Annotated in this window: 52 protein-coding genes and 1 tRNA gene (1 of these 53 cut by a window edge); 36 read left to right on the forward strand and 17 right to left on the reverse strand. The window is 59.6% G+C overall.

Annotated features, from left to right (window positions below):
• The first annotated feature begins 169 nt into the window (after positions 1-169).
• The 11 genes from nusG to V6N02_RS12650 all read left to right on the forward strand — a co-directional run bounded on the left by nusG (position 170) and on the right by V6N02_RS12650 (position 16,021).
• Positions 170-703: a transcription termination/antitermination protein NusG gene (nusG, locus tag V6N02_RS12600; RefSeq protein WP_371225957.1), complete on the forward strand. Its 534-nt coding sequence runs from the start codon at positions 170-172 to the stop codon at positions 701-703.
• Positions 704-1,016: 313 nt separating this feature from the next.
• Positions 1,017-1,352, forward strand: coding sequence for a hypothetical protein (locus V6N02_RS12605; RefSeq protein WP_371225958.1), 336 nt, complete (start codon positions 1,017-1,019; stop codon positions 1,350-1,352).
• 233 nt (positions 1,353-1,585) lie between these two features.
• The gene (rplK, locus tag V6N02_RS12610) at positions 1,586-2,011 is read left to right on the forward strand and encodes a 50S ribosomal protein L11 (protein WP_371225959.1); all 426 of its coding nucleotides are present in this window, start codon (positions 1,586-1,588) and stop codon (positions 2,009-2,011) included.
• A gap of 1 nt (position 2,012) precedes the next feature.
• Entirely contained in the window at positions 2,013-2,711 is a 699-nt protein-coding gene (rplA, locus tag V6N02_RS12615) for a 50S ribosomal protein L1 (protein ID WP_371225960.1), read from the forward strand.
• A 279-nt stretch (positions 2,712-2,990) separates the two neighbouring features.
• Entirely contained in the window at positions 2,991-4,079 is a 1,089-nt protein-coding gene (locus V6N02_RS12620) for a Hint domain-containing protein (protein WP_371225961.1), read from the forward strand.
• A gap of 306 nt (positions 4,080-4,385) precedes the next feature.
• Positions 4,386-4,904: a 50S ribosomal protein L10 gene (gene rplJ / locus V6N02_RS12625; protein ID WP_371225962.1), complete on the forward strand. Its 519-nt coding sequence runs from the start codon at positions 4,386-4,388 to the stop codon at positions 4,902-4,904.
• Positions 4,905-4,982: 78 nt separating this feature from the next.
• Positions 4,983-5,366 (forward strand): 50S ribosomal protein L7/L12, encoded by a 384-nt coding sequence (gene rplL / locus V6N02_RS12630; protein WP_371225963.1) that lies wholly within the window; start codon positions 4,983-4,985, stop codon positions 5,364-5,366.
• A 244-nt stretch (positions 5,367-5,610) separates the two neighbouring features.
• On the forward strand, positions 5,611-9,747 hold the full coding sequence (gene rpoB, locus V6N02_RS12635) for a DNA-directed RNA polymerase subunit beta (protein ID WP_371225964.1): 4,137 nt from the start codon (positions 5,611-5,613) through the stop codon (positions 9,745-9,747).
• A 93-nt stretch (positions 9,748-9,840) separates the two neighbouring features.
• Positions 9,841-14,082, forward strand: coding sequence for a DNA-directed RNA polymerase subunit beta' (gene rpoC, locus V6N02_RS12640; protein WP_371225965.1), 4,242 nt, complete (start codon positions 9,841-9,843; stop codon positions 14,080-14,082).
• A gap of 251 nt (positions 14,083-14,333) precedes the next feature.
• Positions 14,334-15,092, forward strand: a complete 759-nt coding sequence (locus tag V6N02_RS12645; RefSeq protein ID WP_371225966.1) for an electron transfer flavoprotein subunit beta/FixA family protein — start codon at positions 14,334-14,336, stop codon at positions 15,090-15,092.
• Positions 15,092-16,021: an electron transfer flavoprotein subunit alpha/FixB family protein gene (locus V6N02_RS12650; protein ID WP_371225967.1), complete on the forward strand. Its 930-nt coding sequence runs from the start codon at positions 15,092-15,094 to the stop codon at positions 16,019-16,021. The genes V6N02_RS12645 and V6N02_RS12650 overlap by 1 nt, the downstream gene beginning before the upstream one ends.
• A 57-nt stretch (positions 16,022-16,078) precedes the next feature.
• Here the strand turns inward: V6N02_RS12650 and V6N02_RS12655 are convergent, their stop codons facing one another.
• Positions 16,079-16,936, reverse strand: a complete 858-nt coding sequence (locus V6N02_RS12655; RefSeq protein ID WP_371225968.1) for a DUF6473 family protein — start codon at positions 16,934-16,936, stop codon at positions 16,079-16,081.
• Positions 16,937-17,069: 133 nt separating this feature from the next.
• On the opposite strand from V6N02_RS12655, the gene V6N02_RS12660 reads away from it, so the two are divergent.
• The gene (locus V6N02_RS12660; RefSeq protein WP_371225969.1) at positions 17,070-17,945 is read left to right on the forward strand and encodes a 3-hydroxybutyryl-CoA dehydrogenase; all 876 of its coding nucleotides are present in this window, start codon (positions 17,070-17,072) and stop codon (positions 17,943-17,945) included.
• Positions 17,946-17,998: 53 nt separating this feature from the next.
• Here the strand turns inward: V6N02_RS12660 and V6N02_RS12665 are convergent, their stop codons facing one another.
• The 7 genes from V6N02_RS12665 to V6N02_RS12695 are packed head-to-tail and all read right to left on the reverse strand — an operon-like array spanning position 17,999 to position 23,411.
• Entirely contained in the window at positions 17,999-18,880 is an 882-nt protein-coding gene (locus tag V6N02_RS12665) for a lysophospholipid acyltransferase family protein (RefSeq protein WP_371225970.1), read from the reverse strand.
• Positions 18,881-18,918: 38 nt separating this feature from the next.
• Entirely contained in the window at positions 18,919-19,197 is a 279-nt protein-coding gene (locus V6N02_RS12670; RefSeq protein WP_371225971.1) for an HPr family phosphocarrier protein, read from the reverse strand.
• 24 nt (positions 19,198-19,221) lie between these two features.
• Entirely contained in the window at positions 19,222-19,614 is a 393-nt protein-coding gene (locus V6N02_RS12675) for a PTS sugar transporter subunit IIA (protein ID WP_371225972.1), read from the reverse strand.
• A 6-nt stretch (positions 19,615-19,620) separates the two neighbouring features.
• Positions 19,621-20,547 carry an RNase adapter RapZ gene (gene rapZ / locus V6N02_RS12680; protein ID WP_371225973.1) on the reverse strand — a complete coding sequence of 309 codons (927 nt, stop codon included), beginning with the start codon at positions 20,545-20,547 and terminating at the stop codon, positions 19,621-19,623.
• A gap of 10 nt (positions 20,548-20,557) precedes the next feature.
• A complete protein-coding gene (locus tag V6N02_RS12685) occupies positions 20,558-20,989 on the reverse strand; it encodes an HPr kinase/phosphorylase (RefSeq protein WP_371225974.1) in 432 nt (143 codons plus the stop codon).
• Between the two features lie 11 nt (positions 20,990-21,000).
• Positions 21,001-22,710, reverse strand: a complete 1,710-nt coding sequence (locus V6N02_RS12690; protein WP_371225975.1) for a sensor N-terminal transmembrane domain-containing protein — start codon at positions 22,708-22,710, stop codon at positions 21,001-21,003.
• Positions 22,710-23,411 (reverse strand): response regulator transcription factor, encoded by a 702-nt coding sequence (locus tag V6N02_RS12695; RefSeq protein WP_371225976.1) that lies wholly within the window; start codon positions 23,409-23,411, stop codon positions 22,710-22,712. The genes V6N02_RS12690 and V6N02_RS12695 overlap by 1 nt, the downstream gene beginning before the upstream one ends.
• Before the next feature lie 351 nt (positions 23,412-23,762).
• On the opposite strand from V6N02_RS12695, the gene V6N02_RS12700 reads away from it, so the two are divergent.
• On the forward strand, positions 23,763-25,361 hold the full coding sequence (locus V6N02_RS12700; protein ID WP_371225977.1) for a phosphoenolpyruvate carboxykinase: 1,599 nt from the start codon (positions 23,763-23,765) through the stop codon (positions 25,359-25,361).
• A 251-nt stretch (positions 25,362-25,612) separates the two neighbouring features.
• On the opposite strand, the gene V6N02_RS12705 is transcribed toward V6N02_RS12700, so the two are convergent.
• A complete protein-coding gene (locus V6N02_RS12705) occupies positions 25,613-26,392 on the reverse strand; it encodes a LamB/YcsF family protein (protein WP_371225978.1) in 780 nt (259 codons plus the stop codon).
• A 209-nt stretch (positions 26,393-26,601) separates the two neighbouring features.
• On the opposite strand from V6N02_RS12705, the gene V6N02_RS12710 reads away from it, so the two are divergent.
• The 4 genes from V6N02_RS12710 to V6N02_RS12725 are packed head-to-tail and all read left to right on the forward strand — an operon-like array spanning position 26,602 to position 31,676.
• The gene (locus V6N02_RS12710) at positions 26,602-28,107 is read left to right on the forward strand and encodes a trimethylamine methyltransferase family protein (RefSeq protein ID WP_371225979.1); all 1,506 of its coding nucleotides are present in this window, start codon (positions 26,602-26,604) and stop codon (positions 28,105-28,107) included.
• 11 nt (positions 28,108-28,118) lie between these two features.
• On the forward strand, positions 28,119-28,562 hold the full coding sequence (locus V6N02_RS12715) for an SRPBCC family protein (RefSeq protein WP_371225980.1): 444 nt from the start codon (positions 28,119-28,121) through the stop codon (positions 28,560-28,562).
• Positions 28,555-29,259 (forward strand): maleate cis-trans isomerase family protein, encoded by a 705-nt coding sequence (locus V6N02_RS12720; RefSeq protein ID WP_371225981.1) that lies wholly within the window; start codon positions 28,555-28,557, stop codon positions 29,257-29,259. Before V6N02_RS12715 ends, V6N02_RS12720 begins: the two co-directional genes overlap by 8 nt.
• Positions 29,259-31,676, forward strand: coding sequence for a GcvT family protein (locus V6N02_RS12725; protein WP_371225982.1), 2,418 nt, complete (start codon positions 29,259-29,261; stop codon positions 31,674-31,676). Before V6N02_RS12720 ends, V6N02_RS12725 begins: the two co-directional genes overlap by 1 nt.
• A 5-nt stretch (positions 31,677-31,681) precedes the next feature.
• Here the strand turns inward: V6N02_RS12725 and V6N02_RS12730 are convergent, their stop codons facing one another.
• Entirely contained in the window at positions 31,682-32,602 is a 921-nt protein-coding gene (locus tag V6N02_RS12730) for a LysR family transcriptional regulator (protein WP_371225983.1), read from the reverse strand.
• Positions 32,603-32,703: 101 nt separating this feature from the next.
• Here V6N02_RS12730 and V6N02_RS12735 point away from each other — a divergent pair, with 101 nt between their 5' ends.
• Positions 32,704-33,981, forward strand: a complete 1,278-nt coding sequence (locus tag V6N02_RS12735; RefSeq protein ID WP_371225984.1) for an aspartate aminotransferase family protein — start codon at positions 32,704-32,706, stop codon at positions 33,979-33,981.
• A gap of 31 nt (positions 33,982-34,012) precedes the next feature.
• Here the strand turns inward: V6N02_RS12735 and V6N02_RS12740 are convergent, their stop codons facing one another.
• A complete protein-coding gene (locus V6N02_RS12740) occupies positions 34,013-34,924 on the reverse strand; it encodes a LysR family transcriptional regulator (protein WP_371225985.1) in 912 nt (303 codons plus the stop codon).
• A gap of 139 nt (positions 34,925-35,063) precedes the next feature.
• Between V6N02_RS12740 and V6N02_RS12745 the strand changes: the two genes are divergently transcribed.
• The 7 genes from V6N02_RS12745 (at position 35,064) to V6N02_RS12775 (ending at position 41,906) form a co-directional block, all read left to right on the forward strand.
• Positions 35,064-35,534, forward strand: a complete 471-nt coding sequence (locus tag V6N02_RS12745; protein WP_371225986.1) for a TRAP transporter small permease — start codon at positions 35,064-35,066, stop codon at positions 35,532-35,534.
• Entirely contained in the window at positions 35,531-36,841 is a 1,311-nt protein-coding gene (locus tag V6N02_RS12750) for a TRAP transporter large permease (RefSeq protein ID WP_371225987.1), read from the forward strand. The genes V6N02_RS12745 and V6N02_RS12750 overlap by 4 nt, the downstream gene beginning before the upstream one ends.
• A 39-nt stretch (positions 36,842-36,880) precedes the next feature.
• Positions 36,881-37,879, forward strand: coding sequence for a TRAP transporter substrate-binding protein DctP (gene dctP / locus V6N02_RS12755; RefSeq protein WP_371225988.1), 999 nt, complete (start codon positions 36,881-36,883; stop codon positions 37,877-37,879).
• Between the two features lie 62 nt (positions 37,880-37,941).
• Positions 37,942-39,042 carry an NAD(P)/FAD-dependent oxidoreductase gene (locus tag V6N02_RS12760; protein WP_371225989.1) on the forward strand — a complete coding sequence of 367 codons (1,101 nt, stop codon included), beginning with the start codon at positions 37,942-37,944 and terminating at the stop codon, positions 39,040-39,042.
• Positions 39,017-39,331, forward strand: a complete 315-nt coding sequence (locus V6N02_RS12765) for a (2Fe-2S)-binding protein (RefSeq protein ID WP_371225990.1) — start codon at positions 39,017-39,019, stop codon at positions 39,329-39,331. Before V6N02_RS12760 ends, V6N02_RS12765 begins: the two co-directional genes overlap by 26 nt.
• A complete protein-coding gene (locus V6N02_RS12770) occupies positions 39,318-40,712 on the forward strand; it encodes an FAD/NAD(P)-dependent oxidoreductase (RefSeq protein WP_371225991.1) in 1,395 nt (464 codons plus the stop codon). Before V6N02_RS12765 ends, V6N02_RS12770 begins: the two co-directional genes overlap by 14 nt.
• A gap of 156 nt (positions 40,713-40,868) precedes the next feature.
• Positions 40,869-41,906 carry a trans-3-hydroxy-L-proline dehydratase gene (locus tag V6N02_RS12775; RefSeq protein WP_371225992.1) on the forward strand — a complete coding sequence of 346 codons (1,038 nt, stop codon included), beginning with the start codon at positions 40,869-40,871 and terminating at the stop codon, positions 41,904-41,906.
• Between the two features lie 128 nt (positions 41,907-42,034).
• Here the strand turns inward: V6N02_RS12775 and V6N02_RS12780 are convergent.
• Both V6N02_RS12780 and V6N02_RS12785 read right to left on the reverse strand, forming a co-directional pair.
• A tRNA-Ser gene (locus V6N02_RS12780) sits at positions 42,035-42,124 on the reverse strand.
• A 65-nt stretch (positions 42,125-42,189) separates the two neighbouring features.
• The gene (locus tag V6N02_RS12785; RefSeq protein ID WP_371225993.1) at positions 42,190-42,345 is read right to left on the reverse strand and encodes a hypothetical protein; all 156 of its coding nucleotides are present in this window, start codon (positions 42,343-42,345) and stop codon (positions 42,190-42,192) included.
• 162 nt (positions 42,346-42,507) lie between these two features.
• Between V6N02_RS12785 and V6N02_RS12790 the strand changes: the two genes are divergently transcribed.
• Entirely contained in the window at positions 42,508-44,271 is a 1,764-nt protein-coding gene (locus tag V6N02_RS12790; protein WP_371225994.1) for a helix-turn-helix domain-containing protein, read from the forward strand.
• Positions 44,272-44,394: 123 nt separating this feature from the next.
• Here the strand turns inward: V6N02_RS12790 and ychF are convergent, their stop codons facing one another.
• Together ychF and V6N02_RS12800 are read right to left on the reverse strand one after the other, a co-directional pair.
• Positions 44,395-45,492 (reverse strand): redox-regulated ATPase YchF, encoded by a 1,098-nt coding sequence (gene ychF / locus V6N02_RS12795; RefSeq protein ID WP_371225995.1) that lies wholly within the window; start codon positions 45,490-45,492, stop codon positions 44,395-44,397.
• Positions 45,493-45,555: 63 nt separating this feature from the next.
• On the reverse strand, positions 45,556-46,383 hold the full coding sequence (locus tag V6N02_RS12800; RefSeq protein ID WP_371225996.1) for a PhzF family phenazine biosynthesis protein: 828 nt from the start codon (positions 46,381-46,383) through the stop codon (positions 45,556-45,558).
• Between the two features lie 177 nt (positions 46,384-46,560).
• Here V6N02_RS12800 and trpA point away from each other — a divergent pair, with 177 nt between their 5' ends.
• From trpA to V6N02_RS12845, 9 genes are all read left to right on the forward strand, one after another.
• Positions 46,561-47,352 carry a tryptophan synthase subunit alpha gene (gene trpA, locus V6N02_RS12805; RefSeq protein ID WP_371225997.1) on the forward strand — a complete coding sequence of 264 codons (792 nt, stop codon included), beginning with the start codon at positions 46,561-46,563 and terminating at the stop codon, positions 47,350-47,352.
• Positions 47,353-47,425: 73 nt separating this feature from the next.
• Positions 47,426-48,589, forward strand: a complete 1,164-nt coding sequence (locus V6N02_RS12810; protein ID WP_371225998.1) for an alpha-hydroxy acid oxidase — start codon at positions 47,426-47,428, stop codon at positions 48,587-48,589.
• Between the two features lie 173 nt (positions 48,590-48,762).
• Positions 48,763-49,449, forward strand: coding sequence for a DNA helicase (locus tag V6N02_RS12815; protein ID WP_371225999.1), 687 nt, complete (start codon positions 48,763-48,765; stop codon positions 49,447-49,449).
• A 102-nt stretch (positions 49,450-49,551) separates the two neighbouring features.
• On the forward strand, positions 49,552-50,220 hold the full coding sequence (locus V6N02_RS12820; protein WP_371226000.1) for a 50S ribosomal protein L25/general stress protein Ctc: 669 nt from the start codon (positions 49,552-49,554) through the stop codon (positions 50,218-50,220).
• 401 nt (positions 50,221-50,621) lie between these two features.
• Positions 50,622-51,311 (forward strand): aminoacyl-tRNA hydrolase, encoded by a 690-nt coding sequence (pth, locus tag V6N02_RS12825; RefSeq protein ID WP_371226001.1) that lies wholly within the window; start codon positions 50,622-50,624, stop codon positions 51,309-51,311.
• Positions 51,308-52,384: a serine hydrolase domain-containing protein gene (locus V6N02_RS12830; protein WP_371226002.1), complete on the forward strand. Its 1,077-nt coding sequence runs from the start codon at positions 51,308-51,310 to the stop codon at positions 52,382-52,384. The genes pth and V6N02_RS12830 overlap by 4 nt, the downstream gene beginning before the upstream one ends.
• A gap of 55 nt (positions 52,385-52,439) precedes the next feature.
• Entirely contained in the window at positions 52,440-53,603 is a 1,164-nt protein-coding gene (locus V6N02_RS12835) for a serine hydrolase domain-containing protein (protein ID WP_371226003.1), read from the forward strand.
• 32 nt (positions 53,604-53,635) lie between these two features.
• On the forward strand, positions 53,636-54,010 hold the full coding sequence (locus tag V6N02_RS12840; protein WP_371226004.1) for a DUF2237 family protein: 375 nt from the start codon (positions 53,636-53,638) through the stop codon (positions 54,008-54,010).
• 90 nt (positions 54,011-54,100) lie between these two features.
• Positions 54,101-55,270, forward strand: coding sequence for an MFS transporter (locus V6N02_RS12845; RefSeq protein WP_371226005.1), 1,170 nt, complete (start codon positions 54,101-54,103; stop codon positions 55,268-55,270).
• On the opposite strand, the gene V6N02_RS12850 is transcribed toward V6N02_RS12845, so the two are convergent.
• Positions 55,267-56,124, reverse strand: coding sequence for a LysR substrate-binding domain-containing protein (locus V6N02_RS12850; protein ID WP_371226006.1), 858 nt, complete (start codon positions 56,122-56,124; stop codon positions 55,267-55,269). The genes V6N02_RS12845 and V6N02_RS12850 overlap by 4 nt on opposite strands.
• Before the next feature lie 92 nt (positions 56,125-56,216).
• On the opposite strand from V6N02_RS12850, the gene V6N02_RS12855 reads away from it, so the two are divergent.
• Complete coding sequence (locus V6N02_RS12855; RefSeq protein WP_371226007.1) at positions 56,217-57,239, forward strand: permease; 1,023 nt, start codon at positions 56,217-56,219, stop codon at positions 57,237-57,239.
• A gap of 47 nt (positions 57,240-57,286) precedes the next feature.
• On the opposite strand, the gene V6N02_RS12860 is transcribed toward V6N02_RS12855, so the two are convergent.
• Positions 57,287-57,499, reverse strand: the final stretch of a protein-coding gene (locus tag V6N02_RS12860; protein ID WP_371226008.1) for a slipin family protein. It continues 936 nt past the right edge of the window; 213 of the gene's 1,149 nt are visible here — the last part of the coding sequence; its start codon lies off the right edge, out of view — the gene reads right to left on this strand; the stop codon is at positions 57,287-57,289.

Here is a 57,499-nt window from a genome sequence, read left to right on the forward strand (position 1 = left end):
AAATGCCAATGGGCGGTAACTCACAGCTCACCTAGGAATGTGGCGCGCGGCGATTCGAGTTGCGCGCCGATTTTTTGTTTCCGGGGCCCAAGGATAGACTAACTTTAAATCCTTGGGATAAAACGAAATTCTGACCTTCGGGTTGGGCAGAAAAAGGCATGGATCTCAGATGGCAAAACGGTGGTATTCGGTCAGCGTGCTCTCGAATTTCGAGAAGAAGATCGCCGAGCAGATCAGGACATCCGTCGAAGAGCAGGGTCTTGAAGACCAGATCGACGAAGTGCTGGTGCCAACCGAAGAAGTGATCGAAGTACGCCGCGGCAAGAAAGTCACCGCCGAGCGTCGTTTCATGCCCGGCTATGTGCTGGTGCATATGGAAATGTCCGATCAGGGCTATCACCTGATCAACTCGATCAACCGCGTCACCGGGTTTCTGGGGCCGCAGGGCCGCCCGATGCCGATGCGCGATGCCGAGGTGAACGCGATCCTCAACCGCGTGCAGGAGGGCGAAGATGCGCCGAAACTGCTGATCCACTTTGAAGTGGGCGAGAAGGTCAAGGTCAATGACGGCCCGTTCGAAGATTTCGACGGCATGGTCGAGGAAGTCGACGACGAGAACCAGCGCCTGAAGGTGACCGTGTCGATCTTTGGCCGCGAAACCCCGGTCGAACTGGAATACACGCAGGTTACCAAACAGACCTGATTACCTTAGTGTGCTGTGCAGACAAAGCGGACATCTGATGCTGGGTGTCCAGACCATCGTCAGCCCCCGGGATGGCGATCCAACATAAGTTTAGGAGCACTTTATCTCCGCCAAACCCGCACTCAGAACGAATGGCGCGCATCCATCTGATCAATCGCCAGCCCAAGCAGGGGGGCTGACGATGGCCCGGGGCCTGCGGCCTGTTAACCGGGCTGAGGCGCAGGCCTGAATGGCAAAAACGGGGACGGAGCTGCTACTCACCGTCCGGCTAAATTACTGGAAGTTTGCACTTGGAGACCGTAGACACTTGGGCATGTCAAAAGTGAACGTCTCGTTAGATAGTAAGGCAAACCTTTGGGGCGGATGCTCAGCAGGGGAGGCTGGTTATATCGACAGCAGCATCTGTTCTTTGGCCGCCAAGGCGCGTTCGGTAGTCTTTAACGAAGATGGAGCAGACTTCTTTTTATTATCAGATGCTGCTGTTGGCGTAGTTTCAGTTCTGTGGGAGCCAACTGCCCCAACGAAAGACAGGTGCGCAATTGTCACGCGCGCAGACGTTGATCGTTCCCGTTTGCTGCAATTCATGCGGGAAGTATTTGGGCATGATGTAAGCATCGTAGTGTACCCCGACGAATACGAAATTGAATAGCTGAACGCTGCAAATCAAGTTGCGAATTTCATGTTGCTTTGGGCTCAAAGCCGTCATTCACTGCAAATCCACTGTCTCCTTGCAATAGCCCCGCATTACGAGTATCCCGCGCCAGTCGCCTCTCGGGGTGACTCGTCCATGTGGGAGGCGCGGCGATCGCGATCGTTCAAACCTGACCACATCAACATAGGCTAAGGGACGCGTCCCAAAGCTGTTTGAAAAGGAGATGGCCCATGGCCAAGAAACTCGCTGGCACGATGAAATTGCAAGTGCCTGCCGGTCAAGCAAACCCCTCCCCGCCGGTCGGTCCGGCGCTGGGTCAGCGCGGCATCAACATCATGGAATTCTGCAAGGCGTTCAACGCCAAGACGCAGGACATGGAGCAAGGTGCGCCCTGCCCCACCGTGATCACCTATTATCAGGACAAGTCCTTTGACATGGACATCAAGACGCCGCCTGCGTCTTACTACCTGAAAAAGGCCGCCAAGCTGAAATCCGGTGCAAAAACACCCAGCCGTGAAACAGTTGGCACAGTCACCGCCAAGCAACTGCGCGAAATCGCGGAAGCCAAGTGGAAAGACCTGAACGCAAACGACGTCGAAGCCGCGATGAAAATCATTGCCGGTTCCGCACGCTCCATGGGCATCGAGGTGAAGTAAGATGGCAAAACTTGGAAAACGCACCCGCGCCGCGCGCGAGGCCTTTGCAGATCAGAACAATGTGACCGTCGAAGAGGCCGTTGCCCTGGTCAAAGGCAACGCCAATGCGAAATTCGATGAAACCGTCGAGATCGCCATGAACCTCGGTGTTGACCCGCGTCACGCCGACCAGATGGTCCGCGGTGTTGTCGGTCTGCCCAACGGCACCGGCAAAGACGTGCGCGTCGCTGTCTTCGCCCGCGGCCCCAAGGCCGAAGAGGCACAGGCCGCTGGTGCCGATGTCGTTGGTGCCGAGGATCTGATGGAAACCGTGCAAGGCGGCAAGATCGACTTTGATCGCTGCATTGCAACCCCCGACATGATGCCGATCGTCGGTCGTCTGGGCAAAGTGCTTGGCCCCCGCAACCTGATGCCGAACCCCAAAGTGGGCACGGTGACCATGGATGTGGCCGACGCCGTGAAAGCGGCCAAAGGCGGCGAAGTGCAGTTCAAAGCCGAGAAAGCCGGTGTCGTGCATGCCGGTGTTGGCAAAGCGTCCTTTGACGAAGCCAAGCTGGTCGAGAACGTTCGCGCCTTTGTTTCGGCCGTGAACAAGGCCAAGCCGTCGGGTTCCAAAGGCACCTATGTCAAGAAAATCTCGCTCAGCTCGACCATGGGTCCGGGCGTGGCGATTGCTGTCGATAACGCCACCGAGGCGTGAGCCGACGACACTAAAGAGTTATGATTCGGGAAAAGGCGGGGTCTTGGCACCTCGCCTTTTCTTTTGGCCACCGAAGCCATGTGCTTCTTGTCCTGCGCCACAGCCGCATGCCCTCATAAGGCATGCAAGCCTGCACGGCCCCAATAATGCTCGGGCTTCGCCCGCATTTTGCCGGATTCACCCATTAACCAGAATGAGAGGGCTCGCGTGTTATGGCGAGGTCTCGGGTGCGTAACGAGAAACAACTTTGAGGTGCGTCTGGGCTGGACGCGTGCGAGTATGCCAACAACATTTAATGTCATTTCCCTTGGAAACTTTGCCAGTATAGACACTGTCGAAGGCAATACGAATGCGGAGAATGCCGCCTCTCTGGTCGGGCAAACCTTTGGTGGGGTCGGCGACTCGCTGGTCAATGATGTCCAGAGCTTTTCCAGTACGGGCGCAGGGTTCGGCGGCGGCAACGCCACCGCCTATGATCAGAACAATAACGCCTCGAACGATACGTTCTCGATTGATGGAGGCCCGGCGCAAACCTTTGATTCCTCGGTCGTCTACAACGCCACGATCACCTACATTGATGGCACTACTGCCAACATTACGGCCGTCGTATTTCAAGACACCGCCGGGAACACCTACCTTGCCCCCGAGTTTTCGGCCAATGCGGACCAGACAGCGTTGGAAGCCGGGGCGATCCGCTCGCTCACGCTCAACAGCCTGAGCGGCAGCAACTTCTCCGGTATGACCGGCAATCGTCAGACGTTCAATTTCGTCACCTGCTTCACCAGCGGGGCGATGATCGCCACCCGCGACGGAGAGGTGAAGGTCGAGCAACTTGAAGTGGGCGATCAATTGATGACGCGCGATCACGGCCCCCAGCCTATTCGCTGGATCGGAACCGCCAAGCGCATTGCCATGGCCAACCATATGCCCGTGCGGATCACCGCAGGGGCCCTTGGAATGGCGTTGCCCTCACGCGACCTGGTCGTGTCACAACAACACCGGATGCTGGTCAGTTCGGTGATCGCACGCCGGATTGCGGGCGCACAGGAAGTGCTGATCCCGGCGAAGAAACTGATCGGCTTGCCCGGCATCGACTATGCCCGCAACATGTTGTCGGTGACCTATTATCATCTTCTGCTGGATCGTCATGAAGTGATCTTTGCAGAAGGCGCCCCGACCGAGTCGTTGATGACCGGCCCCATGGCCCGCTGCGCCATCGGGTGCGCGGCGGTGAGGGAAATCCGGGATCTGTTCCCGGAATTGCTGCTTTCGGCCAGCTATCCTGCGCGGATCATTCCCAAGGGACATCAGATGCGCAACCTGATCGCGCGACACGCCAAAAACACGAAGCCGCTGCTGCAGTTCTGAAAAGATCGGCGGGAAACCGGCAATTTCTTCAAAAAACTGCGGCTTGGGGCTTGGCAACGGGCCGATCTGAGACTAGTTACCCGATAGCTCTAGAGCGCGTGATTCGTCCCGCGCTCTTTTGCGTTTCGTCCGAGATGGCGGGTTGGGGCAAAACTCCCCGATAATTCCTGCCTGAGACGGGATCAGACCAGATTGACCGAAGGCTTTGTCTTCGTGCGGTTCGGGCGTCCCGTTTGAAGGACCCAACCGCCGGAGCAATCCGGTAAGACTGAGCCGGAGGGAAACCTCCAAATTTGGAGTAAAACTGTGGATAGAGCCCAGAAAGAGAAAGTGGTCGAGGAACTCGGCCAGATCTTCGAAAGCTCTGGCGTCGTCGTGGTAGCCCACTACGCCGGTCTGACAGTTGCGGAAATGCAGGATTTGCGGGCCCGTGCCCGCGAGGCCGATGCATCGGTTCGTGTTGCCAAAAACAGGCTCGCCAAAATCGCCCTGGATGGGAAGCCCTGCGAAAGCATTGCTGACCACCTGACGGGTATGACCGTTCTGACCTTCTCGGAAGACCCTGTGGCAGCCGCCAAAGTCTCCGAGAAATTCGCCAAGGACAATGACAAATACGTCATCCTGGGCGGGGCTATGGGTGAGACGGCACTTGACCGCGCCGGTGTGAAAGCCGTGTCCGACATGCCCTCGCGTGAAGAGCTGCTTGCTCAGATCGCTGGTATGCTGGGCGCACCTGCTTCCAACATCGCCGGGGCCATTGGCGCACCTGCAAGCAACATCGCGAGCATCGTTTCGACCATCGAAGAGAAGGCCGAAGCGGCATAACGCAACTGACTTGATCGGCGTCGGGGGTTGAACACCTGACGTTGGAACACATCTAGGAAAACGGAAAGAGCTGATAAAATGGCTGATCTGAAAAAACTCGCTGAAGAGATCGTGGGTCTGACCCTTCTCGAAGCACAAGAACTGAAAACCATTCTGAAAGACGAGTACGGCATCGAGCCCGCCGCTGGCGGCGCTGTGATGATGGCCGGTCCTGCCGGTGGCGACGACGCTGCTGGTGGCGGTGCCGAGCAAACCGAATTCGACGTCATCCTGAAAGCGGCTGGCGACTCGAAGATCAACGTCATCAAAGAAGTCCGCGCCATCACTGGCCTGGGTCTGAAAGAAGCCAAAGAGCTGGTCGAAGCCGGCGGCAAAGCCGTCAAAGAAGGCGTCGACAAAGCCGAAGCAGAAGAGGTCAAGGGCAAGCTGGAAGCAGCTGGCGCCGAGGTCGAACTGAAGTAATCGCTTCCGGGGTAACCCGGACGAAAATCGTAGGCTGGGTCCGGATTTCCGGGCCCAGCCGAACCTGTCTCAGAGAGGCCCTGTTTCGTGATGCGGGGGTTTTCTAAGGCGAGGTTCTTATGATCGGGTGGCCTCTGGTGGGACAGAGGCCGAGAATGGATCAGACCCAAGCCGTCTCGGATGAATGCGGTGCCGCAGCCCAACGGTGCGCGCATTCAGTGAGATAAGAAAGGTGACCAGACACATGGCGCAATCCTATATCGGCCAGAAACGTCTTCGTAAGTATTTCGGCAAAATTCGGGAAGTTCTCGACATGCCGAACCTGATTGAAGTTCAGAAATCCTCGTACGATCTTTTCCTCAACTCCGGTGATCAGCCTGATCCGATGGATGGCGAGGGCATCAAAGGCGTGTTCCAATCGGTCTTCCCGATCAAGGATTTCAACGAAACCAGCGTGTTGGAATTCGTTGATTACGAGCTTGAAAAGCCGAAATATGACGTCGAAGAATGCATGCAGCGCGATATGACTTACAGCGCCCCGCTGAAGGTAACCCTGCGCCTGATCGTGTTTGATGTCGACGAAGATACCGGCGCCAAATCGGTCAAGGACATCAAGGAACAAGACGTATTCATGGGCGATATGCCTTTGATGACCCCGAACGGCACCTTCGTGGTCAACGGCACCGAACGTGTGATCGTCAGCCAAATGCACCGCTCGCCCGGTGTGTTCTTTGATCATGACAAGGGCAAAACCCACGCCTCGGGCAAACTGCTGTTTGCCTGCCGCATCATTCCCTATCGCGGCTCGTGGCTGGATTTTGAATTTGACGCCAAGGATATCGTGTTTGCGCGCATCGACCGTCGCCGCAAGCTGCCTGTGACCACCCTGCTTTACTCGCTGGGGCTGGACCAGGAAGACATCATGAATGCCTATTACAGTACGGTCGATTACAAGCTGAAAAAGAAGAAGGGCTGGGTCACCAAGTTCTTCCCCGATCGTGTGCGCGGTACCCGCCCCACTTTCGATCTGGTGGATGCGAAATCGGGCGATGTGATTGCCGAAGCGGGCAAGAAAGTCACTCCGCGCGCGGTCAAGCAACTGATCGACGACGGCAAGGTCACCGATCTGCTGGTCCCTTATGACCAGATCGTCGGCAAATTTGTCGCCCGCGACATCATCAACGAAGAAACCGGCGCGATCTATGTCGAGGCGGGTGATGAGCTGACGCTGGAATATGACAAAGAGGGCAATGTCACCGGCGGCACCCTGCAAGAACTGGTCGAAGCGGGCATCACCGATATCCCGGTGCTGGATATCGACAATGTCAATGTCGGCCCCTACATGCGCAACACAATGGCCGCCGATAAGAACATGAACCGCGAAACCGCCCTCATGGACATCTACCGCGTCATGCGTCCGGGCGAACCGCCCACCGAAGAAGCGGCCTCGGCCCTGTTCGACACGCTGTTCTTTGATAGCGAACGCTATGACCTGTCGGCCGTTGGCCGGGTGAAAATGAACATGCGCCTCGCGCTGGACAAACCCGATACCCAACGCACGCTGGACCGCGAAGACATCGTGGCCTGCGTCAAGGCTCTGGTAGAACTGCGCGACGGCAAGGGCGATATCGACGATATCGACCACCTTGGGAACCGCCGCGTGCGTTCGGTTGGCGAGCTGATGGAAAATCAGTACCGCGTCGGCCTGCTGCGCATGGAGCGCGCGATCAAAGAGCGTATGTCGTCGGTCGAAATCGACACGGTGATGCCGCAAGACCTGATCAACGCGAAACCCGCCGCGGCCGCCGTGCGTGAATTCTTCGGCTCCTCGCAGCTGTCGCAATTCATGGACCAAACCAACCCGCTGTCCGAAGTGACGCACAAACGCCGCCTGTCGGCGCTTGGGCCGGGCGGTCTGACTCGCGAACGGGCCGGTTTTGAGGTGCGCGACGTGCACCCGACCCACTATGGTCGGATGTGCCCGATTGAAACGCCGGAAGGGCCGAACATTGGTCTGATCAACTCGCTGGCAACCTTCGCCCGCGTGAACAAATACGGCTTCATCGAAACGCCCTATCGCAAGGTTGTGGACGCGCATGTGACCGACGAGGTGGAATACCTCTCGGCCACGGAAGAAATGCGTCACACGGTGGCTCAGGCGAACGCCACGCTGGACGAAAACGGCAACTTCATCAACGACTTGGTCTCGACCCGTCAATCCGGCGATTACATGCTGGCCTCGCGTGATGCCGTTGATTTGATTGACGTATCTCCCAAACAGCTGGTGTCGGTTGCGGCCTCGCTGATCCCGTTCCTTGAAAATGACGACGCCAACCGCGCTCTGATGGGCTCGAACATGCAACGTCAGGCGGTTCCCACGCTGCGCTCCGAAGCGCCGCTGATCGGCACCGGGATCGAGGGCGTCGTGGCCCGCGATTCAGGCGCGGCCATTCAGGCCAAACGCGCCGGCATCATCGACCAGGTCGATGCGGCCCGGATCGTTGTGCGCGCCACCGAGGATATGGAAATCGGTGACCCCGGCGTTGATATCTACCGGATGCGCAAGTTCCAGCGTTCGAATCAGAACACCTGTATCAACCAGCGCCCGCTGGTGAAGGTGGGCGATATGGTCACCAAAGGCGAAGTCATCGCCGATGGCCCCTCGACCGATCTGGGCGAACTGGCCCTGGGTAAAAACGTGGTCACCGCGTTCATGCCCTGGAACGGCTACAACTTTGAGGACTCGATCCTGATTTCCGAGCGGATCGCGCGCGATGACGTCTTCACCTCGATCCACATCGAGGAATTCGAGGTTGCCGCCCGGGATACCAAGCTTGGGCCAGAAGAGATCACCCGCGACATCCCGAACGTCGGCGAGGAAGCCCTGCGCAACCTCGACGAAGCGGGCATCGTCTATATCGGTGCCGATGTGGAGCCGGGCGATATCCTTGTGGGCAAGATCACACCGAAGGGCGAAAGCCCGATGACGCCGGAAGAAAAGCTTCTGCGCGCCATCTTTGGTGAGAAAGCCAGCGACGTACGCGACACCTCGCTGCGCGTGAAGCCGGGCGACTTCGGCACGGTTGTCGAGGTGCGCGTCTTTAACCGCCACGGTGTGGAAAAAGACGAACGTGCCCTGCAGATCGAGCGGGAAGAGGTCGAACGCCTCGCCCGTGACCGCGACGACGAGCTGGCGATCCTTGATCGCAACATCTATGCCCGTCTCAGCGGTCTGATCATGGGCAAAACCGCCGTGAAAGGCCCCAAAGGTGTCAAAGCCAATTCCGAGATCACCGAGGAATTGCTGGAAACGCTGACCAAGGGCCAATGGTGGCAGCTGGCGTTGAAAGACGAGAAAGACGCCCAGATCGTCGAAGCCCTGAACGAGCAATACGAGGCGCAAAAGCGCACTCTGGACGCGCGTTTCGAGGATAAGGTCGAAAAAGTCCGTCGTGGCGACGATCTGCCCCCCGGCGTGATGAAGATGGTCAAAGTGTTCATCGCGGTGAAGCGCAAGCTGCAGCCCGGTGACAAGATGGCCGGTCGTCACGGCAACAAGGGTGTGATTTCCAAGGTCGTCCCGATGGAAGACATGCCGTTCCTCGCCGATGGGACCCCGGTTGACTTCTGTCTGAACCCGTTGGGCGTTCCCAGCCGGATGAACGTCGGTCAGATTCTGGAAACCCACATGGGTTGGGCCGCACGCGGTCTGGGCGTGAAAATCGACGAGGCGCTGCAAGAGTATCGCCGCTCGGGCGATCTGACCCCGGTTCGCGAAGCCATGCGCATTGCCTACGGCGAAGATGTCTACGAAGAAGGCATCGCTGGCATGGAAGAGAACGCGCTGGTCGAAGCGGCCGGCAACGTCACCCACGGTGTTCCCATCGCCACGCCCGTCTTTGACGGCGCGAAAGAGGCCGATGTGAACGACGCGCTGAAACGTGCGGGCTTTGACGAGAGCGGTCAGTCGATCCTCTTTGATGGTCGTACCGGTGAACAGTTCAGCCGTCCGGTGACGGTGGGTGTCAAATACCTGCTGAAACTGCACCACCTCGTGGATGACAAGATCCACGCGCGCTCGACCGGGCCGTACTCGCTTGTTACGCAGCAGCCGCTGGGTGGTAAGGCGCAGTTCGGTGGTCAGCGCTTCGGGGAAATGGAGGTCTGGGCGCTGGAAGCTTACGGCGCCGCCTACACCCTGCAGGAAATGCTGACCGTCAAATCGGACGACGTGGCCGGACGGACGAAAGTCTATGAAAGCATCGTCAAAGGCGAGGACAATTTCGAGGCCGGTGTACCGGAATCGTTCAACGTTCTGGTCAAAGAAGTCCGCGGCCTCGGCCTGAACATGGAACTCCTGGATGTGGAGGAGGATGAGTGACGCCAAAGGCGGGGTGAACCCCGCCCGACGCAAACTCCATAGGCCGGGTTTCAACCCGGCATCTTCTCAAGCTTCCCTTTCAAGGATTTGAAAATGAACCAGGAACTGACAAACAACCCGTTCAACCCCGCCGCCCCGGCGAAAGTGTTTGACGAAATCAAGGTCTCGCTTGCGTCCCCTGAGCGTATTCTCTCGTGGTCGTATGGCGAGATCAAAAAGCCCGAGACCATCAACTACCGGACGTTCAAGCCCGAGCGTGATGGCCTGTTCTGTGCGCGTATCTTTGGCCCGATCAAGGATTACGAATGCCTGTGCGGCAAATACAAGCGCATGAAGTATCGCGGCGTTGTCTGCGAGAAATGCGGCGTGGAAGTCACCCTGCAAAAGGTCCGTCGCGAGCGTATGGGCCATATCGAACTGGCCGCCCCCTGCGCGCATATCTGGTTCCTCAAGTCGCTGCCCAGCCGCATCGGCCTGATGCTGGACATGACCCTGCGCGATCTTGAGCGGGTTCTCTACTTTGAGAACTACGTGGTGATCGAACCCGGCCTGACCGACCTGACCTATGGCCAGATGCTGTCGGAAGAAGAGTTCATGGATGCGCAAGACGCCTATGGCATGGACGCTTTCACCGCAAATATCGGTGCCGAAGCCATCCGCGAGATGCTGCAGAACATCGACCTTGAGGCCGAAGCCGAACAGCTGCGCGCCGATCTGGCCGAAGCCACAGGCGAATTGAAGCCCAAGAAGATCATCAAGCGTCTGAAAGTCGTCGAGTCCTTCCTCGAGTCGGGCAACCGCCCCGAGTGGATGGTCATGACCGTCATTCCGGTCATCCCGCCAGAGCTGCGCCCGCTGGTGCCGCTGGATGGGGGCCGTTTTGCGACCTCTGACCTCAACGACCTTTATCGTCGTGTGATCAACCGGAACAACCGCCTGAAGCGCCTGATCGAGTTGCGCGCACCCGATATCATCGTGCGCAACGAAAAGCGGATGCTGCAGGAATCGGTGGATGCGCTGTTTGACAACGGCCGTCGTGGCCGCGTGATCACCGGAGCCAACAAGCGCCCGCTGAAATCGCTATCTGACATGCTGAAAGGCAAGCAGGGCCGCTTCCGTCAGAACTTGCTCGGCAAGCGCGTCGACTTTTCCGGTCGCTCGGTCATCGTGACCGGCCCGGAACTGAAGCTGCATCAATGTGGTCTGCCCAAGAAGATGGCCTTGGAACTGTTCAAGCCGTTCATCTACTCGCGGCTGGAAGCCAAAGGCATGTCCTCGACCGTGAAACAGGCCAAGAAGCTGGTGGAAAAAGAGCGCCCCGAGGTGTGGGATATCCTGGATGAAGTGATCCGCGAACATCCCGTCATGCTGAACCGCGCGCCCACCCTGCACCGTCTGGGCATTCAGGCGTTTGAACCCGTCCTGATCGAAGGTAAAGCGATCCAACTGCACCCGCTGGTCTGCTCGGCCTTCAACGCCGACTTCGACGGTGACCAGATGGCCGTGCACGTGCCCCTCAGCCTTGAGGCACAGTTGGAAGCCCGCGTGCTGATGATGTCGACCAACAACGTTCTGTCGCCTGCCAACGGTGCACCGATCATCGTGCCTTCGCAGGATATGGTTCTGGGCCTCTACTATGCCACGATTCAGCGTGACGGCATGAAGGGTGAAGGCATGGTCTTTGCCAATGTCGACGAGGTGCAACATGCGCTCGACAGCGGCGAGGTGCATATGCATGCCAAGATCACCGTGCGCCTGCCTCAGATCGACGACGAGGGCAACGAGGTCTTTGAACGCTTTGAAACCACGCCAGGCCGCGCCCGTCTGGGCGCATTGCTGCCGAAGAACTCGAAGGCACCGTTCAGCCTGGTGAACAAGCTCTTGCGCAAGAAAGAAGTGCAGAACGTGATCGACACGGTCTACCGCTACTGCGGTCAGAAAGAGAGCGTGATCTTCTGTGACCAGATCATGTCCATGGGCTTCAAGGAAGCCTTCCGTGCCGGCATCAGCTTTGGCAAGGACGATATGGTCATTCCCGACACCAAGTGGACCATCGTGGAAGAAACCCGCGACCAGGTGAAAGGGTTTGAACAGCAGTACATGGACGGCCTGATCACCCAGGGTGAGAAGTACAACAAAGTGGTCGACGCCTGGTCGAAATGTAACGATCAGGTCACCGATGCCATGATGGGTACGATTTCGGCCGAGAAGGTCGAAGACGGGGCCGTGATGGAGCCGAACTCGGTCTACATGATGGCGCACTCCGGTGCCCGTGGCTCGGTCACGCAGATGAAACAGCTGGGCGGGATGCGGGGCCTGATGGCCAAGCCGAACGGCGACATCATCGAAACGCCGATCATCTCGAACTTCAAGGAAGGTCTGACCGTTCTTGAATACTTCAACTCGACCCACGGTGCCCGGAAGGGTCTGTCGGATACCGCTCTGAAAACCGCCAACTCGGGATACCTGACCCGCCGTCTGGTGGACGTGGCGCAGGATTGCATCGTTCGGGACCGTGATTGCGGCACCGAGCGCGGCATCACCGCCGAGCCCGCCGTCAGCGATGGCGAGGTCGTGGCCTCCCTGTCCGAGCGTATCCTGGGCCGTGTCGCTGCCGATGACATTCTGCATCCGGCGGATGACACCGTGATGGTCAAACGCGGCGAGCTGATTGACGAACGCATGGCCGATGCGGTCGAAGAGGCAGGTGTGCAAACCACGCGCATGCGCTCGCCTCTGACCTGCGAGGCCGAGGATGGCGTTTGCGCCATGTGCTATGGCCGCGATCTGGCACGGGGTACCATGGTCAACCAGGGCGAAGCGGTGGGCATCATCGCCGCGCAGTCCATCGGTGAACCCGGTACCCAGCTAACGATGCGGACCTTCCACATCGGCGGCGTTGCACAAGGTGGCCAGCAAAGCTTCCTCGAAGCCAGCCAGGAAGGCACAATCGTGCTGGAAAACGCCCAGACGCTGAAAAGCGCCAAGGGTGACACGCTGGTCATGGGCCGCAACATGAAGCTCAAGATCATGGGCGACAAGGACAAGGAACTGGCCAGCCACAAGGTGGGCTATGGCTCGAAACTGTTTGTCAAAGAGGGTGCCAAAGTGGCCCGCGGCGACAAGCTGTTCGAGTGGGATCCCTACACCCTGCCGATCCTTGCCGACAAAGACGGGACCGCCAAGTTCGTCGACCTGGTCAGCGGCACAGCCGTGCGCGATGTGACGGACGATGCCACCGGCATGACCCAGAAGATCGTGATCGACTGGCGCACCGCCCCCAAAGGCAACGAGCTGAAACCAGAGGTTCTGGTTGTTGGTGCCGATGGCGAGCCTGTGCGCAACGATGCAGGCAACCCTGTGACCTATCCGATGTCGGTGGATGCCATTCTGTCGGTGGAAGACGGTCAGGAAATCTCGGCCGGTGACGTCATCGCACGGATCCCCCGCGAAGGTGCCAAGACCAAGGACATCACCGGTGGTCTGCCGCGTGTGGCCGAACTGTTCGAGGCCCGTCGTCCCAAGGACCACGCCATCATCGCCGAAATCGACGGTTATGTCCGTTACGGTCGCGACTACAAGAACAAGCGCCGTATCAGCATCGAACCCGCCGATGACAGCATGGAGCCGGTGGAATACATGGTGCCCAAGGGCAAGCATATTCCGGTTCAGGAAGGCGACTATGTGCAGAAGGGGGATTACATCATGGATGGCAACCCTGCCCCCCATGACATCCTTTCCATCATGGGCGTCGAGGCGCTGGCCGATTACATGATCGACGAAGTGCAGGACGTCTATCGTCTGCAGGGCGTGAAGATCAACGATAAGCATATCGAAGTGATCGTGCGCCAGATGCTGCAGAAATGGGAAATCCTGGACAGCGGTGAAACCACGCTTCTGAAAGGCGAACATGTCGACAAGGCCGAGTTTGACGCCGCCAATGAAAAGGCAGTGGCCAAAGGCGGCCGCGAGGCCAAGGGCGAGCCGATCCTGCTCGGCATCACCAAGGCGTCGTTGCAGACCCGGTCCTTCATCTCGGCGGCCTCCTTCCAGGAAACCACACGCGTTCTGACCGAAGCCTCGGTACAGGGCAAACGCGACAAGCTGGTGGGCCTGAAAGAGAACGTCATCGTGGGCCGTCTGATCCCTGCCGGGACAGGTGGTGCCACACAGCAGATGCGCCAGATCGCTCAGGGCCGCGACAATGTCGTGATCGAAGCCCGCCGCGAAGAGGCCGAAGCCGCCGCTGCTCTGGCCGCCCCTGCGGCTGACGATGTGGTTGGTGGTGACGCGTTCGACAATCTGGTGGAAACACCCGAAAGCCGCGAAGACTGAAACCTCTGACATGAGTTGAGAAAGGCCCTGCCAAATGGCGGGGCCTTTTTCGTTCCGGTGTCTTGATGGCCCCCGCTGTGACAAACTGCCACAATGCTTTTTTTCAGGCCTCGGGTGAAACGCGACGTCGACAGACGGAAACATGACGATTTTGCCCTGTTTCTTGGGATATGAAACCTATATCAAAGCGCAAGAATTCTTGTGAGGGGAGTCGCCACGCGGCTCCCGGTCAATTTAGGGAGACCATGCCAATGAAGGTGCTTGTACCTGTCAAGCGCGTGATCGACTACAACGTGAAGGTTCGCGTCAAAGCGGACGGATCGGGCGTCGATCTTGCCAATGTCAAAATGTCGATGAACCCGTTCGACGAGATCGCCGTGGAAGAGGCCATTCGCCTCAAGGAAGCCGGCAAGGCCGACGAAGTCATCGCCGTATCCATCGGCGTCAAGCAAAGCCAGGAAACCCTGCGCACCGCTTTGGCCATGGGGGCCGACCGCGCCATTCTGGTCGTGGCCGCTGACGATGTTCACACCGATATCGAACCTTTGGCCGTTGCCAAGATCCTCAAGGCGATTGTCGACGAGGAACAGCCCGGTATCGTTCTGGCTGGCAAGCAAGCCATCGACAACGACATGAACGCCACCGGTCAGATGCTCTCGGCCCTGCTGGGCTGGTCGCAAGGCACCTTTGCGTCGGGTCTGGACATCGATGGCGACAGCGCGCTGGTCACCCGCGAAGTGGATGGCGGGCTGCAAACGATCAAAGTGAAGATGCCTGCCATCATCACCGTCGATCTGCGCCTGAACGAGCCGCGCTATGCATCGCTCCCGAACATTATGAAGGCCAAGAAAAAGCCGCTGGATGAGAAAACCGCCGCCGATTACGGCGTCGATGTCAGCCCGCGTCTGGAAATCGTCAAAACCGACGAACCCGAGGCCCGCAAGGCTGGCGAAATCGTGGGCTCGGTCGACGAGCTGGTTGAGAAACTCAAAGAAGCGGGGGCTGTATAATGGCTGTTCTTCTTCTCGCAGAAATCACCGAAGGTGAACTGGCAATGGACGCAACCGCCAAGGCGGTGACCGCGGCCAAACAACTGGGTGATGTGACGGTTCTGGCCGCGGGTGCAACCGCTGCTGCCGCCGGCGAAGCCGCTGCAAAAATCGACGGTGTGTCCAAGGTTCTCGTGGCCGAGGACGCTAGCTTGGGTCACCGCCTCGCGGAACCCACGGCGGCCCTGATCGTGTCGCTGTCTGGCGATTACGAACATATCGTCGCCCCGGCCACCACCGACGCCAAGAACGTGCTGCCCCGCGTGGCCGCCCTTCTGGACGTGATGGTGATCTCGGATGCCTCCGGCGTTGTAGACGGCAACACGTTCGAGCGTCCGATCTATGCCGGTAACGCAATCCAGACCGTGAAATCGGCAGACGCCAAGAAAGTCGTTTCTTTCCGCACCGCCACGTTTGACGCCGCCGGCGAAGGCGGCTCGGCCGCGGTTGAAACCATCGGCGCTGCCGACAATCCCGGCCTGTCCGAATGGGTCGAAGACAAGGTTGCCGAAAGCGACCGCCCCGAGCTGACCTCGGCCGGTGTGGTTGTCTCCGGTGGTCGTGGCGTCGGGTCGGAAGACGATTTCGCCCTGATCGAGAAACTGGCCGACAAGCTGGGGGCCGCCGTTGGCGCATCCCGTGCCGCCGTTGACTCCGGCTTCGCGCCCAACGACTGGCAGGTTGGCCAAACGGGTAAAGTTGTCGCCCCGGATCTCTATATCGCGGTCGGCATCTCGGGGGCCATTCAGCACCTTGCCGGTATGAAAGACTCTAAGATCATCGTTGCGATCAACAAGGACGAAGAGGCACCGATCTTCCAGGTTGCCGATTATGGTCTGGTTGCCGATCTGTTTGCCGCCGTGCCGGAACTGACCGAAAAACTGGGCTAAGGCCCGGCAGACCGACAAAGTTTTAAAAGGCCCGCTGAACGGCGGGCCTTTTTCGTTTCAGGCAAGCGTCTTCTTGATTATCGGCACCAGGGCCTTGGCCGCTTCTTCATGGGCCATCGGGCCCAGCAATTCGGCAGCGGCATTGGCCTCCAACTCGGAAAACACCATCCCTGCCGTGCCCTGCGCCTTGACCAGGGGGCTGGCGCACACCTTGACGACCGCTGCGGCCCGGCCCCTGACCGCATCCAGCATCGCGCGGGTTACAAAGGCCGGATCCTTCGCCAGGTCGGCACTGTTGTTGCCCTCGCCGGGATGGCGCGCCGAAAACCAAAGCAGGATCACGCGGTTATCAATCCGGTTGAGCAGCAGTTTCATGCGTGCCACCCATGCGCTTTGCAGCTCATCCCGGATCATATTGAACCGCTCAGGCGCCATCGCCTTGAGATTGTTCAGCATGTGCCGGGTAAAATGAAACTCTGTGAAATCAATATCGCGAAACACGGATTTCATCAGGTTGGACGGCCCAACGAAACGATCATTGCGCCGCGGATGCACCGAGTAAAAGCGATTGGTCATGTTCTGCGCGCAGGGCAGTTGCAACACGACCGCCTGCGCGCCCTCGCAGGCGTCCAGAATGGCCCGTTCGTTCAGAAACACATCCACCCCGGCGTTTGGCCAACCGAAATTGACACAGGTCACACCTGTTTGTTGCTCAATCAGGTCGGGAAACGGCGCTTCAATGAATTTGCCATAGGTTTCCGTGCCCCCGATAAAGGCAACATAGTTGCCCGTCAGTTTACGTTTCGGTCCCCGAAACAGCAGTTTTGAGCCGCCATACCTGCACGGCTTATAGTCAAGAGACAGAGTCCCGATCTTTTCATAGGCCATATCACCCACCAATTTGTTCTCACCCACCGGGCATCTTGCGCCCGCCCGGTTGAGAAACCCCTAATGGGCCAATGTGTCTCAATTTTTAGCCACCCCCGCCCCTTGCGGCGCCGTGGCCCCGGGGCCTATGGTATGGCCATATCGCGAAAGGGGTCTGCGGATGGAAATCCAGAAAATTGGCGTGATCGGCGCAGGCCAGATGGGCAACGGCATCGCCCATGTTCTGTCGGCTGCGGGCTATGACGTGCTGTTGACCGATATCAGCCAGGAGGCACTGGAAAACGCGCTTGAGACCGTTCGGCGCAACATGGATCGTCAGGTCAGCAAGGGCATATTGACGCCCGAGACGCAGGCCGAGGCCCTGGGCCGTATCACCACGACCCTGACCCTGCCTGATCTGGGCCAGACCGACCTGGTGATCGAGGCGGCCACCGAACGCGAAACGGTGAAACAGGCGATTTTCGATGACCTTGTGCCGCATCTGCAGCCGCATACCATCCTGACCTCGAACACCTCGTCAATCTCGATCACACGTCTGGCCAGCCGCACCGACCGGCCTGAGAAATTCATGGGTTTTCACTTTATGAACCCGGTCCCGATCATGCAGCTGGTCGAGCTGATCCGCGGCATTGCGACAGATACCGAAACCTATGACACCTGCCTGAAAGTTGTTGAAAAAATTGGGAAAACAGCCGCCTCGGCCGAAGACTTCCCGGCCTTTATCGTAAACCGCATCCTGATGCCGATGATTAACGAGGCGGTCTATACGCTTTACGAAGGCGTCGGCAGCGTACAGTCGATTGACCAGTCGATGAAACTGGGGGCCAACCACCCGATGGGGCCGCTTGAGCTTGCGGATTTCATCGGGCTGGACACCTGCCTTGCGATCATGAACGTGCTGCATGACGGGTTGGCCGATACCAAGTACCGCCCCTGCCCTCTTCTGACCAAATATGTCGAAGCGGGGTGGCTGGGTCGCAAGACAGGTCGCGGGTTTTATGATTATCGGGGTGAGACGCCGGTTCCGACACGCTAGTCAGAAACAGGTCAAATCATCTGCAAATTTTTTGTAGAATTGCGGACAGAACTCTACTGTTCGCCCAAGGCCAGCGTATGCTCACGCAGCCATGCCATAAAGCCGCGCGGGTCGCTTTGCAGCATTTCCATATGCTCCGCGTCAATCGGTGGCCCCACCACGGGTTTTTGCGGCCTGTTACAGCTCTTGACCACTTCATGCAGCAAGAAGCTTTGGCGCAGCGTGGCCGAGATGCAATTGGCCGCCTGATAGACCCGCGAATTCGCACCCGGGAAAAAGATCGGCACCACGGTTGCACCTGATCTGCGGATCATCTGGGCCGTGAACACGTTCCATTCGCGTTCGTGTACGGGTCCGAACATCGTGTCGCTCGACGCCACAACGCCCGATGGGAACACGCTGATCACGCCGCCGTCTTTCAGATGCGCCATGGCCTGCGCGCGCATTTCCACCGATTTGCGTTGTGCGTCCGGCTCGTGCGGGAAGGGCACCGAAATCATGTAAGAGGCCGCGACCTCGTCAATGCCGGTCAGCAAGGCGCGGGTGAGAATCTTGTAATCCGTCCGCCGACGCCCGATCAGATCGGCCAGGATCATTCCATCCACCAATCCGTGCGGATGGTTTGCCACCACCACCACAGGCCCGGTCAGCGGGATATTGTCGACCTCTTCCTGCGGAGTCAGCAGGTCGATCCCCATCGTATCCAGTGCCGCGCGCCAAAAGGGCTGTCCGGTGGGGGCACCTTTTTTCTCGAACGCACGGATCATGCGCAGGATGCTCAGCTTGCCGGTAAACCATTCAACCGTACGGATCACGGCCGCGGTGATAGGGGCATCAAAAGAGTTGGCATAGGTCAGGCTGCGTCGGTCATATTTGGTAAACGTGACCGTCTCGCCGGGCTGTGCCCCGGGCTGATCCTGAACGTTATCCACCACGCGGTTTGATCCTGTCTCAGATGCGCAATCGCGCACGCTTACTTGTCTTCACCAAAGCGGTCCGCAACCAGCGCCTCGACCGCATCGGCCAGGGCTAGAGCATCGGGACCCGAGGTTTGGACGTCAATAGTCGTTCCTTTCGACGCTGCCAACATCAAAAGGCCCATAATGCTGTCACCACCACTGGATTGACCATTAAGAGACACCTCGGCATGGGCATCAAAACCTTCGACAACCTCGACCATCTTGGCCGCCGCGCGGGCATGCAGACCCTTGACGTTCACGATCTTCAACGCCCGCGTTTCTTTGTCACTCATGTCTCAGGCTCCGTATTTTTCTTGTTACTCGGCCGATACGTTATGACTGTCAATATACTTACGCCCGGCATCCAGTGCGGCACGGACCGCATCGGGCAGGTCTTTGTCGCGGGATTTTGCCAGTTTCAGCAACATCGGCAGGTTCGCGCCATAAAGAATACGCCGGTCATCCGGCGTGCAGGCCTTCAGTGACAGGTTCGACGGTGAGCCGCCAAAAATGTCCGTCACGATAACCACCCCGCTGCCGCTGTCCACCTCGTCCGCAGCGATGCAAATCTCGACCTGTTTGGCGTCACGGTCATGGTCGCCCTCAATCGCAATCGCACGTATGCCGGGCTGTGGGCCCATCACGTGCTCGATGGCGCCAAGATATTCGCGGGCCAGCCCGCCATGCGCCACAATTACGATCCCGATCAAGCTGCGTTACTCCTTTACCGCGCCGGTCGCGACAGAGGTTACGGCACGCTGCGCCGCGGCATGCCTCTCCAGCTCGCGATGCCTAATTGACACCTGCCAGCCCTTATTTGCAAGGGCCTGGGATAAAGTTTCTGCGATTGCAACACTGCGGTGCTGTCCGCCCGTACAGCCAAAGCCGATGGACAGGTACGCTTTGCCTTCCGCCTTATACGCCGGAAGCAGCAAAAGAGAGAGGTCGATCACCTGTTGGCGAAAGGCTGCATAGCGTTCGTCCTCGGCGACATAGCGCGCCACAGCCGCGTCCTGACCGTTGAGCCCGCGCAGGCTTTCCTCCCAGTAGGGATTGCGCAAAAAGCGGCAATCCAGCACGATGTCCAACCCCCGCGGCAACCCGCGTTTATAGGAAAACGAATGCACCGACACGGCCAGCTGCTGTGCCCCTTTGGGCGCAAACGAGGCTTCAAGCGCGGCGCGCAGATCATGCGGAGACATCTCGGATGTATCGATCAGAATATCCGCGCGCGCGCGGATCGGTCCCAGCAGGTCAAACTCGCGCGCGATCCCCTTGCCCGGATCCTCCGCCGGCGCCAGCGGGTGACGGCGGCGGGTCTCGGAAAAGCGGCGAAACAAGACCTCGGCGCTGCTGTCGAGGTAAAGCAGCTGCATCGGTGCATCTGCATCTGCGCCGATGTGGTCAATCGCCTCGATCAGGGCGGTGGTTGAAAAATCCCGGTTGCGCACGTCGATGCCAAGGGCCATCGGCTTGTCCGGGGCAGGCCCCTCCAGCAAGCGGGGCAGCAGAGACAGCGGCAGGTTGTCGATCGCCTCAAACCCCATATCTTCCAGCGCACGGATCGCGGTTGTGCGCCCTGCCCCGGATGGGCCAGTGACCAACACCAGGCGGCTGGAACGGGAGAGAGGCGTTTGGGTCATCAAAACTCCGTCAAGCGATACGGTTCCCCTGCAGATATAGTAAAATCGCGGCAGGAAAATGGGCAGCCTTGGTTTTTCTGATCACAGGTAAGCGAACACCAAGCAAGCTGTCATGCCTCAAAGGTGGTAAACGGTCTGTTTCTTCATGCTCCAGATCAACAATCAGGCGCAGGGGCGTCGGCGGGGTTGTCGGCGCCGCGAGCAGCCCGATTCCGCGTGCTTCGATCTGGCCTTTGATGGGGTCCGGCGCAGTGGCGAACACCTGCTCGTCACGCTTGTTCAGAATGGTGCGATCATCTGCGACCAATGCGGCCCCCATTGCGATCAACTGAAGCGCGAGGCCGGATTTTCCGCTTCCCGATGGCCCGCGTATCAGGGCCGCATGGCCGTTGACTGCAATCGTTGTGGCGTGAAGTACAAGCTGATCCGTCGCGCCGGTCATCGCGATGCCGGTTAGATCGGCAGGCCCACGACAAAGCGCGCGCCCAGCGGATCAGAGGTGATATCGGCATCCGTGGGGCGGATGTTTTCGGCCCAGATCACGCCGTCATGCGCCTCGACGATCTGTTTGGAGATCGCCAGCCCAAGGCCCGAATTATTGCCAAAATCGTTTGCGGCGCGTTCGGAATAGAAACGTTTGAAAATCTTGGTCAGCGCCACATCGGGAATGCCGGGGCCTGTATCCTCGACCACAACCAGCACCCGGTTGTCGCGTTTGCGCGCCCAGACGCGGATCGCATCGCCGTCTTCACAAAAGCTGACAGCGTTGGAGATCAGGTTCACGAAAACCTGCGCCAGACGCGCCTCAAGCCCCATCAGGACAATCGGTTGCTCGGGGAAATCGGTGATGAAATCGATGCCCTTCTTGTTAGCATCCTCACCCAGATATTGGCCCAGGTTGCGCAGCATGGTCAGCAGATCAAAGGGTTCCTGTTCTTCCTTGACCAGTTCGCTGTCCAGCCGCGAGGCGTTCGAAATGTCGCTGACCAGACGGTCCAGACGCCGCACGTCATGTTCAATCACTTCCAGCAGCCTGGCGCGCTGATCATCGCGTTTGGCAACATGCATCGTGCCCACGGCCGAGCGCAGACTGGCCAGCGGGTTCTTGATTTCATGGGCCACATCGGCGGCAAATTGTTCGTTGCTGTCGATCCGGTGATAGAGCGCGGCCACCATGCCGCGTAACGCGCCGCTGAGGCGTCCGATCTCATCCGGGCGGGCCGTCAGGTCGGGGATGCGGATGCGCCCGCCACTGCTGCTGCGATTGCGCTCTCCGCCAATTTCGGCGGCCGAGGCAAGATCGGAGATCGGGTTGGAAATCGTTGACGCCAGGATCAGGCTCAGCCCGACCGAAACCAGCGTCGCGATAATGAACATCTGCAGTACGCGTTCGCGCTCCGAACGCACGAGGTTGTCGATTTCGCCCGACGCACTGACAATCGCGATCACGCCGATCGGATTGCCATTTTGCAAAATGGGCGTCGCAACGGTCAGAATGCTGCCCCCATCCACTTCGCCGGACGAAACCTGTGTGCCAGACTGCAGGGTGGTTTCGATCATTGTGCGCACCACCTCTTCAGAGGTGGTCGGCTCGGCAGACCCGCCGATCCCGGCCAGAGGTGCGGAAATCCATCCCCACATGCGGGTCAGCGCATCGGTGATCACGGTCGGGCGTGGTTCGGCATCGGTCCCCGAGCGTTCGCGACTGCCCTCGCTCTGCCCTGCAAGGGTGCCACCGGCGTCGAACACATAGATTTCAACGCCCTTTTGCACGCTGATGGCCTCAAGCGTTCCGCTGACATCAACGCCATCCCCGGTGACAAGGTTCACCGGCGCGCCGCTGGGCAGTTGCGCCTCGAACACATCCGCGACCAGTTCGGCCTCGCCCACAAGGGCATTGGCACGTTGCAGGGCCAGCCCGTCACGAGATGAATTGAGATAAAGGATACCGGCCACAAGGATGTTCAGCGCGATCAGATTGAAGGTGACAATCTTACGCGTCAGCGAGGATTTGCGCAGAGAAATAAAGCCTCTGCCTTCGCGCGTGGCGCGAAGTTCATCCTCGACGATCGTGTCCGGGGCAACGAAATCGTCCCCCAGAACAACATCACCGTCTTTCCGCGGCGGCAGATCGCGCACGTTGATCCCTTCGGCCAGCGCCATTATTCTTCGTTGTACCTGTATCCGATACCATAAAGCGTCTCGATTGCCGAGAACTCGCCATCAACCATACGCAGTTTCTTGCGCAGGCGTTTGATGTGGCTGTCGATGGTGCGGTCATCCACATAGACCTGATCGTCATAGGCCACATCCATCAGCTGATCGCGGCTTTTGACGAACCCGGGACGTTGGGCAAGCGCCTGCAACAGCAGGAATTCGGTCACCGTCAGGGTCACGTCCATGCCCTTCCAGGTCACAGCGTGGCGCAGCGGGTCCATCCGCAACTCGCCGCGCTCCAGCACCTTGGTGTCTTCCGGATCAGGGCCACTGTCGCTTTCAAGCGCGTCCTGACGACGCAGAAGCGCGCGAATACGTTCGACCAGAAGCCGTTGCGAAAACGGTTTCTTCACGTAATCGTCGGCCCCCATCCGCAGGCCCAGAACCTCGTCGATCTCATCATCTTTGGAGGTCAGGAAGATCACCGGCATGCTGGATTTCTGGCGCAGCCGCTGAAGCAGGTCCATCCCGTCCATCCGGGGCATCTTGATATCGAGAACGGCCATGTCAGGCAGGCTTTTGCTGAACGCATCGAACGCCTGTTGTCCGTCATTATAGGTTTCAACTTCGAACCCCTCAGCCTCAAGGGTCATCGAAACCGATGTCAGAATATTTCTGTCATCGTCCACGAGGGCGATTTTAGACATAGATTTTTTCCTTGTACTGCTCTGCTTGCCTATTTTTTTTGATCACTATGCGCATTTTTATCCTTTGCAATCAATCCCAAACTGCGAATCGGTCTGCCCTTGCGCCTTATTTGAGACAAAAAAACATTCGGAATGGCTAAATTGACTCACTTAGTTCCATCAATTTGTGCAAAGTTTTCGCTTCCAAACAGGTGATTGCGCTAACTTTGATTTGGTTGCGCTAACTGCGCCAAACCGTCCTGTTCTTTCACGGAAGCGTCATGTTAAGAGGCCCCCAACCGGCGGTAGGTGGTCCTTTCCGGGGCACGCCACGCCGTCGCTGACAGGTATGGCGACAGGAGCACGCACCCCATGACATCTGGACGGGTCAACCCGCAATTCCAGCTCGAAGATCAAGGCATCACTGGTCTGGGCAATGTCTATTACAATATGATCGAACCGGCCCTGATCGAGGCCGCGCTGCGCAATGGCGAGGGCGATCTGGGCCAGGGGGGCACCTTTCTGGTCACCACCGGCAAGTTCACCGGGCGGTCCCCCAAGGACAAGCACGTGGTCAAGACCGACAGCGTCAAAGACACGATCTGGTGGGAAAACAATGCCGCGATGAGCCCCGAGGGCTTCGATGCGCTTTACAATGACATGCTGGCCCATATGCAGGGCAAGGATTACTACGTGCAGGACCTGACCGGCGGGGCCGACCCGGCGCATTCGATCAAGGTGCGCATGGTCACCGAACTGGCCTGGCATGGGCTCTTCATCCGCCACATGCTGCGCCGCCCGGACGCCGAAGACCTCGACAGTTTCATCGCCGACTACACGGTCATCAACTGCCCCAGCTTCCAGGCCGACCCAGCCAAGCATGATTGCCGGTCTGAAACCGTGATCGCAATGAATTTCGACCGCAAGATGATCCTGATCGGCGGCACCGAATATGCCGGGGAAAACAAGAAATCGGTATTCACCCTGCTCAACTACCTGCTGCCCGAAAAAGGCATCATGCCGATGCATTGCTCGGCCAACCACGCCAATAACAACGCCGTCGACACGGCCATCTTCTTTGGCCTGTCGGGCACCGGCAAAACCACCCTGTCCGCCGATCCAGAACGCACGTTGATTGGCGATGACGAACATGGCTGGTCCGATCGCGGTACCTTCAATTTCGAAGGCGGCTGCTATGCCAAAACGATCAACCTTGATCCCGAGGCCGAGCCCGAGATCTACGCCACCACCAGGAAATTCGGCACGGTGATCGAAAACATGGTGTTCGATCCCGACACGCTCGAACTGGACTTCACCAACGACAGCCTGACCGCCAATATGCGCTGTGCCTATCCGCTGGACTACATCTCGAACGCGTCGAAATCAGCCATTGGCGGGCATCCCAAGAACATCATCATGCTGACCTGCGATGCATTCGGCGTGCTGCCACCCATCGCGCGGCTGACCCCGGCGCAGGCGATGTACCACTTCCTGAGCGGGTTTACCTCGAAGGTCGCGGGCACCGAGCGCGGGATTACCGAGCCCGAGCCCACCTTCTCGACCTGTTTCGGCGCGCCGTTCATGCCGCGCCGCCCCGAGGTCTACGGCAACCTGCTGCGCGAAAAGATCGCCAAGCACGGTGCAACCTGCTGGCTGGTCAACACCGGCTGGACCGGCGGGGCCTATGGCACCGGTTCGCGGATGCCGATCAAGGCCACCCGCGCGTTGCTGACCGCCGCGCTCGATGGCTCGCTCAACAAGGTCGAGTTCCGCAAGGACGACAATTTCGGCTTCGAAGTTCCCACCGAAGCGCCCGGCGTGCCCCCGGTTCTGCTGAACCCGCGCCGCACCTGGGACAAGCCGGACAGCTATGACCGTCAGGCCGCCAAACTGGTTGCCATGTTCGCCGAAAACTTTGAGCAATACCTGCCCCATATCGACAACGATGTGAAAGCCGCCGCGCTGGGGTAATCATCTCTTCTGAGACCAAATTCAAAACGCCCCTCCACACCGGACGGGGCGTTTTTTTACGCGTGGGTCTTACCTGAAAGTGACCTGCCAACGGGGTTGCTCGCATCCGCGTCCCCTTACGCCGTCGCAATCAGGGCATGTTCGCGTCTCCCGCACGGTTGCGTTTCACCGCCCGGGCCACGTTATGCGCCACTCTGCCCGGCCATTTGCAAAGCCGGCCCGGCAACGCGTGATCTGCAATCGTCAGTATCTCAGCCTTGGTTACGTGCCCGCCCGGCACAAAACCTCTTGATCTCAACACCTTGGGCCATCAGGCGGTCACGAATGACACGGGCCATGCTGACTGCCCCGGGGCTGTCGCCATGCACACAGATGGATTGGGCGCTGAGCGGGATCGGGTCTCCGTCGATCACGGGCATAAGCCCGGTTTCCAGGAACGAGATCAGACGCTCTGCAGCTTCGGTGGCGTCGTGGATCATGGCCCCCTCTTGCCCGCGCGGAACAAGCTGCCCTGTTGAAAGATAACCCCGATCTGCGAAAACCTCGGAGTAGACGGGAACACCTGCAGCGCGGGCCGCCTGCTCGGACTCCGTTCCGGAGATGGCCAGGATCGCAAGTTGCGGGCTGATCTTCTGAACGGCTTTGACGATGGCATCAGCCACCGATCGATCCCGCGCGGCCAGATTGCCAAGCGCGCCGTGAGGCTTCACGTACTCAACCGGAACCCCCACCTGAGCACCGATTGCGATCAATGCCCCGATCTGCGCGGCACACATCCGACCGATTTCATCCGGTGTCATCGGAATCACACGACGCCCGAACCCCTCGCGGTCTGCAAAACCGGGATGGGCACCGACACAAACGGCATTTTCCCGGGCCAGTTCCAGGGTGCGGAACATCGTTTCCGGATCGCTGGCATGGCCGCCACAGGCCACGTTGGCGGATGTGACAAGGCGCAGCATCTCGGCATCATTGCCCATATCCCAAGGGCCAAAGCCTTCTCCAAGATCAGAATTGAGGTCGATATGCATGATCACCGCCGTGTTTTGCTGGGCATAAGTCTTTCGCCTTCCCGGCACGTCTAATGCAGGAACACGCCCTCATTGATACAGGATGTGCCGGGACTGGCGAGAGGAAGAAACGAAAGCTTGCTTGAGAAGAGTTCACCATCTTTGCCGAGTAATTGAATTTGCCCCATCATCTTTATGGGTTTTAGTGATGACAGAGAAGTGGACATTGAATGGTACGGCGCGCCACAAGACAGCATTCCGAACAGACCGACCCGGGCATCGGTGCCGGGCCGCATGTCCATGCCGGGGGGCGGTTGATGCCGCTATCAGAGGCAGAGCTTTCAAAAATTGTGGATCATGCGTTTGATATCCTGTCGACAATCGGCATGTCCGGCCTGCCGCCCGAGGCAACCAAACGCGCGCTGGATCAGGGGGCAACACTGCGCGATGACGGGCGGGTTTGTTTTGGCTGGGACATGATCCGCGCGGCCTGCAAACGCGCCCCGGACACGATAAAACTGCCGGGGTTTACGCCCAACCGCACCCTGACAATCGGCAAGGGGCATGTGCATATCGGCACCGGCGGCGCTGCGGTGCAGATGTTGGATGCGGCCACCGGGGCGTATCGGGACAGCACGCTGCAGGATCTTCACGATCTGATGCGCGTGCTGGAGGCGTCACCGAACATCCATTACGGGGTGCGGCCAGTGGTTGCGCGCGACATGGAGGATCCGTTTGAGCTGGACATCAACACCGCCTTTGCCTGTATGAAAGCCACGTCAAAGCCCATCGGTGTCAGCTTTTGTGACGCGTCCCATGTGCGGCCTATCGTTGATATGTTCGATCTGGCCCTGGGTCGTGCCGGCGCGTTTCGCGCCACACCCTTTTGCATGGCCGTCGTCGTGCATGTCGTGCCACCGCTGGCCTACGCCCCCGAAGGCATCGCCATGCTGGAAGAAGCGATAAAGGCGGGCATGATCCCGCAAATCTGCTCGGCCGGTCAGGCAGGGGCCACCAGCCCGGTGACTCTCGCCGGTGCGCTGGCCCAAGGGCTGGCGGAGTGTCTGGCCGGGCTGATGGTTGTGGACGCCATCAAGCCGGGCAGCCCTTGTATCTATGCCTTCATGCCCTTCATCTCGGACCTGCGCACCGGCGCGATGAGCGGCGGCAGCGGAGAATCCGCCATCGCAAACGCCGCTGCCGCGCAATTGCTGGCCCATCTCGGCCTGCCATCCACCGTCTCGGCGGGGATGACGGATTCGAAACTCGTCGATGCGCAGGCGGGATATGAAAAAGGCTATACCGTTGCCCTTGCCGCACAGGCCGGGGCCGACATGATCAACCTGTCGGTGGGCATGCTGGGCTCGATCATGGTGGCCAGCCCCGAGGCCATGGTGATCGACGATGACATGTGCGGGGCCATCCTCCGATCGGTTCAGGGGATCGAGGTGTCGGATGCCACGCTTGATCTGGACGCGGTGGAACGTGTGGTCACGCAGGATGGGCATTACCTGGGCGAGGCCGAAACCCTGCGGCGCATGAAGACGGATTACGTGTATCCGGCCTTGGCCGACCGCCAAAGTGTCGATGACTGGCTGGAGGCCGGGGGCGCCTCCATCTGGGAGCGTGCAAAAACCCGGGTATCCGACATCTTGGCAGGCCCCGCATCCACCCATCTTGCCCCCGAGGTTGAAGCCGACATTCGCGCCAGATACCCCATTCGACTTGCCCCCTGAGAGGAGACCCCATGCATGTATTCCGCAGTATGATCATCGACGCGCCCGTTGACCTTGTCTGGGCGACGGTGCGTGATTTCGACGGGGTGTCCAACTGGAACCCCGGTGTTACCAAGGCAACCCTTGAGACAGGCTCACCAACCGCTTCGGGCACCATCCGGCGTCTGGATATCGCCGATGGCACCGTGTTTCGCGAAACGCTCTTGGCCCATTCGGACCGGGATCACTCCTACACCTACGACATTCTGGACTGCCCCCTACCCGTGACGAGATACATCTCGACCCATCGGTTTATCCCCATCACGCATACCGGACAGACTTTGGGCATCTGGGAAAGCTGGTTTGACTGCGCCGCCAAGGACGCCGCTGACATGGAACAGGTCGTGGGTGACGCCATCTATATCGGCGGCATGGCCGGACTGAACACCTATCTGAAGGAGAGCAGAAATGCCTGATACATTGGCCCCCCGCGCCGTGATCGGTGTCATGACACCGGCGATGAACACGGTCGTGCAACCGGAACTGGAGCTATTGCGGCCCGAAGGCGTGACCAATCAGATGCAGCGCTTTCGTTTGGGCGGTGATGCGATTTCGGATGATTTACCCGACGAAGCGGCCAAGCTGATGGATTGTAACCCGGTGGCCATCGCCGTTGGGCTGACAACCGATGCTGGACCCGGTGGACCGGACAAGCTGCAAGCGCGCTGTGCAGATATTTCGGCGCAGGTGGGCATCCCGGTGCTTGGGGCCTCGCAGGCCGATTATGCCGCGTTGCAGGTACTGCGCGCGAAACGGGTCGGCGTTGTGACCCCTTTCAACGCGGATATTGATGCGGTGGTCAAAGCCAACACCGAGGCCGCTGGGTTCGAAGTGGTGGCAATCAAGGGCACCGAAGCACCCTCATTGCCCGCGATCTGCGAAACGCCGCTTGCCGATATCCGCGCGGTCTTTGCGCAGGTGGCCGCCTCCGATTGCGACGTGATCCTGCAGGTGGGCACCGCGCTGCCCGTTGTTGCGATGATCGCCGAACTCGAGGCGGCCCATGGCAAGCCCATTGTTGCCTGCAATGCCGCTGTTTACTGGCAGGCCTTGCGGCAAGTTGGCATCACGGACCCGATCACCGGGTTTGGCCGTTTGCTGGAAACCCATTAATGGCGTCCCATTTTCAGGTCGCAGTCATCGGGGGCGGCGCGGTTGGGGCTGCGATCCTCTATCATCTGGCCGAAGCCGGGGTAACCGACACCGTCCTGATCGAGAAAAATGAACTGACGGCGGGATCGACCTGGCACGCTGCGGGGAATATCCCGACCTATGCGAACTCATGGTTGAGCATGCGCGCGGGCAACTATGCCTGGCAGCTTTACAAGGACTTGGCCCAAGACCCCGAGGCACCGATCACCTATCGGCACACGCAAGCCATCTGGCCCGCGCATAGCCCTGAGCGGATGCAGCTGTTTCAGCATCTGTGTGGTGTCTCAAAATCTGCAGGGTTTGATCTAGCGATGCTGTCGCCCTCCGAGATTGAATCCATGCACCCCTATTGGCACTCGGATGACACGGTATTGGGTGGCATCCTTGACCCCTATGAAGGCGATATCGACCCCAGCCAACTGACACAGGCCCTGGCAAAACATGCGCGCGCCAAGGGGGCGCAGGTGAGGCGCTTTACCCGGGTGACAGGGCTAAAACAGCGTGCGTCGGGGGAGTGGGACATCATCACATCTGAAGGCGATATCGTCGCCGGAACCGTGATCAATGCCGCCGGGTCCAGTGGGAGGGCGATAGCAGCCATGGCCGGGTTGCATGTGCCCGTCGTGACCTTGGAACATCAATATATGGTCACCAGCGCGTTGAGCGAATTGGAAGACAACACCAAGGTTTTCCCGCTGATCCGCGATCCGGACATTCGGTTCTATCTGCGCCGCGAACGCAATGCTCTGCTGCTTGGCTCTTATGCCCATGAGGGGCGTCCCGTCTGGCAGGACGGCGTTCCGGGCGACTTTGATCACCAGCTATTCGCCGATGATATCGACGGAATGATGGAGGTTTTCGAGGCCGCCGCCGCCCATGTGCCGATTTTGGCTCAAGCCGGAGCACAGCGATTTGTAAATGGACCGATCCCCTACGCGCCCGATGCGCTGCCCCTGGTGGGTCCGGCAGGGCGCGCGCAGAACTTCTATCACGCGACGGGGGTGCAGATCGGCATCACCCACTCCGCTGCAATCGGCAAGGCGATGGCCGAATGGCTGACCACGGGCGAGACCGAGTGGGATTTGTCCGCCTGGGATCCACGCCGGTTCGGCGCGTGGGCCAGCACGGATTATGCCGCTGCCCGCGCGTCCGAGCACTACGATCTGCAATACGCCATTCCATACCCACACCGCCTGATGCAGTCCGGACGGCCTGTTCAGCAGACGCCGCTCTATGACCATCTACAGGCGAAAGGCGCTGTGATGGGCCAGATCGGCGGATGGGAACGCGCGTTCTGGTTCAAACGGGACGGCTCAGAAGATGAAACCGCTCTCAGCTTTGGCCGCGAACCCTGGCACGACGCTGCGCGCTCCGAGTGTGAATGCGTGCGCGATGCGGTTGGTATCATGGACCACGGCGGGTTTACCAAGTACCTGCTGGAAGGCCCGGAGGCCGAGGTGGTTCTCAACCGTGTAGTCTGCGGCGGGTTGCCCCCAGTTGGCCGTGTCCGCCTGTCCTACATGCTCACCCCGAATGGGCGCATCTACTCGGAAGCCACGATTGCTCGGCTGGCCAAAGACCGGTTTCTGCTATGTGGGCCCACTTTGGCCGTGGATCGCGATTATGACTGGATCGCGAACCAGATCGGTCAGGCAGATGCCCGCCTGACCAAGGGCTATGCCCACGATGGCGCCTTGCTGGTGATGGGACCAAAATCGCGCAACCTGTTGCAATCGCTCACATCCGCCGATCTGAGCGCGCAAACCGCCCCCTGGATGAGCGTGGCTGAAATCGACATCGCGGGCGTTCCTGTCACCGCCATGCGGGTCAGCTATGTTGGCGAATTGGGCTGGGAGTTGCATGTCGCCTCATCCGACCTGACAGCGCTCTACGCGGCGATTTGGCAGGCGGGCACTGACCACGGCATCTGCAACTTCGGCTCCTACGCGCTGAACGCGATGCGGATCGAGAAAGGCTATCACGGCTGGGGCACGGATTTTGGCACGGAATACACGCTATTTGATGCCGGTCTGTCGAAATTCGCCAATATGTCGAAAGGCCCGTTCAAAGGTCGCGACGCCGTCGAGCACCAAAATGGCAGCGCCCCCGACTGGCAGTTCATTGGCCTGCACATCGTTGATGCCGGGCCGGAACCCCTGCCCTCGGACCCGATCCTGAAGGACGGGCGATTGATCGGATATCTGACATCGGTGTCGATGGGGTATCGCACAGGGAAACTGCTGGCCTTGGGGTATGTTGAAAGTGGTGCGCTGGATATGGCCGAGGAATGTACCGTTCAGGCCTTCGGGACTGATCGCAAAGCCATACGGCACAGCCCCCATGTCTATGATCCGGAAAATGCGAGGTTGCGCAGCTAAAGCGTTTACCCAAACCCCCCGTTCGCCTGCGACCACGCGGCCAAGGCCGCGCTGACCTCTGCAACCGGGCCGGTCTCGCCATCTTCTGTGCGCATCACGGCCTGCCATGGCACCTCGATGCCACCCTGCCCAACCCGTGCACTGACGATGCGCCCCGAATTGATGGCCGGGCGCACGGCCCATCCGGCAAGGACGCTGGTGCCTTGCCCGGCAGCAACCAGTTCAACAATGGCTTCCGGCAATTCCACCGTCGCGGTCCAGCGCGGATAGCTGCCCGACGGGCGAAACAACCGGGCGAACTCTCGGTCAGGTTCGGGCGTCTTGGTGTAAGTGATGAAATCTTCGCCCTCGATATCCGCCCCCTTGATAAAGGCCCGACCCGCCAGCCGATGATGCGGCGGCATGATGAACAGCAACTCGTCCCGGAACAGAAACACCTGATGCGTGCCCAGCGGCGCGGCATCCCCCGAAACCACGATCAAATCGACATGCCGGTTGGCCAGGGCCTGCAACGGCTCGTGCCCGGCGCTGGCCATGACCTGCAGATCAATCCCGGGCAGATGATCGCGCAGATAGGCCGTGAAGCCGGGCAGCCAATGATACGAACTATAAGCCTCGACCGCGATCCGCACCACATGCTCGGCCCCGCGATCCATGCGCCGCACATCCTCTTCGACGCGGTCCATCTCGGACAGGACCCGTTCGGCCATCTCGGCAAGATAATCTGCGGCAGGCGTCATGCGCAGGCGTTTGTGAATGCGCGTAAACAGAACCACGTCCAACCGGCGCTCGGCCTCTTTGATGCGATGGGACAAGGCCGAGGGTGTGACCCCCAAGGCCTCGGCCGCATCGGTGACACGCCCGTGCCGGGCAATGGCACAGATCATCTTGAGGTGACGCAACTCAAGCAGGGGGCCTTCGGGCATGGGATCACCTGAATCATTTTCACAAGATTGCCTAATTTTCTTAATTGCATTTCAACCAAGGTCAAGCCGAAGCTTGAACCAGATGTTACGAGGCAAAGCACATGGCCCAGACCACTCAAACGGATTGGTGCGAACGCGCGAAATCGGTGCTGCCTGCGGGCGGGTTTGGAAATTACGACCCAAGTGTCGTGATCCGCAAAGGGCAAGGCAGCCGGGTCTGGGATGAAAATGGCAAGGAATACATCGACTACCTGATCGGCTCTGGCCCGATGTTGGTGGGGCACAATCATCCCGAGGTGATGGAAGCCGTTCAAAAGCAGTTCACCGATGGCGTGACATTCTTTACCAGCAACCCAGCAGGGATCGAACTGGCCGAGGTGATTTGCGAGGCCGTCCCCTGTGCCGAGCAGTTGCGCTATGTCTCGACCGGGTCCGAGGCAGACATGTATGCCATGCGCCTGGCCCGCGCATACACAGGGCGCGACCTGATCCTGAAATTCGAAGGCGGTTACCACGGGATGTGCGGCGAGGCGTTGATGAGCATGGCGCCACAAAAACTGGAAAATTTTCCAAGGGCAGTCCCGGATTCCGCAGGCATCCCGCAGGCAACACGCGACGGGGTTCTGATTGCACCTTTTAATGAAATCGAAGCCGCCCGCAGCCTGATCGCCGAATATGCAGACCAGATTGCCGGGGTGATTGTTGAGCCCTTGCAACGTCTGATCCCGCCAGAACAGGGCTTTCTGGAAGCCTTGCGCGCAGACACAAAGCAGCACGGCATTGTCCTGATCTTTGATGAGGTCGTCACCGGGTTTCGGCTGGCTTACGGGGGCGGGCAGGAACTCTATGGTGTCACACCGGACCTGTGCACGCTGGGCAAAGTGATCGGTGGCGGTTTCCCGATGGCCGCGATTGCCGGGGCCGCCAGGATCATGGCGCATTTCGATGTCGACAAGGTGGGTCCTGATGGCTTCACCTTTCAAATCGGAACGCTCAGCGGCAATCCCGTCGCTGCAGCTGCTGGCCTGAAGACGCTCGAAATTCTGCGCCGGGACGGAAGTTACCAGGCACTGCGTGACACCGGTCGCCGCATTATGGATATGCTGCGGACCGGGGCAGACCGCACAGGTATCAAGGCCGCCATAGTGGGCGACCCGGTGCTGTTCGATATCATGTTCGCACCCGCCCCGGTGCTGACCTATCGTGACACCCTGAAAGCGGACACGGCCCATCAAAAAGCGTTCAACAGCGTGCTGCGCGAAGAAAGGATTCTAAAAGCCCCGATGAAGTTCTATGCCTCCCTCGCACATACAGAAGCCGATCTTGAAGCAACCCAGCGCGCGATCTCCAAAGCATTCCGGGAATTGGGAAATCTGTAACTTCGTCTGAGATTGTTTTACGATCAAGCGATCACTCCGCCGTCAGAAGAGACTCGATTTCATCCCGCACCCCGATGACCGCGCTGTTGAGTTCCGAGATGAAGGCCCGGCCCGCCATGGATTGTGTCGCGTAGCCCGGCGTCAGGATCGACACGCTGCTGGATATCCTTGGCCTGAACCGGCGGATCGCAAGCCCGGTGCTGACCGGGTCTTGCAGAATATGGCTATAGGCCGTGATCATATCGCAGACCATGACACAAACCCCTTCGGCAACGAATTGCAGGCCGGGAAGAAAGGTCCGCAACTCCAGCCGTTTGTTAAAGCTGCAACCGGCTGCCTGAAAAGCGGCCTCGGTTTGAATGGCCGTCTTGTGCTCGTCAAAAAGAACCGCCATCGGTCGCCCGTCCAGATCGTCGGGCGTCACCGTCGAGGCCAGGGCCAGCGGGTCATCCACCGGCAGAACACAGACACATTCCATGTCGTAATCGGTCTGCTGGATCGACGGGCGGGGGTCGGGTGTTTCGGAAAATCCGACATCAAATTGCTGTGAGGCGATCAGATCCTCGATCACGCCGGACGAGCGCATGATCAGCGACACCTCAAGATCGTCCCTGCCCTTGAGAAACCGGGTCAGAAGCCGTGGCAGAAACACGCTGGAGGCCGCCGGATGACACGCAACTTTCAGCTTGCCCGACTGCAAAGTGCTGATCCGCTCAAGCGTGCGTTCGGTGCGCTCCACCCGACCAAGGATATCCTCGCATTCCTCGAGGAAAAAATGCGCCTCGGGCGTCGGCGTCAGTTTCCCCTGGGTCCGGACGAACAGCGCAAAGCCAAGTTGATCCTCAAGCGTTCGCACCATGGTTGACACCGCAGGCTGAGTGCGCCCGACAGCGCGCGCGGCCTGGCTGATCGAGCCCGAGCGCATGACCTCCCGGAACGTCATGAGCTGTCTGAGAGAAAGATGCATAACCCATAAATCCAATTTATGATGATAAAGATATTATGAAATTGATTTTATGACAGATGTCCAGTGTGATGTCCTCAAAGCGCATTCAACAAAACGCGCTGGTCCGGGGGGACAGATGGATACATTCGCAAAATACCTGCTAACAGCCCTGATCTGCGCCGTGGCCCTGGGCCAGTTTGTGCAGGTCATCACGCGGTATGTCCTGCAAGTGCCTGTCATGGGGCTTGAGGAAACCATGCTTTATCCGACCCTGTGGCTTTACATTCTCGGATCGGTCAACGCGTCGCGGGAAAACACGCATATCCGCGCCAACGTGCTGGAAATCTTCATCCAAACCCCGCGCGGCCACACGATCCTTGCCATCATCGGCGAGATTATCAGCCTGACCGTCGGTCTTTGGCTGCTGAGCTGGGCCTGGGATTACACGCAATATGCCTGGCGTGTCTGGCGCGAAAGCCCGACACTCTACATCCCCACCTTCTACTCAGACGTCGCGCTTCTGATCGGCCTTGCCCTGATGATGATTTACACCGCGTGGCACCTCGTGCGCCACATTCGCAGCCTGCGCACGGGAGAACCGGCATGATCGAGATCGCCCTTCTTGCCATCGCCCTTCTGGTGATCACGCTTACCCTTGGGGTGCCCCTGCCCTACTGCTTTGGTGCGGCGCTGATGGTGATGTATTTCCTTGGCGACGTGACCATGAAAGGCATGATGTTGTGGGGGTTCCAGCAACTGGGCAACCCGGTCATTCTGGCCATTCCGCTGTTCGTTCTCGCCGGAACGATCATGTCCGAAAGCGGGATTGCCGCGTCGTTATTGCGTTTTGTGAACGCGTTCATCGGTCATGTCCGCGGCGGGCTTGGAGTCGTGGCGGCGGTGTCCTGCGCCGTGATTGGCGCGATTTCGGGTTCCGGCCTGACCGGCATTGCGGCCATCGGCCCACTTTTGATCCCCGAGATGGAAAAACGTGGGTATCCCCGTGAATACGCCACGGCCCTGATTGCCAATTCCTCGATCCTCGGCCTGCTGATCCCGCCTTCGGTGACCATGATCGTCTATGGCTGGGTCACGGATACATCAATCCTGGCCTGCTTTTTGGCCACGCTGGGGCCGGGCCTGCTGATCATGACATCCTTTTCGGTGATCAACCTGTTCATGTCGCGTAAGTTCGACCTTGTTCTGGACGAAAAGCCGTCGTTTTCCGAACTGTCGGGCGAAGTGGCGCGGCGCGGGTTTCATGCCTTCCCCGCACTGCTGATGCCGGTGATCATCCTTGGCGGCATCTATGGCGGGATCATGACCCCGACCGAAGCCGCCGCCGTGGCTGTCATCTATGCCATTCCCGTGGGCTTCCTGATCTATAAAGGGCTGAAATGGCAGAACTTCCTGTCCGCCGGGAAAGAGGCCGCCACAGCCGTGGGCGCAATCATGATGATGATCCTGTTCTCGATGATCCTCAGCCAGATGTTCGTCTATGAAAGCATCCCCCAGCAACTGGTCGAGGGCATTTTCTCGATCACGGAGAACAAGATTCTGCTGCTGATCATGATCAATATCATGCTGTTCCTGGTCGGCATGGTGGTCAATGACGTGACCGCGATCATCCTGATTGCCCCCCTGCTTTTGCCTCTGATGAACGCGATTGGCGTCAGCCCGGTGCAATTTGCCGCGATCATGGGCGTCAACACCGCGATGGGCGGCGTGACACCGCCCTATGCCTCGATCCTCTATCTCGGTGCGCGGATCGGCAATGTGAAGGTGACCAAGGTCATCCCGCCCGCCATGAAACTGATCCTGTTTGGCTATGTGCCGGTGGTCTTCCTGACCTCGCTCTGGCCCGATCTCTCGCTCTTTTTACCGCGTTTCTTCGGCTACGACATCGCGCCCTGAACGCACTCAACCCCAACACCTCAACAAGGAGACGTCCCAATGAAACATGCCTTCCTGACAACCGCCACCGCAGCCCTGATGGCGCTTGGCAGCTACGCCAGCGCCGCCGATCTGAAAATGAGCCACGTGCGCCCGCAGGACGCCACGATTGATGTAGAGCTGCGCGCCTTTTCCGCTGCTGTCTCCGAGGCGACCGGCGGCGAGGTGTCGGTCAACCTGTTCCCGGCCTCCGCCCTTGGCGACTATACCACGGTTCAGGAACGGATCAGCGTCGGTGCCATCGACATGGCCACACAACCCGCTGCCACGGCCGCAGACCGCCGGATGCAGATCAGTTCCTTCCCCTATCTGGCAGGCAACTGGGATCAGGCCCGCGCGGTCTATGGCCCCGGCGGTGTCGTGAGCGAAGTGATGGAAGGGCTTTATGCCGAGCAGGACATCACCATGCTGGCCGCCTACCCGGTTTACTTCGGCGGCATCTCTTTGAATGTCGATAATCCCAATGCAGGATCGGTTGATCCGAACGGCATCAAAGTCCGCGTGCCCGGCATCAAAAGCTTTCAGCTGACCGGCGAAGCCCTTGGATACATTCCCGCCCCGATCCCCTTCTCGGAAGCCTTCACCGCCGTTCAGACCGGCGTTGTGGATGGTGTGATCGGCTCGGGCGCAGAAGGCTACTACGCGTCCTTCCGCGATGTCACCAAGACATACATCCCCGCCAACACTCATTTCGAGGTCTGGTACATGATCATCTCGAACGGCAGCCTTGCAGAGCTGTCCGACGAAGATCAGGCCGCCCTCAAGGAACAGGCCGCCGCGTTTGAAACAACCCGCTGGGGCGTGGCCGAAGAGGATCAGGGCCGCAACGAACAGCGCCTTGTCGATGAACTTGGGGCCACCGTGGCCGAGCTTACCGACGCAGATCTGGCAGCCATGGCCGAAAAGGTCCGCACCGATGTCTGGCCCGCCGTTCTGGAAGATGTGGGTGCCGAGTGGGGTCAGGCGATCCTCGACAAAGTCGCCGCCGCCGGCAACTGAGCCAAAACCATGTCAGGGCGGCACGGTCGCCCTGACGCCTTTCTCACCAGTGGAATAGGGTCATGGACACCGATTATGCCATCATCGGAGGAGGCGTGGTTGGCCTCTCTGTCGCCTGGGGATTGCTCCGGCGCGGGCTGAGCGTGACGGTTCTGGACGGCGATGACGGGTCATTCCGGGCAAGCCGGGGCAACTTTGGTCTCGTCTGGGTTCAATCCAAGGGGATGAACCAACCCCGCTATGCTGAGTGGTCACAGCAATCCGCTGCCATCTGGGCCGAGTTCGCCGACGAACTGGGCGCCAACACAGGCAAGGCCGTGCCGTTGGAGCAAAACGGTGGTTATGATCTGCATTTCTCGGAAGAAACGCTGCAAGACACGGTCGAGAAATACGAGAAACTGAAACAACGGCTGGATGGCGACTATCCATACGACGTACTGGGCCATAACGCGCTGCGCAAGGAAGAGCCGCATATCGGTCCAAAGGTCGTCGGCGCGATCCTGCATCATCAGGACGGCCACGCCAATCCGCTCCGCTTGCTGATGGCGCTGGCGGCGGATGTCCGGCGCATGGGCGGGCGTGTGCTGACCGGCAAAACCGTGACCGGGGTCACCAAACCAGACGGGTTCCGCATCACCTGTGGTGACGGGACAATCATCGGGTCCGGCAAGGTGGTTCTGTCTGCCGGGCTGGGCGCGGCGCAATTGGGTCCGAAGATGGGCTTCAAGGCCCCCATCCACCCCCAGCGCGGACAGGTTCTGATTACCGAGAAACTGCCCAAGATCATCAACCGCCCCTCGCTGATCGCGCGACAGGTGGATGAAGGCGGCATCCAGATCGGCGCCACGAATGAAGAGGTCGGCCTTGATGATCGGGTCACGCAACCGGGCCTGTCCGGTCTCGCTGCCGAGGCGATTGCCGCCTATCCCGCTTTGGCCAAGGCGCAGCTTGTCCGCAGCTGGAGTGCGTTGCGCATTCTGTCGCCCGACGGGCTGCCCATTTATCAGGAAAGCGCCACCATGCCGGGCGCGTATCTGGTGACCTGCCACAGTGGCATCACCCTTGCTGCGGCCCATGCCCGCCTTCTGCCCGACTGGCTGGAAGGTGGCGCAACCGCACCGGATCTGGAGGTGTTCAGTGAATCCCGCTTCGACATTTCTTGAGCTTGACGACGCTCCGCGCGTCGACGTGTCCTTCGCTGGTCAGACACTGCACCTGCCCGAGGGCGCGAACCTCGCTGCCGCGCTTTTGGCGGCCGGCGTGGACGTGTTCTGGCACACCCCGGTTTCCGGTGCACCGCGCGCCCCGTTTTGCATGATGGGCGCCTGTTTTGACTGCCTGATTGAAATTGATGGCGTGGTGCAGCAGGCCTGCATGCTCGAGGTCAGCGAAGGCCTGCAGATCACGCGACCGCACGACCATGACGCAGAGGCCCAAGATGCCCAAACGTGATCTTGTTATCATCGGGGCTGGCCCCGCAGGTATGGCCGCCGCCGCGCAGGCGGCTGACCTGGGACTCGGTGTGACCGTTCTGGACGAACAACCCCGTGCCGGCGGGCAAATCTACCGCGACGTGGACAGGGTATCGTCCATCCGGGGCAGCATCCTGGGCAAGGATTACACCCAAGGGGCCGCGCTGACCGCCGGATTGCGCCACGACGCGATTGATCACGTCACCGGAGCAGTGGTCTGGGCCATAGAAGAAGGCTTTCGGATTTCCTACACGCGCGGCGGTCGCAGCGCTCAGATCAATACCGATCACATCCTGCTGGCCACAGGCGCGCTGGAACGCCCCATGCCACTGCCGGGCTGGACCCTTCCCGGCGTGATGACCGCGGGGGCCGGGCAAATCCTATTGAAACAATCCGGTGTTCTGGCCCGAAATGCCGTTCTGGTTGGGTCAGGCCCGCTTCTCTACCTGATCGCGGCACAGATGGTCCGCGCCGGCACCCCGCCAGCGGCGATGGTCGAGACCCAGACACGGGGCGACATGATCCGCGCGGCACGGCATCTGGGCGGCGCCTTGCGCGGCTGGCCCTACATGGCCAAGGGTCTGAAAATGCTGGCCGAAATCAAACGCGCCCGGGTGCCTCGTTTCACCGGCGCGACCGGTATTGCCATTCAGGGCGATGGCCGGGCCGAGGCCGTGAGCTTTACGCATAAAGGGCACACACAGCGCATCGCCTGCGAGACAGTATTCCTGCATCACGGCGTGGTGCCCAACACCCAGACCGCGCGATCTCTGGAGATTTCTCATGCATGGCACGCCACACAGGGTTGCTTTGTTCCGATACTGGATAAATGGGGCCAAAGTGATGTCGCAGGGGTCTTTATCGCCGGGGATGGCGCCGGGATCGGCGGGGCAAAGGCAGCAGAGCACACCGGGCGGCTGGCAGCATTGAAAATCGCCGAAGGCAATGGCAAACTTTCCGCATCCGAACGCGATCACAAGGCAGCCCCCCTTCGCACGGTGCTATCGAGGGAAATGGCGGCCCGCCCGTTCCTTGACGCGGCCTATCCTCCCTATGGCGAGGCCCTGCGCCCGGCCGACAGCACCATGATCTGCCGCTGTGAAGAGGTGACCGCCGGAGATATTCGCGGCTATGCCAAGCTGGGATGTATTGGGCCAAACCAGACCAAGGCCTTCGGACGCGCGGGCATGGGACCGTGCCAAGGCCGGTATTGCGGGTTAACCGTGACCGCGTTGTTGAGCGAAACCAACGCCCAGACACCGGATGAAACCGGGTACTATCGCATCCGCCCGCCCCTCAAGCCCGTCACACTTGGGGAACTGGCAGCCATGGATCACCCTGCACCGGACAAGGCAGAGTAGGACAACGCGTCGATCACCACCACGGCGTGTGGCCCCGCGACGAACCCGCTTCACAGATTTTCACGAACCGCCGTAAAACCGATGTATGACGCGCGCGTTTCGCCTTAAATGGTGTCCGAAGTCTCAAGCCTAACGCCTTCGGGAAGGATGTCAGACATGCGAAGCACAAAAACCATTCACGTCGTATCCTGCCACGCCGAAGGCGAAGTCGGCGACGTCATTGTCGGCGGCGTGGCCCCGCCACCGGGCAAGACGCTCTGGGAACAACGCACGTGGATTGCCAGGGATCAGACCCTGCGCAACTTCATGCTGAACGAACCGCGCGGCGGCGTGTTTCGCCACGTGAACCTGTTGGTGCCCCCGGTGCACCCCGAGGCCCAGATGGGTTGGATCATCATGGAGCCCGAAGACACGCCACCCATGTCCGGCTCCAATTCAATCTGCGTCGCAACGGTGTTGCTGGACAGCGGCATCATTCCCATGACCGAGCCGGTCACCGAGATGACATTGGAGGCCCCCGGTGGCCTGGTACGGGTGCGCGCCGAGTGCCGCAACGGCAAGGCCGAACGCATCACTGTCCGGAACCTTCCATCATTCGCGGTTGCGCTGGACGCCTCCCTGAATGTTCCGGAGATTGGTCAGATCACGGTTGATACGGCCTTTGGCGGTGACAGCTTTGTCGTGGTCGATGCCGCGGCCCTTGGGTTCGAACTGGTCCCGCGCGAGGCCCGGGCGCTGGCCGAACTGGGTGTGGCCATCACCAACGCCGCCAACGCGCAACTGTCCTTCAGTCATCCGACCAACGCAGACTGGACGCATTTCTCGTTCTGCCTGTTTGCCGGGCCAGTCACACGCGAGGGCACTCACCTGACCACATCCGCCGCTGTCGCAATCCAGCCGGGTAAAATCGACCGCTCACCAACCGGCACCGCGGCCTCGGCGCGCATGGCGCTTCTGCACGCGCGGGGCGACATGCAGGTCGGCGAGACGTTTACCGCAAGGTCCATCATCAACTCCGAATTCCACGGCCGGATTGCCGACACGACAACACTGGGCGACACCCCGGCGATCATCCCCGAAATCACCGGCCGCGCGTGGATCACGGGCACACATCAGCACATGCTCGACCCGGATGATCCATGGCCCCAGGGCTACCGCCTGAGTGACACCTGGCCCGACCTGAAAGACCGGTAAGCCTGCCTGTGCTCAAAGCCCGTAAGGCGTTCAAGACCGGGGGGCCTACATCCTCCGGGGCACATAAGCCAACAACGACAGCCCGATACGGGACTGAGCAGTATCGAACATAATTGAATAAAGGTAGGTGGCGGAGACGAAGGGATTCGAACCCTCGAGACCCTTCCGGGCCTACTCCCTTAGCAGGGGAGCGCCTTCGACCACTCGGCCACGTCTCCGCCGACCCGTTTAGCGATGGTGCAAAGCGGGGGCAAGAGCAGATTCCGCCCATGCCCGCCGAATTTCACAGAACCAGCACCAGATAGATCAGTCCGGTCAGCACCGCGCAGCGACGCGGGCAGCAGCCATAAGCAGCCAGAAAGCTCAGCGCTGCGAAGATCAGGTTGGCAGTCTCAGGCGTTTGCAGCCATGCCATCAGGGGTTGTATCAGCCACATCATCGGATAGTCTCCTTTTGAATGTGGCGGGCCCGCCTTGGGTTAAAGCGTTGTCGACACGAGATAATTTAAGAGCAAAGGAGATCGCCGTAGAGCACGCCGATGACACCCGGGGACACGACCGAGGAACATCAAGCGACATCAGGTGATCATGAGTGACACCGAATGACATTTAACGCATGGCAAGAGCTGGGATTTGCCATCCGTCAGGCACGAATCGGTCGTGGCTGGAATCTGGAAAAACTGGCTGACAAGGCGCTCGGAAATGGCGCGCGCAAGGGTTATGTCGGGCAGGTCGAAAAGGGCCTGCGCAACCTGTCGCCAGAAACCATCGACAAGTTCGATCAAGCGCTGAGCCTGCCCGAAGAGGTCGTGAAGGCGGCTCATATGGCCCCGCCGCCGGACACCTCCAAACCGGATGAAGAAAAGGTCGACCGGGATGTTGAGCGCATGTTGTCACGCGCCAACAAGGACGAGCACGCCCCTCAAATGGGCGAAACCCTCATGATCGCGCTGGCCTATGAATTCGCGGGTGGCAAATACCTCGATCTGCAAACCGCTTATGTCGGCCTGCGCAAGGCGTTGGAAGCCGCCGAAAACATTCGCAAGCGGGGGGAAATGCCCTCGGATAACACCGGAAGCCAGTTGAACTCGGTGTTGGCCGAGGTGGCCAAGCTGAATGCCGAAGGTGAGTTGGAAAAGGCAGACGGCCTGTTCGAAGCCGAAGAGCGCCGGATGCTCAAAGTGCACAAGGCCGAACAGGACCGGATGGATCAACAGGCAAAGGCGCTATTGGCGCGACGGCTGGATCAGGACCGGCTGCGCAACGATCCCGCCGCAGCAGCCGACCATATGATCCGCGACCTCATGCGCCGCGCCCCGGCTGGTGGGGTATGGCGGGCAACACAGGACCTCCTGATCGAATGGAGAGGCCGCGGGGAAACGCAGGGCGATCCGTTTGATCTGCGCGTCGCACTGGTGCTGGCCAACCGCAACCTGAAGCGGGCCAAAGGTTCGCAGAAAGGGGCTGCTCTTAGCAGTCTCGGGAGTTGCCGTTTGGCCTTGGGCGAGCGTAGTTCCGATACGGCCTATCTGGAGGGGGCTGAAAAAGCTTGCCGCACGGCACTGAAGACCTTTTCGAAATCCGGCGACGCGGAGAACTGGAGTATCATTCAGAGCAATCTCGGTAGTACCCTGGCCAAACTTGGTGAACGGGCTACCGACCTGGAAAAACTGCGGCAAGCCATCGTCGCCCACCACGCCGCCCTAAGCGTGTGCAGTAAGGACAAGACGCCGGAGGACTGGGCAAGTTTCCAGAACAATCTCGGCAGTGCCTTGCAAGGCTTGGGCAAACGCACGGACGATCCCGATCTCCTGCAAAAAGCCATCGCAGCCCACCACGCCGCCCTGAGCGTTCGAAGCAAGGAAAAGACCCCAGAGGACTGGGCAACTTCCCAGAGCAATCTAGGCAATGCTTTGCAAGAAATGGGCGACCGCACAAACAACCCCGATCTCCTGCAACAAGCCATCGACGCCCACCGCACTGCCCTGACCGTCCGCAGCAAGTACAAGACGCCAGTGAATTGGGCTAACTCCAATCATAACTTGGCGATCGCCCTACGCAGCCTCGCTCGATTGGAGAATACTCCAACCGTCTTTGACGACGCCGAGGCCGCTTACAAAAATGCGCTGACAATTACTACCCCGGAAAACGCGCCTTACCATTGGGCCGATACCATCGGCGGGCTTGGCGAACTGGCGTTGGATCGGTTCGCGTTCGACCCCGACCCAAAACATCTGGATCAGGCCGAGGCTTACTTGTCCGAAGCGAAATCAATCATGACTACGGCTAACGAGTATCTGGATGACCGCTGCGACGACTTGCTTGCCCGGATCACCGAGGCCCGCTCGTCGATTTCAGGCATCTGACATTCTGTACAAATTGGGTTTCAGCCCCTCTGAGTTTACCCCAAATTGTACAAAACCTGCGACCTGCCCCCCGGACACCTCCTGCCGTAGGCCGGGGTTCACCCCGGCACGCCAACCCCCAAATCAGGTGTTGAACAGGAAGTGCAGAACGTCGCCGTCTTTGACGGTATAGCCCTTCCCCTCGGCCCGCATTTTGCCCGCTTCCTTGGCACCCTGTTCGCCGTTGCAGGCGATGAAATCATCATAGGCGACCGTTTCGGCCCGGATGAAGCCGCGTTCGAAATCGCCGTGGATCACGCCCGCGGCCTGGGGGGCCAGCGTGCCGGTCCGGATGGTCCAGGCGCGGGCTTCTTTCGGGCCGATGGTGAAATAGGTTTCCAGTTTCAACAGCGCATGACCTGCCCGGATCAGACGATCAAGGCCCGCTTCTTTCAGGCCCATTTCCTCGAGGAACATCTCGGCTTCATCCGGCTCAAGCTGGCTGATTTCTTCCTCGATCTGCGCCGATATGATGACGGCGGCATTGCCCTGCGCTGCGGCCATTTCCTGCACTTTGGCAGAGAAATCATTGCCTTCAGCGGCGGACCCCTCATCGACATTACACACATAGAGAACCGGCTTAGTCGTCAGTAATTGCAGGTTTTTCCAGGCCTTGGCATCCTCGGCATCCACATCCACCACGCGCGCCGGGGCACCCTCTTCCAGCACGGCCTGCGCGGCGGCGAGCAGGCGATCCTGCTGCACCGCTTCCTTGTCATTGCCCTTCAGCTTACGCACCAGACCGGCGCGGCGCTTTTCGATGCTTTCCAGATCGGCCAGCATCAACTCGGTTTCGATCACTTCGGCATCGGCGACCGGGTCAACCCGCCCCTCCACATGGGTGACGTCGCCATCCTCGAAACAGCGCAGCACATGGGCGATCGCGTCGACCTCGCGGATATTGGCCAGAAACTGATTGCCCAGCCCTTCGCCCTTGCTGGCCCCTTTCACCAGGCCCGCAATATCGACAAAGGTCATGCGCGTCGGGATGATTTGCTTGGACGAGGCAATCGCGGCCAGCTTGTCCAGCCTCTCGTCCGGCACCGCCACTTCGCCCACATTGGGCTCAATCGTGCAAAACGGGAAATTCGCCGCCTGCGCCGCAGCGGTCTTGGTCAATGCATTGAACAGGGTCGATTTGCCCACATTCGGCAGACCCACGATACCCATTTTAAAGCCCATAGCGCACCTCTTTCGCTGAGTTGCGCTGCTTCTATGGGCAGTCCGTCACCGGCGCAAGGCCCGCTATCCTACCGGCGCTGTCAGCCCGGCGATTTCAATGGGGGCTCCCTGCCCGTCCCGGGGCGTGATGCCAAGGCGCGACGGGCGACCCATTTCAACCCCTTGGATCACCTCAAACGGGGTGTCTTGTATCCCGGCATCGCGCAAATAGCCCGCCAGTGCCGCTGCGGCCGCCCCGGTGGCCGGATCTTCGTAGACGCCATGCCCGGCAAAGGGATTGCGGCTGTAAATCCGGGCCGGGCTTTCGCGCCAGATCAGATTGACGGTGACAAGCTGTTCGTCCTGCATGAACGCCGCCCCGGTGTCAAAATCATAAGACATATCCTGCAACAGCTTGTGGGTCGCCACGGGGATCAGCAGATGCGAGGCACCGCCATTGATCCGCGCAGGGCCAACATCCTTATCCAGACCGCTTTGGGCAATGCCAAACACCTCAAGCGCGCGGGTCAGGACATCCGGGGTCAGCGCCTGATGAGATGTGGGGGGCGAAGTGAGTTCGGCGCCCCAGGCATCGCCCTCCTGAAAAGCGCGCACCGAAATCTCGGCCTCGTTCAGAACCAATGGATAGCTCCCGGCGCCAAAGGCGGCCCCCAAGGCCGCACCAAGTGCAATGGTCGCATGGCCGCAAAACGGCACCTCAGCCTGGGGGGCAAAGTACCTGACACGAAATGCCTCGCCCTGCCGGGCAGCAAAGGCGGTTTCTGAATACCCAACCTCGGCGGCGACACGCTGCATCTGTTCGGCATCGGGCATCTGATCGCCGATCACGACCCCGGCGGGGTTGCCGCCCTGCCCGTCCTTGGTGAATGCTGCCAGTCGTTGGATGTCCATCTTGCCTCTCCTTTTCGCGGTGGCGCTGATCCTGCTTGGTGGGTGAGCCGCTGGCAAACCGTGATTTGTGATGCGCCCCATTCGTTAGCGCGATGAGAGGCGCAAAATCTGGCCGCCCCCATTGATTTCCCCGCCATCTTTCGCCAAACCGTGCCCAAGGTTATTCCGGGGACAGTGATGACACGCATCGACAGCAAATTCGCCCAACTGCGCGCAGACGGTAAGAAGGCCTTTGTGGCCTATGTGATGGCAGGGGACCCGAACTACGAGAAATCGCTGGAGGTGGTCAAAGGCCTGCCGGGTGCCGGCGTTGATGTGATCGAATTGGGCCTGCCCTTTACCGATCCGATGGCCGATGGCCCCACGATCCAGCTGGCCGGTCAGCGCGCCTTGGAAGGCGGTATGACTCTGAAGAAGACGTTGGCGCTGGCAACCGAGTTCCGCAAGGGCGACGACACGACACCCATCGTGCTGATGGGCTATTACAACCCGATCTATCACCACGGTGTCGAGGCATTTCTAACCGATGCCAAGGCCGCTGGGATCGACGGGCTGATCGTGGTGGACCTGCCCCCCGAAGAAGATGACGAACTGTGCATCCCGGCCCAGAAGGCAGGATTGAACTTCATCCGGCTAGCCACGCCCACCACGGATGACAAACGCCTGCCCAAGGTGCTGACCAACACGTCGGGTTTTGTCTACTATGTCTCGATCACCGGGATCACCGGTGCCGCCGAGGCGCAGGCCACGGATGTGGGCCCGGAAGTGGCGCGGATTCAAGCCGCCACCGACCTGCCTGTGATCGTGGGCTTTGGCATCAACACTCCCGAAAAATCCCGCGCGATTGCCAGTGTGGCAGACGGGTCTGTTGTGGGCTCGGCCATTGTGGCAATGATTGGCGAAGGCAAGCCGGTGGATGAGGTGCTTGGCTTTGTCAAAACGCTGGCTGATGGGGCGCATTCGGCCTGACAAACCGGGTTGTTGCATTGCAGCGGATAAATTGGTAAAGAAATATAACCAATTTACAAAAAAGGCCGCTGCCATGCCCGTCATCACCTGTATCGAAGACCTCCGCCGCATCTATGAACGCCGTGCGCCGCGGATGTTTTATGACTATTCCGAAAGCGGCAGTTTCACCGAGCAGACCTTTCGCGAGAACACCTCGGATTTTGATCAGCTAAAACTGCGCCAGCGTGTGGCGATTGACATGACCGGGCGCAGCACGGCCACCCAGATGATCGGGCAGGATGTGTCGATGCCCGTGGCTCTGGCGCCTGTCGGCCTGACCGGCATGCAGCATGCGGATGGCGAAATCAAAGCGGCCAGAGCGGCAGAGAAATTCGGCGTCCCGTATACACTTAGCACGATGTCGATCTGTTCCATCGAGGATGTGGCCGAGAACACCACCAAGCCATTCTGGATGCAGGTTTACACGCTGAAAGACGATGATTTCATGCAACGCCTGTTTGATCGAGCGAAAGATGCCAAATGCTCGGCGGCGGTGATCACGGTTGATCTGCAATTGCTGGGTCAACGACATAAAGATTTGAAAAATGGCCTCTCGGCCCCGCCCAAGCTGACGGTGAAATCGGTGGCGAACATGATGACCAAGGTGCAATGGGGTCTTGGCATGCTGGGCACCAAGCGGCGCAGCTTTGGTAACATCGTTGGCCATGCCTCGGGGGTGACGGACCCCTCATCGCTGTCCAGCTGGACAGCTCAAGCCTTTGATCAGGCGCTTGACTGGGACCGCATCCGCCAGTTTCGCAAAATGTGGGATGGCCCGCTGATCATTAAGGGCATCATGGATCCGCGCGACGCGCGTGAGGCGCTGAATGTGGGGGCAGATGCGATCATCGTCTCGAACCATGGCGGGCGGCAATTGGACGGCGCGCTGTCAGCGATCCGTGCCCTGCCCGGCATAATGGAGGCTGTCGGCGACAAGATCGAAGTACATATCGACAGTGGCATCCGCACCGGTCAGGACGTGCTCAAAGCCGTCGCCCTGGGGGCCAAGGGCACCTATATCGGGCGGGCCTATGTCTATGGGCTGGGCGCGATGGGCGAGGCGGGCGTCACCCGCGCGCTGGAGGTGATTCATAACGAGTTGGATACCTCGATGGGCCTGTGCGGGCGGCGTGACATCACCAAACTGGATCGCGATATCCTGATGATCCCGAAGGATTTTGAAGGCGACTGGGCCTGACACTTGAGCCGACCACAGTGAAACGCTAGAATGGAACCAGGGCCTGACCCGGGCCTCCTCCCTCCGATTGGGGCAGCATTTGTCATGCAGGGGTTTATGATCTGGAAATCCGCTGTTCAGGCTGAGTGCATAAGGAGGGATTGCCAAACGGCCTGTTTCAGAGGGGTTTATCCATGAAACTTTCCTTCCCGATTTATCGTCTCAAGCGCCAAGCCAAGCTGTTGGCACGTGAAAAGGGCATTCCACTGCATCTGGCGCTGGATCAGATTGCCCATTCGCAAGGCTTCCGCGCGTGGTCGCATCTTGCCGAAAGCCAATCGCAGGTGGTGTCCGCCAAGGCCTTGCTGGAAGCCTGCACACCGGGCGAACTTGTCCTTCTGGCCACGCGACCGGGTCATGGCAAAACCCTGTTGGCACTTGACCTGCTGGCCGAGGCCGCCGGTGCCGGGCGGGCTGCGTATTTCTTCACGCTGGAATACCACCCCAGCGAATTGCAGACCCAGATTGGCAAAGGTATCCACATTGATACATCCGACGGGATCTGCGCCGATTACATCATCGGTGTTATGCAGGACGCGCCCGCCGGATCGGTGGCCGCCATTGATTACCTGCAACTGCTTGATCAAAAACGCCAGTTTCCACCACTGGCAGATCAGGTGGCGACCCTCAAACGCTTTGCCGAAGCGCGTGGCATCACGATTCTGGCGCTCTCCCAGATAGATCGCGGGTTTGATGCAAAGGATGGTCCCCTGCCCGGCTTTGCCGACATCCGGCTGCCCAATCCTGTGGACCTCTCTCTGATCTCGAAGGCCTGTTTTTTGCATGATGGGCAAGCACGGCTTGAAACCCTTTTGAATTAGGTAGAATCCCCCTTTCCAACAGGGTCATTCCGGTCTATACGCGCGTCTTCACGCGGGACTACAGCCTTGGAGGAGTCCCGCATCACATATGGAGAATACAAGATGGCTGGAGAAATTCCTGATCTTCACGCCCAGGAACGCACGGGGACGGGCAAGGGCGCCGCTCGTGCAGCACGCCGCGAAGGCATGGTTCCGGGGATCGTTTTTGGGGGCGACGTTGATCCGTTGCCGATCAACATTCCGTTCAACGTTCTGCTGAAAAAGCTGAAAGCCGGGCGCTTTAAGTCGACCCTTTTCAACCTCAAGGTTGACGGGCATGACGATGTGCGGGTGATCTGCCGCGACGTTCAGCGCGATGTGGTCAAAGACCTGCCGACGCATCTGGACCTGATGCGCCTGCGCCGCACCACCAAGATCAACCTGTTCATCAACATGGAATTCGTTGGCGAAGAAGAATGCCCTGGCCTGCGCAAGGGTGGTGTTCTGAACGTTGTGCGCAACGAGGTTGAGCTGATCGTGACAGCGGGCGATATTCCCGAAAGTCTGACGGCGGACATCAGCGGTCTGGAAATTGGTGACTCGGTCACGATTTCCGACATCAAACTGCCTGAGGGCAGCAAGCTGACCATTGACCGTGACTTCCTGATCTGCAGCGTTGCAGCACCAACCGTGCTTGGCGCGGATGACGAGGAAGACGACGACACCGATGCAGAAGTCCCGACCGTTGGTGAGGACGAAGCAGAAGGCGACGCCGAGGGCGGCGAAGAGTAATCTTCGACCACTCGGAATTACGACAAGGCGCGTTCCCACAGGGGGCGCGCCTTTTGTAATGAGCAGCCTCAGTGTTGCAGGGCGGCAATGCGGACGAAGCGGTCACTTGCGGAGCCGCGCAATGGCCAGACCGCGGGATGGCGATCAGACATTTCTGCCGTGCACTTTATGGTCCCAAACCCGCAAGAGTTCACCGCGTTGCGCCAAATTCGGCCAAATCGCCAGCCCTTGCGGGCGGCCTGGCGATCGCGCGGCGGCCTGCGGCCTTGATTCCGCGCGGGGGGATGACCACCAAGGGCTCAATGCGGACATCAACACTACGCCTTTAGTCACCCTATCTTTCGTTGATTCCGCCCCTCTCTGCGCGTAGACCACTTGCACCAACGAACAGGGCAATCGCGATGCAGCTATTTGTAGGCTTGGGCAATCCGGGCGCAAAATACGCCAGGAACAGGCACAACATCGGTTACATGGCGGTAGACCGGATCGCCGAGGATCATGGCTTTGGCCCGTGGAAATCTAAATTTCAGGGGGTGATCAGCGAAGGTCGGCTGGGACCTGAAAAGATCATGTTGCTCAAGCCCGAAACTTTCATGAACCTGTCGGGGCAGTCGGTGGGTGAGGCGATGCGCTTTTACAAGCTGACCCCTGAAGACGTTCTCGTTTTCCACGATGAAATCGACCTGGCCCCCGGCAAGCTGCGCGTCAAACAGGGCGGTGGACATGCGGGCCATAACGGCCTGCGTTCGCTGCACCAGCATATCGGCGATGGCTATGGGCGCATCCGCATGGGCGTGGGCCATCCGGGCCGCAAAGAGCTTGTACCGCATTACGTATTGCAGGACTTTGCCAAGGCCGATGCCAATTGGCTGGACGATGTGCTGCGCGGGGTCAGCGATGGCGCCCCCCACCTGGCCGCAGGCGCCAATGACAAGTTTCAGAACGCGGTTGCCCGGCGCACAGCCCCACCCAGATCGTCCAAGACCGAGGGCAGGGCCAAAGCAGCGGCAAAACCCACCCAAGTAGAACCCGAACCCCCCGCCGAAGACACCCGCAGCGCGATGCAAAAGCTGATGGACAAGTTCCGGTGACACAAGACTGCGCGCGCAATATCGCGCATCTCTTTGAAAGCGATCGGATCGCGGGCAATTTCTCAACCGTCGATCGGCTTTTCCCAACGTCTGAAATCGCCTCGCCCGAACCCTCGCCAGCTTTACCCAAAGGACAGATTCAGCGGTTGCCCAATGCCGTTTTACAGTGGATCGAGACGCAATGGGTTACCTCGTTCCTTGTGCTGAAAGATGGTGCCTTGATCCATGAAAGTGCACATCGCGGAACCCAACCGGAAGACCGGCGCATGTCCTGGTCTATCGCGAAGAGCTTTCTGTCAGTTCTTTTCGGCATCCTGCGTGGTGAGGGCATGTTCCCGTCGCTGGACGTTTCCGCAACGGAGTATGCGCCCGCGCTGAAAGGCTCGGCCTATGATGGCGTCACTCTGGAGCACCTGTTGCAGATGACCAGCGGGGTGGCGTTTGACGAAGACTATCATGACCCTGCATCCGATATTCGCCGTCTTGCCGACTATCTGGGGCGTGGCGGAGGCCTTGATGCCTATATGGCCGCGCGTCAGAAGCGCCACGCCGCACCCGGCGCGGTCTGGGTCTATAACTCGCTGGACACCCAGGCGCTCGGCATGGTGATCCGGGGCGCGACCGGGCGCGATACTCCTGATCTGCTGTCCGAGAAACTGATCACGCCGCTGGGTTGCGAGGCCGCCCCGGGATATCTGACCGATGCCCGCGGCGTCGCCTTCGTGCTGGGCGGGCTGACCATGCGCGCTCGCGACTATGCCCGCTTTGGCCAGATGATGGCAGATCGCGGCCGGTGGCAGGGCCGCCAGATCGTGCCGCGCGACTGGACCGACCGGGTTGATCACGGGTTGGCCCCCACGCCCGAGGGCGAGCTGGGATATGGCGACCAATGGTGGCGTCCTGCCGATGCAGTACCCGGTGAATTCATGGCCTGCGGGATTTACGGCCAGTACATATATGTCAACCGGGCCGCACGAACCGTCTGCGTGACCACCTCGGCCAACCGACGCTTTTCGGAGGAGGGCGTATTCGAGAATGCGCTGGATATTTTCCGCCAGATAGCTGCCCTCTGAACGCACTTGCGCTTGTCCGGTCCATTGCGTACCTCCAAGCAGGAAGGACAGGTATATGCGCGCGATACTGAAATGGGGCTTTCGGGCCGTCTTGCTTGTGCTGATGGTGGCCATCGGCCTTGGCATCTGGAAACGCGAAGAATTGATGCGCCTATGGGCGGTGAATTCGCTGTTTGATGAAGACGTGATCGTCGCCAATTTCTCGAATATGGACCGCGCCTTTCTGACTGTCGAGGTGCCGCGCGGGTCAGGCCCCGTCTCGCCCCTGCCCCAAGGCCCTGAAGCCACTCTGCCAGATGGTGTTGCGCCATGGATCACCGAACAGGCGGTGACCTCTCTGCTGGTGCTGAAAGACGGGCAGATCGTGCATGAAAGCTATCACCTTGGCACCGGACCCGAAGACCGCCGCATCAGCTGGTCGATGGCCAAAAGCTATCTCTCGGTACTGATGGGATTGCTGGTTGAGGATGGTACGATTGCCTCACTGGATGACCCTGTCACGAAATACGCGCCGCAACTGACCGGCAGTGCCTATGACGGGGCGACGATCCTGAATGTGCTGCAAATGACCAGCGGGGTCGTGTTTGACGAGGATTATCTGGACTTCAATTCCGACATCAACCGCATGGGCCGAGTGCTGGCCCTAGGGGGCACCATGGACGGGTTTGCCGCTGAGCTAAGCGAGAGTTTCGCAGCGCCTGGAACCGACTGGCAATATGTCTCGATCGACACGCATGTGATCGGCATGGTGATCCGTGGCGCAACCGGGCGCGATATCCCGTCGCTCCTGTCTGAACGCGTGATCGAACCCCTGGGATTGGAGGCGACGCCCTATTACCTGACTGACGGTGAGGGTGTGGCCTTCGTGCTGGGTGGGCTGAACCTGACTACACGGGACTATGCCCGTTTCGGCAGGATGGTGGCGCAGATGGGCCGCTATGGTGCAACACAGGTGATCCCCTCGGACTGGATCACGGCCTCGACCCGCGCCAGCGCACCCACGGATTCAGGTCAGACCGGATATGGCTATCAATGGTGGATACCCGTTGGCGCGCCCGATGGCGTGTTCATGGCGCGCGGCATCTACGGGCAATATATCTATATCGATCAATTCCGCGACGTGGTGATCGTGACCACCGCCGCGGATCGCGGGTTCCGCGAACCTGGTGTGAATGCGCAAAATATCGAGATTTTCCGCGCTATTGCCGAGGCGCTCTGAACGCCTACAATAGAGGGCGAAAGGACAATCCGATGATCCAGAAAGCACCTTCTTTGAACGTTGTGGGCACCGAGCTCCAACTGTGTTCAAACGATCCGGTCACCGGATTTTTCCGGGACGGACATTGCAACACCTGTGACGAGGATCATGGCAGCCACACGGTCTGCGCGCTTATGACAGCCGAGTTTCTGGCCTATTCCAAATATGTCGGCAATGACCTGAGCACACCGCATCCCGAGTTTGGCTTCAAGGGTCTGAAACCAGGCGATCAATGGTGCCTGTGCGCGGCGCGGTTCCTGCAAGCCCATGACGAGGGCTGTGCGCCGCAGGTGCGACTTGAGGCAACGCATGAGCGGGCGTTGGACATTGTGCCGCTGGATGTGCTGCAGCAGCACGCGCCCGATTAACACCCGCCTGCATCCGCCCAGACGGTCGGGGCTATGTCTGGCTTGAAAAGGCGCTTAGGCTGGTTCTTCAATGGGTGGAGAACGGTAAGCATGGCGCGGCACGATCAAAGCAAGGCACGTCTTGTTCTGGCTGCGGCATCCCTGCTCTGCGCGGTTCTGGGGTCAGTACACGCGTTCTCGGTCTTTCTTGAACCCCTTGAGCTGGCATTTTCGGCCTCCCGCTCTGCCGTCTCCTTCACCTACTCACTGGCCTTGGTCACGCTCACCTGCACTGTGCTTTTGGGACCGCGCATATTTGCCCGCTGGTCAGCGGCACGTCTTGTTCTGGTGACCAGCGCGCTGGCCGCTTTTGGTACCTTTTTGGCGGGCATCGCCGGTTCTCTGCCTGTAATCTGGCTGGGGTACAGTCTGATCTTTGGCGCTGCCAACGGCATTGGATATGGCTTTGGCTTGCAAATTTCGGCGCAGGTCAACCCCGGGCGCGAAGGGCTGGCCATGGGCATTGTCACCGCTGCTTATGCGTTGGGTGCGATTGTATCACCCATTCTCTTTGCCATCGCTGTCGATGTCAGCGGGTTTGCCTTGGCAATGCTCGCCATGAGCGTCGTTCTGATCGCTACCGGGTCGATCAGCGCCACCCTGATGCATCGCGCCAAGGCTTGGTACAAGTCGTCCAGACCCGCCGCAGACAGCAAACCCACCGCGATCAGGGATCAGCAATTGCTTTGGATCGGGTATTTCGGAGCCGTACTGGCCGGGTTGATGGTGCTGGGCCACGCCGCAGGCATTCTGGCCGTCTTGAAACCCGGTCTGCCAGGTTGGACGGCAGCGGTGGTCATCTCATGCACCAACCTTGTTGGCAGCCTTGCAGGCGGACGTCTTGCTGACAAGATCCCCCTAGGCGTGTTGCTGAGCGGTCTGGCCATACTAACCGCCTTGTCCTTGGTCGGTCTTGCTTTGATTGGTCCTGTTGGCGGGGTGATCGTCGGGTTAAGCCTTGTCGGGTTCGCCTATGGTGGCACGATTGCCGCCTATCCAGCCGTCATCGCCAAACTGTTCGGAACGCAGGACAGCGCGCGCGTTTATGGGCGTGTTTTCACGGCCTGGGGCGCCGCCGGATTGCTGGGTCCGTGGCTGGCCGGTGTACTGTTTGATATCAGCGGAACCTATCACATCGCCTTGCTCACGGCGGCAGGGTTCGGCCTGTTCTCGGCAGGCGTGGTGACTTTGGTGTTTCGGCGCAGAACGGTTGGGGGCTAGCTGTCTTGGGCAAAGGCCCGACGAATAGCCCCCTGCATGGCCTTGATCGCGAGGCTATCCGCATCCTCTCGTGTTCCCAGAACCAGATGAGAAACGGGCATGGGTTTGAACCCCTGCTCGGCCCCAAGCGGTTGCACATCGGGCGTTTGACTGGTTTTTCCCAAAAGGCCAATGGCGATTCCGGCCTCGATTGCGGCCAAGACACCCGTAACGCTTTGACTTGAATAGACAACCTTATACCGCAGGCCGGATGCATTTAACGCAGCCAGCGCCGCGTCCCGCCACCAGCAATCACGATCAAACAAGGCCACCGGCACCGGATCCCGTGATAACAGATCATGGTGGCGCGACATCATCCAGCATGTCTGTTCGCGCCGCAAGATGTCAACGCCCGGAGTTGGGTCGGCCTCTTCATAAACCGCAAGATCCAGCGCGCCCGAGGTCAGCGCATCGGGATAGGTGGCACTCAGCGCGCAAGTGACTTCCAGTTCGACCAGCGGGTGGGATTGTGCAAACTCGGCGACGATCCGGGCCAGCACCGCGTGGCTTTGATCATCGGGCAGGCCCAGACGTAGTTTGCCATGCAGATCATCCGATGTGAGATCCCGCAACGTGCTGTCCAGCATCCGTGTCACGTCCCGTGCCACCGGCAACAGTTTCTCTCCAGCCTCAGTTGGAACCACCCCGCGCCCATGCCGTTCAAACACCGGTTGCCCGAGGATATCTTCCAACTTGGCAATTTGCAGGCTGGCCGCTGACTGGGAGCGGAAAATACGTGCCGCGCCCTTGGTGACGCTGCCCGTTTCGACCACCGCCAGAAAGGTGCGGAGCAGATCACTATTGAGATTTTCCATTTGATTTCCTCATGGCTGATACATGAATAACCCGTTTCACATATGAATTAAGCCCACCCATAGTCAAGAAGTCCCCATTCAAGAGGCGCATCATGTCCGACCAGACCCACCCCACATCCCGCACCAGTCGCAGATCAGCGCTGATCCTCGGCGCAGTGCTGCTAGCCGGTCTTGGGGTCGTGATCTGGCCACAGGATATGGCCGCCATGGCGGGCTTCGTGGTCTATGGCCTGGTTTCGGTCGCACCTCTGGTGATCCCCGGGCTGTTTCTGGCCTCATGGATCATAGCCAGCGGCGCGGACAGCCAGATCGCTCGCGCCTTTGAGGGGCGCACGCTTCACACGATCATCGCCGCCTCTGCTATTGGTGCCGTGACTCCGGTTTGCGGTGTCACGGTGCTGCCCCTGATGGCCGGTTTGCTGGCGGCGGGCATCCCGTTGGCCCCGATCATGGCGTTCTGGCTGTCCTCTCCTGTGACCGACCCGGCGATGCTGGCCACCACCGCCGCCACGCTGGGAATGAGTTTCGCCATCGGCAAAACGGTAGGGGCGTTCGGCCTGGGCCTTTGGGGTGGCGCCATCACAGCGCTTTTTGCCCGCAAGGAATGGTCTTTGGACGCGCTGCGCAAGAATGCCATCGTTGGAAACCTGTCCAAATGCGGCTGTGACAAGCCTGTTGGATTTCAAGCCTGTGTCTGGCAAAGCCCAGAACGACGGGCGGTCTTTCGCCAGAACTTTGCGGCCACGACCCGGTTGATCCTGATCTGCCTGATCCCTGCCTTTGCCGCCGAATACGCCCTGAACGCGGCCCTGCAACCCGAGGCACTTTCGGCTTATGTCGGCGAGGACGCGTGGTGGGCCATTCCCTTTGCAGTCATCGTGGGCGCGCCTGCTTATCTCGATGGCTATGCCGCCCTGCCCCTGACACGCGGGTTGATGGATCACGGCATGTCACCGGGAGCGGCCATGGGGTTTCTCGTCTCCGGCGGCGTGGTCAGCATCTGGGGGGCGATGGCGATCTTTCCGGTTCTGCGGCTGAAACCCTTCGTGCTCTATCTGGCTTTAGCTGTCTCGGGATCGCTGATGGTGGCCTATGTCTTCGACTGGATCATGTGACCAGCACGGAAAAACCCGGCCCGAGGTTCCCCCCGGGCCGGGCCTGTTCAGTCGCGCAACCGCACGACGTCGGTCATCAGACCTTCGGTCCCGTTATGGACCGTCAGTGTGTCGACCTTTCCGGCGATGCTCTCAAGCGCCTCAAGCTCTTTCAGGCGCAGCATCACAGGGTTCTCGGCCATCACCTTTGCCGTGTTCAGAAGCGCCCGCGTTGCGTTCGTTTCTTCCCGGCGCCGGATCACGTTGGCCTCGGCTTCTTT

Source organism: Roseovarius conchicola, from assembly GCF_041403425.1.
Lineage (GTDB): Bacteria > Pseudomonadota > Alphaproteobacteria > Rhodobacterales > Rhodobacteraceae > Roseovarius > Roseovarius conchicola.

Excerpts from the sequence above, each read along its gene's own strand:
- nusG (WP_371225957.1), top strand. The coding sequence starts at position 170 with ATGGCAAAACGGTGGTATTCGGTCAGCGTGCTCTCGAATTTCGAGAAG.
- V6N02_RS12605 (WP_371225958.1), top strand. The coding sequence starts at position 1,017 with ATGTCAAAAGTGAACGTCTCGTTAGATAGTAAGGCAAACCTTTGGGGC.
- rplK (WP_371225959.1), top strand. The coding sequence starts at position 1,586 with ATGGCCAAGAAACTCGCTGGCACGATGAAATTGCAAGTGCCTGCCGGT.
- rplA (WP_371225960.1), top strand. The coding sequence starts at position 2,013 with ATGGCAAAACTTGGAAAACGCACCCGCGCCGCGCGCGAGGCCTTTGCA.
- V6N02_RS12620 (WP_371225961.1), top strand. The coding sequence starts at position 2,991 with ATGCCAACAACATTTAATGTCATTTCCCTTGGAAACTTTGCCAGTATA.
- rplL (WP_371225963.1), top strand. The coding sequence starts at position 4,983 with ATGGCTGATCTGAAAAAACTCGCTGAAGAGATCGTGGGTCTGACCCTT.
- rpoB (WP_371225964.1), top strand. The coding sequence starts at position 5,611 with ATGGCGCAATCCTATATCGGCCAGAAACGTCTTCGTAAGTATTTCGGC.
- rpoC (WP_371225965.1), top strand. The coding sequence starts at position 9,841 with ATGAACCAGGAACTGACAAACAACCCGTTCAACCCCGCCGCCCCGGCG.
- V6N02_RS12645 (WP_371225966.1), top strand. The coding sequence starts at position 14,334 with ATGAAGGTGCTTGTACCTGTCAAGCGCGTGATCGACTACAACGTGAAG.
- V6N02_RS12650 (WP_371225967.1), top strand. The coding sequence starts at position 15,092 with ATGGCTGTTCTTCTTCTCGCAGAAATCACCGAAGGTGAACTGGCAATG.
- V6N02_RS12660 (WP_371225969.1), top strand. The coding sequence starts at position 17,070 with ATGGAAATCCAGAAAATTGGCGTGATCGGCGCAGGCCAGATGGGCAAC.
- V6N02_RS12670 (WP_371225971.1), bottom strand. The coding sequence starts at position 19,197 with ATGAGTGACAAAGAAACGCGGGCGTTGAAGATCGTGAACGTCAAGGGT.
- rapZ (WP_371225973.1), bottom strand. The coding sequence starts at position 20,547 with ATGACCCAAACGCCTCTCTCCCGTTCCAGCCGCCTGGTGTTGGTCACT.
- V6N02_RS12685 (WP_371225974.1), bottom strand. The coding sequence starts at position 20,989 with ATGACCGGCGCGACGGATCAGCTTGTACTTCACGCCACAACGATTGCA.
- V6N02_RS12690 (WP_371225975.1), bottom strand. The coding sequence starts at position 22,710 with ATGGCGCTGGCCGAAGGGATCAACGTGCGCGATCTGCCGCCGCGGAAA.
- V6N02_RS12695 (WP_371225976.1), bottom strand. The coding sequence starts at position 23,411 with ATGTCTAAAATCGCCCTCGTGGACGATGACAGAAATATTCTGACATCG.
- V6N02_RS12700 (WP_371225977.1), top strand. The coding sequence starts at position 23,763 with ATGACATCTGGACGGGTCAACCCGCAATTCCAGCTCGAAGATCAAGGC.
- V6N02_RS12705 (WP_371225978.1), bottom strand. The coding sequence starts at position 26,392 with ATGCATATCGACCTCAATTCTGATCTTGGAGAAGGCTTTGGCCCTTGG.
- V6N02_RS12710 (WP_371225979.1), top strand. The coding sequence starts at position 26,602 with ATGGTACGGCGCGCCACAAGACAGCATTCCGAACAGACCGACCCGGGC.
- V6N02_RS12715 (WP_371225980.1), top strand. The coding sequence starts at position 28,119 with ATGCATGTATTCCGCAGTATGATCATCGACGCGCCCGTTGACCTTGTC.
- V6N02_RS12720 (WP_371225981.1), top strand. The coding sequence starts at position 28,555 with ATGCCTGATACATTGGCCCCCCGCGCCGTGATCGGTGTCATGACACCG.
- V6N02_RS12725 (WP_371225982.1), top strand. The coding sequence starts at position 29,259 with ATGGCGTCCCATTTTCAGGTCGCAGTCATCGGGGGCGGCGCGGTTGGG.
- V6N02_RS12730 (WP_371225983.1), bottom strand. The coding sequence starts at position 32,602 with ATGCCCGAAGGCCCCCTGCTTGAGTTGCGTCACCTCAAGATGATCTGT.
- V6N02_RS12735 (WP_371225984.1), top strand. The coding sequence starts at position 32,704 with ATGGCCCAGACCACTCAAACGGATTGGTGCGAACGCGCGAAATCGGTG.
- V6N02_RS12740 (WP_371225985.1), bottom strand. The coding sequence starts at position 34,924 with ATGACGTTCCGGGAGGTCATGCGCTCGGGCTCGATCAGCCAGGCCGCG.
- V6N02_RS12745 (WP_371225986.1), top strand. The coding sequence starts at position 35,064 with ATGGATACATTCGCAAAATACCTGCTAACAGCCCTGATCTGCGCCGTG.
- V6N02_RS12750 (WP_371225987.1), top strand. The coding sequence starts at position 35,531 with ATGATCGAGATCGCCCTTCTTGCCATCGCCCTTCTGGTGATCACGCTT.
- dctP (WP_371225988.1), top strand. The coding sequence starts at position 36,881 with ATGAAACATGCCTTCCTGACAACCGCCACCGCAGCCCTGATGGCGCTT.
- V6N02_RS12760 (WP_371225989.1), top strand. The coding sequence starts at position 37,942 with ATGGACACCGATTATGCCATCATCGGAGGAGGCGTGGTTGGCCTCTCT.
- V6N02_RS12770 (WP_371225991.1), top strand. The coding sequence starts at position 39,318 with ATGCCCAAACGTGATCTTGTTATCATCGGGGCTGGCCCCGCAGGTATG.
- V6N02_RS12775 (WP_371225992.1), top strand. The coding sequence starts at position 40,869 with ATGCGAAGCACAAAAACCATTCACGTCGTATCCTGCCACGCCGAAGGC.
- V6N02_RS12785 (WP_371225993.1), bottom strand. The coding sequence starts at position 42,345 with ATGATGTGGCTGATACAACCCCTGATGGCATGGCTGCAAACGCCTGAG.
- V6N02_RS12790 (WP_371225994.1), top strand. The coding sequence starts at position 42,508 with ATGACATTTAACGCATGGCAAGAGCTGGGATTTGCCATCCGTCAGGCA.
- ychF (WP_371225995.1), bottom strand. The coding sequence starts at position 45,492 with ATGGGCTTTAAAATGGGTATCGTGGGTCTGCCGAATGTGGGCAAATCG.
- V6N02_RS12800 (WP_371225996.1), bottom strand. The coding sequence starts at position 46,383 with ATGGACATCCAACGACTGGCAGCATTCACCAAGGACGGGCAGGGCGGC.
- trpA (WP_371225997.1), top strand. The coding sequence starts at position 46,561 with ATGACACGCATCGACAGCAAATTCGCCCAACTGCGCGCAGACGGTAAG.
- V6N02_RS12810 (WP_371225998.1), top strand. The coding sequence starts at position 47,426 with ATGCCCGTCATCACCTGTATCGAAGACCTCCGCCGCATCTATGAACGC.
- V6N02_RS12815 (WP_371225999.1), top strand. The coding sequence starts at position 48,763 with ATGAAACTTTCCTTCCCGATTTATCGTCTCAAGCGCCAAGCCAAGCTG.
- V6N02_RS12820 (WP_371226000.1), top strand. The coding sequence starts at position 49,552 with ATGGCTGGAGAAATTCCTGATCTTCACGCCCAGGAACGCACGGGGACG.
- pth (WP_371226001.1), top strand. The coding sequence starts at position 50,622 with ATGCAGCTATTTGTAGGCTTGGGCAATCCGGGCGCAAAATACGCCAGG.
- V6N02_RS12835 (WP_371226003.1), top strand. The coding sequence starts at position 52,440 with ATGCGCGCGATACTGAAATGGGGCTTTCGGGCCGTCTTGCTTGTGCTG.
- V6N02_RS12840 (WP_371226004.1), top strand. The coding sequence starts at position 53,636 with ATGATCCAGAAAGCACCTTCTTTGAACGTTGTGGGCACCGAGCTCCAA.
- V6N02_RS12845 (WP_371226005.1), top strand. The coding sequence starts at position 54,101 with ATGGCGCGGCACGATCAAAGCAAGGCACGTCTTGTTCTGGCTGCGGCA.
- V6N02_RS12850 (WP_371226006.1), bottom strand. The coding sequence starts at position 56,124 with ATGGAAAATCTCAATAGTGATCTGCTCCGCACCTTTCTGGCGGTGGTC.
- V6N02_RS12855 (WP_371226007.1), top strand. The coding sequence starts at position 56,217 with ATGTCCGACCAGACCCACCCCACATCCCGCACCAGTCGCAGATCAGCG.